General features: G+C 35.3%; 57 protein-coding genes and 1 riboswitch (1 of these 58 running past the window's edge). Of the genes, 49 read left to right on the plus strand and 8 right to left on the minus strand.

The features are described 5' to 3' along the window. Window positions 1-167 precede the first annotated feature (167 nt). Window positions 168-686, plus strand: coding sequence for a ribosome maturation factor RimM (gene rimM / locus K5Q12_RS05205; RefSeq protein ID WP_220742653.1), 519 nt, complete (start codon window positions 168-170; stop codon window positions 684-686). Further along, window positions 686-1417 carry a tRNA (guanosine(37)-N1)-methyltransferase TrmD gene (gene trmD / locus K5Q12_RS05210; RefSeq protein WP_220742654.1) on the plus strand — a complete coding sequence of 244 codons (732 nt, stop codon included), beginning with the start codon at window positions 686-688 and terminating at the stop codon, window positions 1415-1417. Before rimM ends, trmD begins: the two co-directional genes overlap by 1 nt. Before the next feature lie 108 nt (window positions 1418-1525). Here trmD and K5Q12_RS05215 read toward each other — a convergent pair whose 3' ends face one another. Next, window positions 1526-2443 carry an IS30 family transposase gene (locus tag K5Q12_RS05215; protein ID WP_220742655.1) on the minus strand — a complete coding sequence of 306 codons (918 nt, stop codon included), beginning with the start codon at window positions 2441-2443 and terminating at the stop codon, window positions 1526-1528. A 180-nt stretch (window positions 2444-2623) separates the two neighbouring features. Between K5Q12_RS05215 and K5Q12_RS05220 the strand changes: the two genes are divergently transcribed. Continuing rightward, window positions 2624-4114 carry a glycosyltransferase family 2 protein gene (locus K5Q12_RS05220; RefSeq protein ID WP_220742656.1) on the plus strand — a complete coding sequence of 497 codons (1491 nt, stop codon included), beginning with the start codon at window positions 2624-2626 and terminating at the stop codon, window positions 4112-4114. 25 nt (window positions 4115-4139) lie between these two features. Here K5Q12_RS05220 and K5Q12_RS05225 read toward each other — a convergent pair whose 3' ends face one another. Further along, the gene (locus K5Q12_RS05225) at window positions 4140-5057 is read right to left on the minus strand and encodes an IS30 family transposase (RefSeq protein WP_220742655.1); all 918 of its coding nucleotides are present in this window, start codon (window positions 5055-5057) and stop codon (window positions 4140-4142) included. A gap of 285 nt (window positions 5058-5342) precedes the next feature. Between K5Q12_RS05225 and K5Q12_RS05230 the strand changes: the two genes are divergently transcribed. From K5Q12_RS05230 to K5Q12_RS05250, 5 genes are all read left to right on the plus strand, one after another. Beyond that, the gene (locus K5Q12_RS05230) at window positions 5343-6302 is read left to right on the plus strand and encodes a 2-dehydropantoate 2-reductase (RefSeq protein ID WP_220742657.1); all 960 of its coding nucleotides are present in this window, start codon (window positions 5343-5345) and stop codon (window positions 6300-6302) included. Between the two features lie 68 nt (window positions 6303-6370). Continuing rightward, window positions 6371-6889, plus strand: a complete 519-nt coding sequence (gene msrA / locus K5Q12_RS05235; RefSeq protein WP_220742658.1) for a peptide-methionine (S)-S-oxide reductase MsrA — start codon at window positions 6371-6373, stop codon at window positions 6887-6889. Window positions 6890-7044: 155 nt separating this feature from the next. Beyond that, on the plus strand, window positions 7045-8004 hold the full coding sequence (gene rnz, locus K5Q12_RS05240) for a ribonuclease Z (protein ID WP_220742659.1): 960 nt from the start codon (window positions 7045-7047) through the stop codon (window positions 8002-8004). Beyond that, window positions 7991-9952 carry a single-stranded-DNA-specific exonuclease RecJ gene (gene recJ, locus K5Q12_RS05245; protein ID WP_220742660.1) on the plus strand — a complete coding sequence of 654 codons (1962 nt, stop codon included), beginning with the start codon at window positions 7991-7993 and terminating at the stop codon, window positions 9950-9952. The genes rnz and recJ overlap by 14 nt, the downstream gene beginning before the upstream one ends. A gap of 74 nt (window positions 9953-10026) precedes the next feature. Beyond that, window positions 10027-10560 carry an adenine phosphoribosyltransferase gene (locus K5Q12_RS05250; protein WP_220742661.1) on the plus strand — a complete coding sequence of 178 codons (534 nt, stop codon included), beginning with the start codon at window positions 10027-10029 and terminating at the stop codon, window positions 10558-10560. Between the two features lie 28 nt (window positions 10561-10588). On the opposite strand, the gene K5Q12_RS05255 is transcribed toward K5Q12_RS05250, so the two are convergent. Next, complete coding sequence (locus K5Q12_RS05255; protein WP_220742662.1) at window positions 10589-11305, minus strand: class I SAM-dependent methyltransferase; 717 nt, start codon at window positions 11303-11305, stop codon at window positions 10589-10591. 243 nt (window positions 11306-11548) lie between these two features. Here K5Q12_RS05255 and K5Q12_RS05260 point away from each other — a divergent pair, with 243 nt between their 5' ends. The 8 genes from K5Q12_RS05260 (at window position 11549) to argF (ending at window position 20204) form a co-directional block, all read left to right on the plus strand. Continuing rightward, window positions 11549-12127, plus strand: coding sequence for a GTP pyrophosphokinase (locus tag K5Q12_RS05260; RefSeq protein ID WP_220742663.1), 579 nt, complete (start codon window positions 11549-11551; stop codon window positions 12125-12127). Further along, window positions 12124-12921, plus strand: a complete 798-nt coding sequence (locus K5Q12_RS05265) for an NAD kinase (RefSeq protein WP_220742664.1) — start codon at window positions 12124-12126, stop codon at window positions 12919-12921. The genes K5Q12_RS05260 and K5Q12_RS05265 overlap by 4 nt, the downstream gene beginning before the upstream one ends. 63 nt (window positions 12922-12984) lie before the next feature. After that, on the plus strand, window positions 12985-13887 hold the full coding sequence (locus K5Q12_RS05270) for an RluA family pseudouridine synthase (RefSeq protein WP_220742665.1): 903 nt from the start codon (window positions 12985-12987) through the stop codon (window positions 13885-13887). Between the two features lie 38 nt (window positions 13888-13925). Then, window positions 13926-15287: a magnesium transporter gene (gene mgtE / locus K5Q12_RS05275; RefSeq protein WP_220742666.1), complete on the plus strand. Its 1362-nt coding sequence runs from the start codon at window positions 13926-13928 to the stop codon at window positions 15285-15287. A gap of 130 nt (window positions 15288-15417) precedes the next feature. Next, window positions 15418-16338, plus strand: a complete 921-nt coding sequence (locus tag K5Q12_RS05280; RefSeq protein WP_246570503.1) for an LCP family protein — start codon at window positions 15418-15420, stop codon at window positions 16336-16338. Between the two features lie 158 nt (window positions 16339-16496). Continuing rightward, a complete protein-coding gene (locus K5Q12_RS05285; RefSeq protein ID WP_220742667.1) occupies window positions 16497-17726 on the plus strand; it encodes an argininosuccinate synthase in 1230 nt (409 codons plus the stop codon). A gap of 85 nt (window positions 17727-17811) precedes the next feature. Next, the gene (argH, locus tag K5Q12_RS05290) at window positions 17812-19197 is read left to right on the plus strand and encodes an argininosuccinate lyase (protein WP_220742668.1); all 1386 of its coding nucleotides are present in this window, start codon (window positions 17812-17814) and stop codon (window positions 19195-19197) included. Then, on the plus strand, window positions 19197-20204 hold the full coding sequence (gene argF, locus K5Q12_RS05295; RefSeq protein ID WP_220742669.1) for an ornithine carbamoyltransferase: 1008 nt from the start codon (window positions 19197-19199) through the stop codon (window positions 20202-20204). The genes argH and argF overlap by 1 nt, the downstream gene beginning before the upstream one ends. A 15-nt stretch (window positions 20205-20219) precedes the next feature. Here argF and K5Q12_RS05300 read toward each other — a convergent pair whose 3' ends face one another. The 5 genes from K5Q12_RS05300 to K5Q12_RS05320 all read right to left on the minus strand — a co-directional run bounded on the left by K5Q12_RS05300 (window position 20220) and on the right by K5Q12_RS05320 (window position 25092). Next, window positions 20220-21572, minus strand: a complete 1353-nt coding sequence (locus K5Q12_RS05300) for a DHA2 family efflux MFS transporter permease subunit (protein WP_220742670.1) — start codon at window positions 21570-21572, stop codon at window positions 20220-20222. A gap of 151 nt (window positions 21573-21723) precedes the next feature. Then, window positions 21724-23415, minus strand: a complete 1692-nt coding sequence (locus K5Q12_RS05305; protein WP_220742671.1) for an NFACT RNA binding domain-containing protein — start codon at window positions 23413-23415, stop codon at window positions 21724-21726. Window positions 23416-23488: 73 nt separating this feature from the next. After that, window positions 23489-24124 carry a copper homeostasis protein CutC gene (locus K5Q12_RS05310; protein WP_220742672.1) on the minus strand — a complete coding sequence of 212 codons (636 nt, stop codon included), beginning with the start codon at window positions 24122-24124 and terminating at the stop codon, window positions 23489-23491. Window positions 24125-24242: 118 nt separating this feature from the next. After that, a complete protein-coding gene (gene rpmF / locus K5Q12_RS05315; RefSeq protein ID WP_004901089.1) occupies window positions 24243-24413 on the minus strand; it encodes a 50S ribosomal protein L32 in 171 nt (56 codons plus the stop codon). Between the two features lie 142 nt (window positions 24414-24555). Next, a complete protein-coding gene (locus K5Q12_RS05320) occupies window positions 24556-25092 on the minus strand; it encodes a nucleoside 2-deoxyribosyltransferase (protein WP_220742673.1) in 537 nt (178 codons plus the stop codon). A 223-nt stretch (window positions 25093-25315) separates the two neighbouring features. On the opposite strand from K5Q12_RS05320, the gene K5Q12_RS05325 reads away from it, so the two are divergent. The 33 genes from K5Q12_RS05325 to polA form a co-directional block, all read left to right on the plus strand. Next, window positions 25316-25993 (plus strand): VTT domain-containing protein, encoded by a 678-nt coding sequence (locus tag K5Q12_RS05325; protein WP_220742742.1) that lies wholly within the window; start codon window positions 25316-25318, stop codon window positions 25991-25993. Between the two features lie 39 nt (window positions 25994-26032). Beyond that, complete coding sequence (locus K5Q12_RS05330) at window positions 26033-26584, plus strand: XRE family transcriptional regulator (protein ID WP_220742674.1); 552 nt, start codon at window positions 26033-26035, stop codon at window positions 26582-26584. Beyond that, window positions 26581-27960 (plus strand): nicotinate phosphoribosyltransferase, encoded by a 1380-nt coding sequence (locus K5Q12_RS05335; protein ID WP_220742675.1) that lies wholly within the window; start codon window positions 26581-26583, stop codon window positions 27958-27960. Before K5Q12_RS05330 ends, K5Q12_RS05335 begins: the two co-directional genes overlap by 4 nt. A gap of 15 nt (window positions 27961-27975) precedes the next feature. Continuing rightward, a complete protein-coding gene (locus K5Q12_RS05340) occupies window positions 27976-28311 on the plus strand; it encodes a hypothetical protein (protein ID WP_220742676.1) in 336 nt (111 codons plus the stop codon). Window positions 28312-28364: 53 nt separating this feature from the next. Further along, window positions 28365-28540: riboswitch (Lysine riboswitch) on the plus strand. Between the two features lie 107 nt (window positions 28541-28647). Continuing rightward, complete coding sequence (gene lysA, locus K5Q12_RS05345; protein ID WP_220742677.1) at window positions 28648-29934, plus strand: diaminopimelate decarboxylase; 1287 nt, start codon at window positions 28648-28650, stop codon at window positions 29932-29934. A 41-nt stretch (window positions 29935-29975) separates the two neighbouring features. Further along, window positions 29976-30683, plus strand: coding sequence for a 2,3,4,5-tetrahydropyridine-2,6-dicarboxylate N-acetyltransferase (gene dapD / locus K5Q12_RS05350; protein ID WP_220742678.1), 708 nt, complete (start codon window positions 29976-29978; stop codon window positions 30681-30683). Next, on the plus strand, window positions 30683-31840 hold the full coding sequence (locus K5Q12_RS05355) for an N-acetyldiaminopimelate deacetylase (protein ID WP_220742679.1): 1158 nt from the start codon (window positions 30683-30685) through the stop codon (window positions 31838-31840). Before dapD ends, K5Q12_RS05355 begins: the two co-directional genes overlap by 1 nt. A gap of 9 nt (window positions 31841-31849) precedes the next feature. Then, a complete protein-coding gene (gene dapA, locus K5Q12_RS05360; protein ID WP_220742680.1) occupies window positions 31850-32725 on the plus strand; it encodes a 4-hydroxy-tetrahydrodipicolinate synthase in 876 nt (291 codons plus the stop codon). Next, entirely contained in the window at window positions 32725-33459 is a 735-nt protein-coding gene (dapB, locus tag K5Q12_RS05365) for a 4-hydroxy-tetrahydrodipicolinate reductase (protein ID WP_220742681.1), read from the plus strand. The genes dapA and dapB overlap by 1 nt, the downstream gene beginning before the upstream one ends. Window positions 33460-33512: 53 nt before the next feature. Continuing rightward, entirely contained in the window at window positions 33513-34310 is a 798-nt protein-coding gene (gene recX, locus K5Q12_RS05370) for a recombination regulator RecX (RefSeq protein WP_220742682.1), read from the plus strand. Window positions 34311-34423: 113 nt separating this feature from the next. After that, window positions 34424-34993, plus strand: coding sequence for a nucleoside tri-diphosphate phosphatase (gene ntdP / locus K5Q12_RS05375; RefSeq protein ID WP_220742743.1), 570 nt, complete (start codon window positions 34424-34426; stop codon window positions 34991-34993). An 81-nt stretch (window positions 34994-35074) separates the two neighbouring features. Then, the gene (locus K5Q12_RS05380; RefSeq protein ID WP_220742683.1) at window positions 35075-38599 is read left to right on the plus strand and encodes a PD-(D/E)XK nuclease family protein; all 3525 of its coding nucleotides are present in this window, start codon (window positions 35075-35077) and stop codon (window positions 38597-38599) included. Beyond that, on the plus strand, window positions 38599-42321 hold the full coding sequence (addA, locus tag K5Q12_RS05385; RefSeq protein ID WP_220742684.1) for a helicase-exonuclease AddAB subunit AddA: 3723 nt from the start codon (window positions 38599-38601) through the stop codon (window positions 42319-42321). The genes K5Q12_RS05380 and addA overlap by 1 nt, the downstream gene beginning before the upstream one ends. A 27-nt stretch (window positions 42322-42348) precedes the next feature. Beyond that, window positions 42349-43035: a rhomboid family intramembrane serine protease gene (locus K5Q12_RS05390; RefSeq protein WP_220742744.1), complete on the plus strand. Its 687-nt coding sequence runs from the start codon at window positions 42349-42351 to the stop codon at window positions 43033-43035. Then, a complete protein-coding gene (locus K5Q12_RS05395; protein WP_220742685.1) occupies window positions 43032-43232 on the plus strand; it encodes a YqgQ family protein in 201 nt (66 codons plus the stop codon). The genes K5Q12_RS05390 and K5Q12_RS05395 overlap by 4 nt, the downstream gene beginning before the upstream one ends. Before the next feature lie 119 nt (window positions 43233-43351). Continuing rightward, window positions 43352-44311 carry an ROK family glucokinase gene (locus K5Q12_RS05400; RefSeq protein ID WP_220742686.1) on the plus strand — a complete coding sequence of 320 codons (960 nt, stop codon included), beginning with the start codon at window positions 43352-43354 and terminating at the stop codon, window positions 44309-44311. Between the two features lie 146 nt (window positions 44312-44457). After that, window positions 44458-45246 carry a type I methionyl aminopeptidase gene (gene map, locus K5Q12_RS05405; protein ID WP_220742687.1) on the plus strand — a complete coding sequence of 263 codons (789 nt, stop codon included), beginning with the start codon at window positions 44458-44460 and terminating at the stop codon, window positions 45244-45246. Between the two features lie 14 nt (window positions 45247-45260). Next, window positions 45261-45896 (plus strand): sugar transferase, encoded by a 636-nt coding sequence (locus K5Q12_RS05410; protein ID WP_220742688.1) that lies wholly within the window; start codon window positions 45261-45263, stop codon window positions 45894-45896. Window positions 45897-45936: 40 nt separating this feature from the next. Beyond that, window positions 45937-46704: a DUF4422 domain-containing protein gene (locus K5Q12_RS05415; RefSeq protein ID WP_220742689.1), complete on the plus strand. Its 768-nt coding sequence runs from the start codon at window positions 45937-45939 to the stop codon at window positions 46702-46704. An 87-nt stretch (window positions 46705-46791) separates the two neighbouring features. Then, on the plus strand, window positions 46792-47979 hold the full coding sequence (gene glf / locus K5Q12_RS05420; protein WP_220742690.1) for a UDP-galactopyranose mutase: 1188 nt from the start codon (window positions 46792-46794) through the stop codon (window positions 47977-47979). 54 nt (window positions 47980-48033) lie between these two features. Continuing rightward, window positions 48034-48984 carry a glycosyltransferase family 2 protein gene (locus tag K5Q12_RS05425; RefSeq protein ID WP_220742691.1) on the plus strand — a complete coding sequence of 317 codons (951 nt, stop codon included), beginning with the start codon at window positions 48034-48036 and terminating at the stop codon, window positions 48982-48984. An 18-nt stretch (window positions 48985-49002) separates the two neighbouring features. Further along, window positions 49003-49434, plus strand: a complete 432-nt coding sequence (tagD, locus tag K5Q12_RS05430; protein WP_220742692.1) for a glycerol-3-phosphate cytidylyltransferase — start codon at window positions 49003-49005, stop codon at window positions 49432-49434. A 61-nt stretch (window positions 49435-49495) separates the two neighbouring features. Continuing rightward, the gene (locus tag K5Q12_RS05435; protein WP_220742693.1) at window positions 49496-50413 is read left to right on the plus strand and encodes a glycosyltransferase family 2 protein; all 918 of its coding nucleotides are present in this window, start codon (window positions 49496-49498) and stop codon (window positions 50411-50413) included. Window positions 50414-50518: 105 nt separating this feature from the next. After that, window positions 50519-51970 carry an NCS2 family permease gene (locus K5Q12_RS05440; protein WP_220742694.1) on the plus strand — a complete coding sequence of 484 codons (1452 nt, stop codon included), beginning with the start codon at window positions 50519-50521 and terminating at the stop codon, window positions 51968-51970. Between the two features lie 65 nt (window positions 51971-52035). Continuing rightward, entirely contained in the window at window positions 52036-52260 is a 225-nt protein-coding gene (locus K5Q12_RS05445; RefSeq protein ID WP_220742695.1) for a cold-shock protein, read from the plus strand. Next, window positions 52260-52811 (plus strand): NUDIX hydrolase, encoded by a 552-nt coding sequence (locus K5Q12_RS05450; protein WP_220742696.1) that lies wholly within the window; start codon window positions 52260-52262, stop codon window positions 52809-52811. The genes K5Q12_RS05445 and K5Q12_RS05450 overlap by 1 nt, the downstream gene beginning before the upstream one ends. Before the next feature lie 7 nt (window positions 52812-52818). After that, window positions 52819-53115: a hypothetical protein gene (locus tag K5Q12_RS05455; protein WP_220742697.1), complete on the plus strand. Its 297-nt coding sequence runs from the start codon at window positions 52819-52821 to the stop codon at window positions 53113-53115. Window positions 53116-53165: 50 nt separating this feature from the next. Next, window positions 53166-53840, plus strand: a complete 675-nt coding sequence (locus K5Q12_RS05460; protein WP_220742698.1) for a 5'-methylthioadenosine/adenosylhomocysteine nucleosidase — start codon at window positions 53166-53168, stop codon at window positions 53838-53840. A gap of 81 nt (window positions 53841-53921) precedes the next feature. Next, the gene (gene ytpR / locus K5Q12_RS05465; protein ID WP_220742699.1) at window positions 53922-54578 is read left to right on the plus strand and encodes a YtpR family tRNA-binding protein; all 657 of its coding nucleotides are present in this window, start codon (window positions 53922-53924) and stop codon (window positions 54576-54578) included. An 18-nt stretch (window positions 54579-54596) separates the two neighbouring features. After that, window positions 54597-54722 (plus strand): UDP-N-acetylmuramate--alanine ligase, encoded by a 126-nt coding sequence (locus K5Q12_RS05470; protein WP_373306137.1) that lies wholly within the window; start codon window positions 54597-54599, stop codon window positions 54720-54722. Then, window positions 54722-56056, plus strand: a complete 1335-nt coding sequence (gene murC, locus K5Q12_RS05475; protein ID WP_220742701.1) for a UDP-N-acetylmuramate--L-alanine ligase — start codon at window positions 54722-54724, stop codon at window positions 56054-56056. Before K5Q12_RS05470 ends, murC begins: the two co-directional genes overlap by 1 nt. 137 nt (window positions 56057-56193) lie before the next feature. Further along, a complete protein-coding gene (locus tag K5Q12_RS05480; RefSeq protein WP_220742702.1) occupies window positions 56194-56913 on the plus strand; it encodes a Bax inhibitor-1/YccA family protein in 720 nt (239 codons plus the stop codon). 73 nt (window positions 56914-56986) lie between these two features. Then, window positions 56987-57671, plus strand: the start of a protein-coding gene (gene polA / locus K5Q12_RS05485) for a DNA polymerase I (protein WP_220742703.1). Its footprint extends 1997 nt past the window's final position; the window shows 685 of its 2682 coding nt (coding positions 1-685); the start codon lies at window positions 56987-56989; its stop codon lies off the right edge, out of view.

The raw sequence follows: 57671 nt of genomic DNA on the forward strand, positions 1-57671 counted from the left end.
TTATAATCGCAATCGTATCTCAAATGTCGCCTAATTAACTGAATAAAAATAGTCCAATTTATTGACTTCTGAGCACAAAAAAAGCTCATACAATTAGATGGCATTGAGTTAACCAATTTATAACTCATCACGTAGTCTTGTAGATTTATCATGATATAATAATAGTTATGACAAAAGAAAATTATTTTAAAGTTGGCACTATTGTCAACACTCATGGTATTCGTGGCGAAGTAAAAATTATGGCGATTACAGATTTTGCTGAAGATCGTTTTAAAAAGGGTAAGGAACTCCAAATAGAAACAAAACAAGGTTTTGTTCCGGTCAAAGTTCAGTCATCACGCTTGCACAAAAACATGTGGCTTGTGTTATTTGAAGGCGTAACAAACATCAACGATATTGAAAAATATAAAACTGATGACGTTTATGTTTACGGTGAACAAAGAGAAGCGCTTAATGATGGTGAGTACTATTATGATGAGATCATTGATAGTCGAGTTGTTGATTTGGCACAAAATGAAATTGGCGTGGTTTCTGAAATTATGACAACAGGGGCTAATGATGTTTGGATAGTTAAGCGACCCAATCAATCAGATGCTCTGATTCCCATGATAGATGATGTTGTTAAAAACGTTGATGTTGATCATAAAGTGATTACAATAGATGCACTGGAAGGATTACTAGATTAATGAGAATTGATGTTTTAAGTCTATTTCCAGATATGTTCACACCATTAAAGCAATCAATACTTGGTAAAGCCATTGATAAAGGGGCATTAGATTTTCACGTTACTGATTTTCGTGATTATACTGAAAACAAACATAACAATGTTGATGATTATCCCTTTGGCGGTGGTGCGGGAATGCTATTGATGGCACAACCAATTTTTGATGCAATGACAGCTGTTGAACATCAAGCTGGCGATAAGGGACATGTGGTGTTATTAGATCCAGCAGGTCGAAAATTTGATCATCATGTCGCTGAAGAATTAGCTCAGAAAGAACATTTAACATTTATTGCCGGACATTATGAAGGATATGATGAACGCATTCGTGAACTGGTTGATGATGAAATCTCTCTTGGCGATTATGTTTTAACAGGTGGCGAACTAGGAGCTATGGTCGTCATTGATGCGACAGCACGTTTTTTGCCTGATGTATTAGGAAACAATGTCAGTGCAGAGGAAGATTCTTTCCAAGATAATTTGCTTGAATTTCCTCAATATACGCGACCAGCTGACTTCAGAGGACGTAAAGTACCGGAAGTTCTAATGAGTGGTAATCATGCAAAAATTGCCGAATGGCGTTTGAAAGAATCATTGAGGCGCACATGGTTAAGACGGCCTGATTTACTAGAAAATCGTGAATTGACTAAAAAAGAACGCGATTTACTAGATGATGTGAAACAAGAATCTGAATAAACAATATGAACGGATTTGCAGAAATGCTACTTCGTTTTTTTAAATCTCACATATTCTTTAAAATGATTAACGTTAAGCATTTTAAATAAATTTGGTAAATTGCAAGAATTAACCGAACAATGCGAACTGCTGAAAAACCTTTCGTGGTGATTGCCAATTGAGTGTTTTCATTGGTCTTGCATTAATCCAATGATTAATTTGATCTAATTCTTTGGCGCTAACCGTCTCAATTTTTCGCTCCTTTGGTATAAATCGCCGAACGTATCGGTTTAATATCTCATTACTCCCACGTTCTTCTGGTGAGTATGGGTGCGCAAAATAGACTGAAATGCCTAGCTTTTGCTCGATTTCATCATATTTTGCAAACTCTCGTCTTCGATCAACAGTGATTGACTTAGCATTCTTGATTCCTTGAAAAAAACGAATTAAGACTGGTATCACTGCCTGACTATTGCGACCAATAACCTGCCTCACAATATGTTGCCGGCTTAATCTTTCTGTGATTGTGACAAGCACTTCACCACGTTTCTTACCCGATTGCATCGTATCAACTTCAAAGTGACCAAAATCCAGCCGTGCTTGAACACTTTTGGGTCTTGATTCAATTGAACGACCGTGAACAAATACTTGACGTCTGCCATCAGACTGACGTTTTTGACGAATACCTTTGTCAGGTAAATCAGCTAATGACAGTTTGATTCGGCCAGCATTGAGCCAATTATAAATCGTTTTGAAAGGTAACCCTAAAACATGAGCAGCAGTTTCTGGTGACCACTTTAAAATATCAATGTGCTCATTCAAAAAGGCAGCGATAGCTGGTGTTAGTGTGTGATGACGACCACGTAGATGACGTTTTTTCAATGCCAACGCATGAGTAATATCCGCTTTATAGGGCGTAACTTGATGAATTTCAACAGAGACCGTCGCAGGTGATCGGTTAATAAAACGCGCAATGGCACGAACCGAATAATTTAATTCCAGCAAAGTTTGAATGACAGTACGTTCTTGAGATGATAAACTAGTCATGAGTCGCAGTTCCTTTATGGTTGTTTTGGATAATTACCATTAAAGGCGCTACGGCTTTTTTATTCAAGTGTTCGGTTTAATTTTACAATCTACCATATTAAAAAACGCTAAAACACTAGATACGGCTATTGCATTGGGTGTTTGGGAAATAGAATAAAAAATAAGTCTTTGGAGAGATAAATGTTTAAGAAAATTGATTATAGTAATGCAGTAAGAAATGACGTTTTTCAAAATAATGTGCAAAAAAGAATTGTAGCAGTTCTTCCAGCTCATAATGAAAGAGACAGTATAAAAGATACTTTAGATAGCTTACGTAATTTGATAGTTCCTAGTGGGTTAGAGCTTGATTTGTTTGTTGCTTTGGATAATTGTACTGATGATACAGAAAACGTCTTAGAAAGCAATTCAGACGGCTTAAACGTATACTATTTAACAACTGTGGATAATAAGGAACGTAAAGTTGGTGCTTTAAATCAAATTTACCGTTTGTTCTTCGGTGATATGAGTGAAACAGCAGAACCTTTAGCAAAACAACACATTGAAGCAGTCAACAATATTGTAGCCTATCTAGGAATTGACGCTGATATTTATTTAGAAAAGCACGCATTGACTATTTTGTACGATGAAATAAACGAAAAGCATAATATTGGTGGGGTTTCTGCTAATTATACTTGTTTACTTCCAGAGTCCAAAAAGAGACTACTAAAAGATGATCCGAACGCTGATGAAAAAATCAATTCTGGAAAGTTTGGCGGATCAATAGCTAGATTTATAACCATGCAACAAAATAAAGCGTTTTCAGAGTCGACTATACAGCAAAAGCACGATGGACACCAAGCGACTATATTAGGCGGTCAAGCTACATTGTTTAGACCTGCAGCATTAAGAGAAGTTTATGATAAGTTGCGATTAAATGGTATCTATGATAACTCAACTGATACAGAAGACTTATTATTGACACAGCAATTACGTTCATTAGGTTGGCAATGCAAGATTAGTCGTAAAGCACGCTGCTATGTAGATAGCATGAAAACAATGAAATCTTATTCAGCACAGGCTTTAAAGTGGCGTGTTGGTAAATTAGACTACATGACTAAAGCTGGCATTTCTACTGCTTACTCACGGTTTAGTTGGATTGAAGAGTTAACGCTTTGGTCTAATGGGATCACAAGAATTGCATTAATTGTTTTAATACCAGCTGCTATATTATTAGGAAACTTCACTTATAATTGGATATTCTTATTACCTATATTATTCAGTATGATTTTAAACACAATTGTAGCTATCAAGACACCTAAAAAGCGTTTTATTGATGTACTGCTATCAGCAACAACAATATCATCTGAATTTGCTGTCTGGTTTGATTTTATAACTGATATAAAATCATGGCGTGAAATATCAAAGATTGAACGCAAAGACACATGGGCTTCACAGTACCAAGCTGAAAGCGGTGTATCTTCAAAATTAAGCGCTGATTGGTTATCGATTATCGTTATTGCTTTGTTGGTTGGATTAGGTCTATATTTCAAAGTAATAACACTAAATTCTGCATTGCAGACCATTAAACCATATATAAACAGCGGTTTTAACATTTTGATTTATCTGGTTATATTCAACACGGTGTTAATGGTTCGCAAATTATTTAAGATTAGAGGGGGATTTAAGGCGTGAACATTAAACAGGTAAATTGCAAGAATTAACCGAACAATGCGAACTGCTGAAAAACCTTTCGTGGTGATTGCCAATTGAGTGTTTTCATTGGTCTTGCATTAATCCAATGATTAATTTGATCTAATTCTTTGGCGCTAACCGTCTCAATTTTTCGCTCCTTTGGTATAAATCGCCGAACGTATCGGTTTAATATCTCATTACTCCCACGTTCTTCTGGTGAGTATGGGTGCGCAAAATAGACTGAAATGCCTAGCTTTTGCTCGATTTCATCATATTTTGCAAACTCTCGTCTTCGATCAACAGTGATTGACTTAGCATTCTTGATTCCTTGAAAAAAACGAATTAAGACTGGTATCACTGCCTGACTATTGCGACCAATAACCTGCCTCACAATATGTTGCCGGCTTAATCTTTCTGTGATTGTGACAAGCACTTCACCACGTTTCTTACCCGATTGCATCGTATCAACTTCAAAGTGACCAAAATCCAGCCGTGCTTGAACACTTTTGGGTCTTGATTCAATTGAACGACCGTGAACAAATACTTGACGTCTGCCATCAGACTGACGTTTTTGACGAATACCTTTGTCAGGTAAATCAGCTAATGACAGTTTGATTCGGCCAGCATTGAGCCAATTATAAATCGTTTTGAAAGGTAACCCTAAAACATGAGCAGCAGTTTCTGGTGACCACTTTAAAATATCAATGTGCTCATTCAAAAAGGCAGCGATAGCTGGTGTTAGTGTGTGATGACGACCACGTAGATGACGTTTTTTCAATGCCAACGCATGAGTAATATCCGCTTTATAGGGCGTAACTTGATGAATTTCAACAGAGACCGTCGCAGGTGATCGGTTAATAAAACGCGCGATGGCACGAACCGAATAATTCAATTCCAGCAAAGTTTGAATGACAGTACGTTCTTGAGATGATAAACTAGTCATGAGTCGCAGTTCCTTTATGGTTGTTTTGGACAATTACCATTAAAGGCGCTACGGCTTTTTTATTCAAGTGTTCGGTTTAATTTTACAATCTACCATTTATAAACTTATTTAATATTGTATTTTGTAACATGATTGTCATTTAATAATGATATGCTTGATTAATTGACGCACAAATATCAATTAATATGTTTATGTTTGAACTCAAAATATGGTAAGGTAAAATAATAACAATTATTTTTAATCTACTGTATCAGGAGGCACACAATTACAGTGTGAATAATTAATATGAAGATAGCAATTGCGGGATTTGGCGCCTTAGGTGCCCGACTTGGTGTGATGTTACAAAAAAGTGGTCATGAAGTGACTGGTATTGACGGCTGGCCAGCACACATCGCTGCAATCAATACAAATGGTTTAACTGTCATAAAAGATAATCAAGCCCCAAAAAAATACTTTGTTCCGGTCATGTCTGTTTCAGAAGTGGCTACGGCAGGGCATTTTGATTTAATTATTTTTTTGACGAAAACACCACAATTAGATCGGATGCTCAATGATATCGAGCCAATTATTGATAGACATACAAAGTTACTTGTGTTGTCTAATGGTTTAGGAAACATTGAGGTTATGGCTAAACACGTGATACGTGACCAAATTATTGCAGGGGTGACATTGTGGACATCATCATTGGTAAAACCGGGTGAAATTCATATTACAGGTAGCGGGTCAATTAAATTACAAGCATTAGATGGATCAGATGTTCAATTCATTGCTGATGCGTTAAATCAAGCAGGATTAAACGCAGAAATCACACCAGATGTTATGACCGCTATTTGGCATAAAGCGGGTATTAATGCTGTATTAAATCCACTTTCTGTTTTGTTAAATGCTAATATTGCTGAATTTGGTACCGCTGGGAATGCAATGGACATGGCACTTGGTATTTTAAATGAGATGAAACAAGTAGGTGCTTCACAAGGTATAAAAGTAGACATTCAGGCGATTATGGATGATTTGAGTCGTTTACTTAAACCAGAAAATGCCGGTAATCACTATCCTTCTATGTATCAAGATATCCAAAATGGGAAACGCACAGAAATTGATTTTCTTAATGGATATTTCTCAACAATAGGGCGACAAGAACAGATTAGTACCCCGTTTAATGATATTGTCACTAAAATGATTCATGCCAAAGAAGATATCGAACGAGCCAAGATTGCTAAAAAGCATGAAAATTTTGAAATTTGATTTTAATTATAGTATTATGAGAGAAACTGAGGTTTCTCTTTTTATTTTAGAAAAAGGAAGTAATAATAATGACACAAAATCTTGAAACAGCAATTTTTGCTGGTGGCTGCTTTTGGTGCATGGTACAGCCTTTTGACTCGTTACCTGGTATTGAAAAAGTACGTTCTGGTTATACAGGAGGACATACTGAAAATCCGACGTATGAGGAAGTGTGCTCTCATACGACAGGACATACCGAGGCTGTCAAAATATGGTTTGATCCAACTAAACTAACTTACGCTGAATTGGTTGAAATTTATTGGGAACAAACTGATCCAACGGATGCCATGGGACAGTTCCAAGATAGAGGGGATAATTATCGTCCAGTAATTTTTGTAGCTAACGACACTCAGCGTCATATAGCAGAAGCATCTAAAGCATCTCTTGAAGCATCAGGGCGATTTGACGAACCAATTGTCACAACCATTGAGGATGTAAAACCCTTCTATGAAGCAGAAGAATATCATCAAGACTTTTATAAAAAAGACCCTTCACGTGAAGCATTGACAATTGCACAAAGGAAAGCATTTCAAAAAGAAAATTGGTAATCAAACAGCATAGGCTGTTTTTTATTGGCCAATTTTCAGTGTACTGATAATTTATATGGTAAAATGAATAAGTTATAGATGATTAATAATCATCCAATTGATTTAGGAGAATGTTTACTTGATTTACGATAAAATGAGTAAACGATTAAAATAATATGCAACTTGAATTTTTAGGAACTGGCTCTGGTCAACCATCTAAATTTAGAAACGTTACAAGTATCGCTTTACGTTTGTTAGAAGAACGCAATGCAATTTGGTTATTTGATGTTGGGGAAGCAACACAGCATCAAATATTAAAAACAACCTTACGTCCCAGAAAAGTTGAAAAAATATTTATCTCTCATTTACATGGCGATCATATTTTTGGATTACCTGGATTTTTAAGCTCACGTTCATTTCAGGGCGCAGACAAAAATGAACCTTTAACAATATATGGTCCAAAAGGGGTCAAAGATTTTGTGCAAACAGCTTTGCATGTTTCTGAAACACGGTTGTCTTATCCTGTTGTGTATGTGGAGCTTACTGAAGGTGTTATATTTGAGGACAATCAATTCCGAGTTGTCACCGCAAGAATGAAACATCGTATTGAAAGCTGGGGATTTCGTGTTGAAGAAAAAGATCATCCAGGGGAATTATTAGTAGATAAATTAAAAGCAGAAAATATTCCTTCGGGTCCCTTATTCGGGCAATTAAAAGCTGGCAAACTTGTGACATTACCAGATGGTCGCACAATAGATGGGCACGATTATGTTGGTCCAGCACAGAAAGGTCGTGTTGTAACCTTTATTTTAGATACACGACCTAATGACAATATTGAGCGTTTAGCATACCATGCCGATGTATTAGTTCATGAGAGTACCTATGGTGCAACAGATGATGAAGCCAAGATGGCACGTGCTCATGCACATTCTACTAGCGTAAATGCAGCCAATAGTGCTCGTCGTGCACAAGTTGATAAACTTATTTTGACACATCTATCAGCTCGATATATCGGACCTTTAGTGAAGATATTAATCTCTGATGTTCGCAGAATTTTTAAGAACACCATTGTTGCACGAGATTTAGATTTAATAGATATACCATTTAAAAAAGAAGGTCATCATGAGCCGAAATAATTGGCACTTATTGCCACAACCTTCAGAAAAGGTTGTCAGACAATTAATGTCACAACTAAATATTAGTGAATTAACGGCAACAATTGTTGCACAAAAAGGCTTCACCACGGTAGAATCAGCGTTTGATTACTTACAACCATCTATTAAGCAATTGCATGATCCTATGCAACTTCATGATATGGAAAAAGCTTTTGAGAGATTAACTGAAGCAGCTTTTGGCGGCGAAAAAATTGTTATTTATGGTGACTATGATTTAGATGGCATTACAAGTACAGCTGTTTTAGTTGAAGCACTTGAAGTTTTAGGTGCTGATGTTGAATCCTATATTCCTGATCGATTTGTAGATGGCTATGGACCAAACCTTAATCGTTATAAAAAGCTTATTGAAGATGGGGCGCAAGTTATTGTAACCGTTGATAACGGCGTGACTGGTTATGAAGCTGTTGCTTATGCAATGTCAGTGGGGGTCGATGTTATTATTACTGACCACCACGAATTACCAGAGATACTACCGGAAGCATTTGCGATTATTCATCCTAGGCATCCCCAAAGTAACTATCCGTTTGACGATTTATCAGGTGTAGGAGTAGCTTTTAAATTAGCTCAAGCTCTATTGTCTGATGGACAACCTATTGTTGATAAAAGTGATCTGCCTATCGAGATGTTAGACTTAGTTGCTTTGGGCGAAATTGCTGATATGGTAACATTAGCAGACGAGAATAGGACATTAGTTTCATGGGGATTAAAACAAATTAGTGATAGCCCTAGACCTGGTTTGGCAGCGCTGCTGAATAATGCGGGGCAGACCAATAATCAACCTGTGACTTCGGAAACAGTTTCGTTCAAAATTGCCCCTAGATTAAATGCAGTTGGTCGTCTAGGAGATGCAACATTGGGATTGGAATTGTTGCTCACACAAGATGAAGATGAAGCCGTTAACATAGCAACGCAAGTGGAAGCAATCAATGCTCAGAGACAAGAAATTGTGGAAGAAGTATTTGGGGCGGCTAAGCAAGTTGCTTTATCTGATGCACATCAAAACGATACAATATTAGTGGTTTCAGGTGAAAACTGGCATCAAGGTATTTTGGGAATCGTAGCCAGTCGGCTTGTGGAACTTTGCCACAAACCTGTAATCGTCTTGAGTCAAATTGATAATATTTATAAAGGATCAGGTCGCTCATATGGCAACATTGATCTACATAATTTGATGGAAAACTTTCGTGATTTATTCGAGACTTTTGGTGGACATGCCAATGCGCTAGGGTTATCTATTTCACCAGAAAATTTTGAAATATTAAAAATTAGACTATCAGATATTGGCAAACTGAGTTTTTCTGATACAAAATTAGATATTAATACAAGTTTATCAATAAATGATTTATCAACAGATTCTTATGATGATCTATCATTGTTAGAACCTTTTGGTAATGGGAATTCACAGCCACAATTTAAGATTGAAAATCCTGAAATCAGTCAAGCAATAACAATGGGCAATACGAGACAACATATTAAGTTGTCGTTAAAAAACAAAATTGATGCAGTGGGCTTTAATCATCCTGAGTGGGCACAAGTGACTAATCAGACAATGTCTTTGAGCTTTGTAGCAACGCTTGGTATGAACTATTTTAGAGGGCAAAAACATTTACAATTATTGATTACTGACCTTGATTTGCCAGATCAAGAAGACAACCAGGTGCATAAACAATTTTTTGCTAAAGTGTATAAGTTTATATATGCTCACCCTGACTTGAATTTTGCGCAAAACTTGGATAAAATAGCAAAGCAGCTACAAATAACCAAAAAAGATTTAAACATCATGGTTCAAGTCTTTATTGAATTAGGATTTGTCGAAGTTAATAATGGCTTTGTGGTAATTATTCCTAATGCAGCGCAAAAGCCATTAACAACGTCAAAAACTTATCAAAAATTTTTGGCGAATCGCTAAAAATTAAAAAGAAAGTATGAGTTTGACCAACCAATCGTATTTTAAACGATATAGTGATTACTCAGAGAGAAAAAATGACTGTAGACTTACATAATTATGTTGCCACTGTGGAAAATTTTCCAGAACCAGGTGTTAGTTTTAGAGATATTTCACCATTAATGGGTGATGGTGTTGCGTACAAGCAAGCTGTTGATGAAATTGCAGTGTTTGCAAAACAATTAAATGTTGACCTAATTGCGGGACCTGAATCTCGTGGCTTTATTGTGGGATCACCATTAGCTTATGCACTAAACATTGGCTTTGTTCCCGCACGTAAAGGTGGTAAATTACCAAGAAAAGCTGTTAGTGCATCATATTCATTGGAGTACGGTGGGGAAAATGTTTTAGAAATTCACGAAGATGCTATTAAGCCTGGTCAACGCGTATTGATTGTGGATGATTTACTAGCAACCGGTGGTACAATCAACGCAACGCGAGAAATTATTGAAAAGTTGGGTGGCGTAGTTGCCGGTGTGGCATTTATCATTGAATTGGAAGCCTTACATGGTCGTGATAAGATTATGCAAGGTGAACGTGAAGTACCGATGTTATCATTGATGACCTATTAAAAAGCAAGAACAAATTTGTTCTTGCTTTTTATGTGATTAAATAAATATGATCGTCTATGGTATCAAATGAATGATAATTTTTGTTGAGTAATTCATTTTTGTTTAGTTTTGCTGATTGCCAAAATTGAGAAGAGTTAGTGTGACCAAATGGTTCACCAATAACAATGAAATCTCCAGAAAATTCGTGTTTTTTTAAATAGTTTAAAATACTGAAGTCATCATCATTAGTGTCAGGTGCCCAACTCATGATGATCACATCATACTGATATTTTTTGAGTGCCATAAGTGCCTCTTCTTGAATAACATTAGTCCATAAATTAGGGGCATTCACATCTTGACACTGCCATTTGAAGTTATCAATAGCAGTTATAGGACAGCCTAATTGACGAAGACCAGCTGAAATAAGACCATTCCCCGCCATAATTTCAAGGGTACGACGATTATTAATAAATTGTTTGAGGTCGTGAAGCCATAAATAATTTGGTACAAACCATACGCCAAATTCGGTAATGAGCAGTTGACGAAATTCTGATAATAAGTCATCTAAAGCCATTAATCTTGTATCAGCTAAAATCTGTTTTTCAGTGAAAAATAGATGATCTATTTTTTTGTTGGGTATACTATGTTGAGATAATCTATTGATAACAATTAAAGCATCATTGATCTTCTGCAGTGCATATTTGTTATCAGAGAGGGTAATCAAAAATTGTGTCAGTTTGTTTTGGAATGCTATTAGAGAAGACATTGGTCAATTATTCCTTAGAGTGCAGTTTTTGTTTATTAAAAGTTAATTTTACGCCTGGGTAGCATGGATGTCGATGGTAAGTTCAATTCTAAACTTGATATGTGTTAAAATGATAAATGTAAAATTGATTAAAATCTATGCTGTTATGTATTATTTATAATTAATATGTAGCAGCATAACTGTGTTTAATTGATAATGTGAAAAACAAAATTGTTTTAATCACAATTAGAAAGAGGTGTCTTGATGGATTGGAATCAATTTTTTGTTCCTTACCAGCAGACGGTAAAAGAACTTAAAGTGAAATTACGTGGTTTAAGAGACCAATATGAAAAAGATGGAAAAAGCTCGCCGATTGAATTCGTTACTGGGCGGGTAAAATCTAAAGATTCTATAGAAGAAAAAATAGTTCGTCGTCATCTTGAGGAATCAAGGTTAGCACTAGATCTACAGGATATTGCTGGTGTTAGGATTATGACGAAATATGTTGAAGATGTTTATAAAGTTGTTGAGTTGCTACGCGAGAGAACAGATTTTCAAATTTTAGAAGAACGTGATTATGTAATGAATGCTAAACCTTCTGGTTATCGATCATATCACATCGTCATTGAGTATCCCGTACAAATGTACAGCGGTGAAAATCGTGTGTTAGCTGAGATTCAGGTTAGGACAATTGCTATGAATGTTTGGGCAACTATTGAACACGATTTGAGATATAAACATGGCGAAGACTTACCTGAAGAAGTAGCACAACAATTAACTGTATTAGCTGAAGAGAATTTCGAGTGGGATCAAAGAGTCAGTGAGATTCGGGCTGCAGAATGAGAATAGCTATATATAACAATGATATCGATAATTCAAATGCGATTAAACAATCTTTATGTGCATTACTTGTAGAAAATAATCTCATTATTGACAATGAAAAGCCAGATATAGTAATCACTGTTGGTGGCGATGGCACCCTTCTAGGTGCTTTCAAACACTACGTTGATAGAATTGACGACATTCGGTTTGTCGGTTTACACACTGGTCATTTAGGATTTTATACTGACTGGCTTAGTTCAGAACTTGTTGAGTTGGTTATGAGTTTAAAACATGATAATGGTCAACGTGTGACTTATCCACTGTTAGACATGACAGTTATCTATAATACCAATGAGGCAAAGCACTTTTTAGCATTAAATGAGGCTGCGATTAAGCAACCAATGGGGACACTTGTTGCTGATATATTTTTAGGTGATAAATTGTTTGAAAGATTCCGTGGAGATGGTATTGCTGTTGCAACACCATCCGGTTCAACTGCATATAATAAAGCTAACGGTGGCGCTGTTTTACACCCGAAATTATCTGCCATTCAAATGTCTGAAATTGCATCGATAAATAATCGTGTATTTAGAACATTAGGCTCACCTTTAGTTGTGCCAGAGGGTCAAAAAATTATTGTCAAACCAAAAAGTGATAATTTTCTGGTGATGTATGATCAATCTGACATCAAAGATGCATCAATAAGTGAATTGAGATTTCAAGTCGCAAAAAAGCAAGTTCATTTTGCGGCATATCGACATGTTGATTTTTGGCAACGCGTACATCGCGCTTTTATTAACGATATCGATAACTAATAAAATTTAATTTAATGAGAGGAACTCGGTATGTTTTGTATATGAAAACATATCAAAATAGTCATGCAATTTACTTGGACATATTCTGGCAGCGAACAGCGTAAAGTCAGAACTTTTTTGCAAGCGCACGGTGTATCACATCGTATGTTTAGTCAAATGAAGCACAATGGCGGAGCCATTTTAAAAAACAATCAACAGGTGTACACATCTGACTATCTTGAAGATGGCGATCAGGTCACAATTATTATGCCGACTGAAAAAAGCAACGACTTGGTTGTACCTGATTATAAACCACTCAATATTATTTTTGAAAATGAGCATTGGCTGGTGGTGGACAAACCTTATGGTGTGACAACAGTACCAGGTCATGCGGATAGATTACATACCTTGGTCAATCAAGTGAAGGGGCATTTGAAAGAAATTAATGCAGAGGATCTTGTGCCGCATGTTGTAACAAGGCTAGATCGTGACACATCGGGCATTGTACTATTAGCTAAACATCGTTTTGCTCATGCTGTTATGGATCAACAACTGCAAGAACATACAGTTGAAAAATTTTATTTAGCTTATCCTAGTGGCATTATTTCGGATGATCATGGCGATATTAACGCACCCATTGGTCGTGTTGAAGGTGATTTCATTAAGCGTGAAGTCCGAGAGGATGGTAAGCCATCACGAACTGAATTTTGGGTTGAACGACGTTACGATGAAAACGGCTCTAATCCGATGACTCGTGTTAAGGTACAATTACATACTGGAAGAACGCATCAAATACGTGTGCATTTCAAAAATATAGGACATCCGCTAGTTGGTGATGATTTGTATGGTGGACCACTATGGCATGGACTAAAACGCCAAGCTTTACATGCTTATCATATGAAGTTTTATGATCCATTCATAGAAGAATACCGTGAATTTAATACGAAATTACCTGAAGATTTAAAGGGACTTCGTGACCTAATCTAACTTTGACACATTTTTAAATGGGGGGGATGACGGACATCATGATTGATAAAAATGAACAGTTGAATCAAACCATTCAACATCTATCAGATCTTATTCAGTCTGGACAAGACCAAGCTTTCACGGAAATTTTTGAAGCATTACACGAATTTGAAATGGCACAAGTTTATGTTGAATTGCCTGAACAATTTCGCAGTGTCGCATGGCGATTATTATCAAATGATGTACTAGCAAGTGTTTTTGACAATTTAGACGTTGATGAAGTAGATATTGTTGCCTTGATACAAGAATTACCACCCAAACGAGGTGCTAGTATTTTACAAGAAATGTATGCCGATAATGCTGCCGATGCTTTACAAGAAATGTCCCCCAGACTTGTCGCGACGTACTTGAGTTTGATGCCTAAATCTGAAGCTGATGCTGTTCGTAAATTGATTAACTATGAAGAGCAGACTGCGGGATCATTAATGTCAACGGAGTATTTAGGTGTTGAACAAAATCTCCATGTAGATGATGTGATGCGTTTAGTCAAAAAACAAGCACTTGAGGCTGAATCTATTAGTTATGTCTATGTTTTAGATAAGCAAGAACATTTAATGGGTGTTATTTCTTTAAGAGATTTGTTAACACATCCAGATGATTTGCCAGTTATTGACATTACAAACGAACGTATTATTAGCGTAAAAGCTGGGGATGATCAAGCCGATGTCGCTCAGATTGTTGCAGATTATAATTTCTTATCGATACCTGTTACAGATGATAATAACCGTTTATTAGGTGTGATCACTGTTGATGATATTGTTGATGTTATTGACGAGGAAGCAGTAGAAGATTATTCTGGATTGGCTGCCGTTAACGTTAGTCAGATTAATGATTCACCGTGGCACTCAGCTATTAAACGTATTCCATGGTTAATTGCATTGTTGCTATTGGGGATGACAACGGCTACTTTAATTAGTTCTTATGATGGTCTCGTAAGAAAAGCTTCCATTTTAGCTGCATTCATATCACTGATCACTGGAACTGCTGGTAACGCGGGAACACAAGCCTTAGCCTTAGCGGTTCGTAGATTAGCTGTTGGAAGCGATAAAAATGGCTGGCGAAATTTTTTCAGTGAGGTCATCGCGGGTATTTTAGTGGGTCTAGCTACTGGTATCTCTGTTTTCTCAGTTGTCGCATTATGGAAACAAAATTTAATGTTAGGTATTGCGGTTGGGTTAGCCATGACAATTGCTATTATTGTAGCCAACCTAGCAGGATATTTAATTCCGGTCGTGATTGATAAAATTGGATTTGATCCTGCGGTAGCGAGTGGACCGTTTATTACGACTTTATCTGATCTAACCTCGGTATTGATTTATTTTAATGTTGCGCAATTGTTTATCACTCATTTTATTGGTTAAATAAATCAACAGTGAGCAAAATAAAATGTTATGATAATAAAAGTTGAATAAGGATAGAGGTAATATAATGGCTTCAAGAGAAGATTTACACCGCCATAACAAATAACCGAAGCAACGTAAAAAGCATCCGATTCGTGTGACCATTTTAGTATTAATTGGATTGTTAGCATGCGCTGGTGTTGCAACAGCATCTTATGGTTATTATAAAATGAATCGTACCATAAGTAAGATGCAAAAAACTTCTGCAATGACTAAGAAGGTAGATAAAATCACTGCTTCTAAATCACCTGTATCATATTTATTGTTAGGTACAGATACTGGTGATTTAGGTCGTGATTATAAGGGTCGTACAGATACAATGATGATTATAACGATCAACCCTGATAAGAAAACAACGACTATGACATCTGTTGCTCGAGACACATTAGTTACAGTCAATGGACAGCAAATGAAGATCAATGCTGCTTATGCTTATGGCAATGCAGACTCTGCTATGGAAGCAGTTGAAAATCTATTGAATGTTAAGATTAACGGTGGTTATGTATTAGCAAACATGGGTGGGCTAATTAAAATGGTTGATGCCGTTGGTGGTGTTGATGTCGTGTCGCCATTAACATTTACAACAGAAGGTGATGATACACAAGCTGACTCTAAAAGCCAGTACAGTTTTTTCAAAGGGCAAACTTACCATATGGATGGTAGTGAGGCTTTGGCATTTTCAAGAATGCGCCATGAAGATCCTGATGGTGATTATGGACGTCAAAGGCGTCAACAATTGATCATTCAAGCTGTTCTAAAGCATTCTGCTAGTGTTGGGACGCTATTTAATGACACGTTATTAAATACTTTGTCGAACAACATTCAAACAGATGTTTCAACTAGTTCAATGAAAAACTTGGCGCTTAATTACCGTGATGCGTTCGGAAATGTGAAGCAAGATCAATTACATGGAACAACGCAAGATATGGGAGATTTAGGTTCTGTTGAAGTTATGAGTCAATCTGAAATCAATCGTGTGCATAATGCAATAACAGATGAAATGTCAAAGTAAAAAGATAACATTTAGATGTTATCTTTTTATTTGCAAAAATATACATTAAAATAAGTTATATACAGTAAAAAAGCGTATATAAACACTATATTATTGAATAAATAGTCATCAGATTGTATTATAAATGCATAGACAAACAGGTAACGGAGGTTGATAACATGACAGAAAAATTAGTACTAGCTTATTCAGGTGGACTAGATACATCAGTAGCAATTCCTTGGTTAAAAGATAAAGGGTATGATGTGATAGCAGTTGTTCTTGATGTTGGGCAGCACGGTAAGGATATGAAAGCCATTCAGGATAAAGCACTCAAAGTAGGTGCTAGTCAATCGATTGTTATTGATGCTAAAGCAGAATTTGCTGAACAATATGTTGCACCAGTGATTAAGGCAAATATGATGTATGAAGGTGAGTATCCAATGGTATCTGCGTTATCGCGTCCTTTGATCATAAAAAAATTAGTTGACATCGCACACGAAAACGAAGCTGTAGCAATTGCACATGGATCAACAGGGCATGGTAATGATCAAGTACGATTTGAAGCAGCAATACATGCCTTAGATCCTGAAATGAAAATTGAAGCACCTATTCGTGATTTCCAATGGTCTCGTGAAGAAGAAATTGAATATGCACACACGCATGATGTTCCAGTGCCAATAGATCTTGACTCACCTTATTCTATTGATGAAAACCTTTGGGGTCGTGCTAATGAAGCAGGTATTTTGGAAAACCCTTGGAACCAAGCACCTGAAGAAGCTTATGCTATAACAACAGCTATTGAAAATACACCAGATGATCCATCATTTGTTGATGTAACGTATAGTAAGGGAGTACCAGTAGCCTTAGACGGCGAAGAGATGTCATTGGCCGATCTTATTATTAAAATGAATATGATTGCTGGTTCACACGGTATTGGACGTATTGACCATATTGAAAATCGTCTAGTAGGAATTAAATCACGTGAAATATATGAAGCACCAGCAGCTGCTGTCTTAATGACCGCTCATAAAGATCTGGAAGATTTGACACTCGAACGGGATGTTGCTCATTTTAAGCCTATGATAGAACAACAACTAGCTAATCTTGTTTATGAAGCAAAATGGGTTTCACCATTATTTGATAGTCTAATGGCGTTTATTGACGACACACAAAAGAATGTTAATGGTGTGGTCAAAATGAAATTATTTAAAGGAAATGCAATTGCAGTTGCGCGTCAGTCAGACAATAACTCATTATATGATGAAGATTTAGCAACTTATACTAGTTCATCATCATTTGATCAAGAAGCAGCAGTTGGATTTATTAAATTATGGACATTAAGCAATACAGTTTACGAACAAGTGAACCATGTGCATAGTCAAAAACCAGTCAAAAAAGTTAATATATGACAATAAAAGTGGCAAATGCCACTGTACATAGTGTGGAAGGGTATGTGTAGGTTCGTCAGAATAGATACACAATGGGATAAATATCATGACAACAACAAAACTATGGGGCGGACGGTTTACCGCTAAAGCAGAAGAGTGGGTTGATGAATTTGGTGCGTCAATTCATTTTGATCAACAGATGGCAGCCGAAGATATTGAAGGATCAATTGCGCATGCTAAGATGCTTGGTAAACAAGGCATTATAGCTTCATCTGAATCAGAACAGATTATTGCTGGACTAAAAGCGTTACAAAAAGAACTCGAACAGGGAGACCTAATATTCGATGTTAAAAATGAAGACATTCATATGAACATTGAATCATTGTTAACTAAAAAAATTGGTACAGTAGCTGGTAAGTTGCATACCGCACGATCGAGAAATGATCAAGTGGCGACTGATTTTCATTTATGGGTAAAGCATAGATTACCAGAAGTGCTTAACGTATTAACGGAATTACAACAAACGCTATTAGCATTAGCTACTAAGCACGCAGGGACTATTATGTCCGGATACACTCACTTACAGCATGCACAGCCTATTACGTATGGACACTATCTTTTAGCTTATTTTGAAATGATTCAAAGAGATTATGAACGTTTCCAATTTAATCAAAAGCATACTGATTTATCACCATTAGGTTCTGCCGCCCTAGCTGGGACAACTTTTCCTATCGATAGAGAGTTTGTAGCCGAAGAATTAGGTTTTTCAGATATTTACCATAACTCACTAGATGCTGTATCAGATCGTGACTTTGCACTAGAATTCTTATCTAATGCGTCGATATTGATGATGCATTTATCTAGAATGGCAGAGGAAATGATTTTATGGTCTACTTATGAGTTCAACTACATTGAGTTATCGGATGATTTTTCAACTGGTTCATCAATTATGCCTCAAAAGAAGAATGCTGATTTTGCTGAGCTTGTTCGCGGTAAAACAGGTCGAACTTATGGTTCACTGATGGCACTTTTAACAACTATGAAATCATTACCTCTTGCATACAATAAAGATATGCAAGAAGATAAAGAACAAGTATTTGATGTTATGGATACAGTGATTGCATCGATTAAAATTTTTTCGGGTATGCTTAGTGGATTGACCGTTCATGAAGCGCGTATGTTGGCAAGTACACAAGACGATTTTTCAAATGCAACAGAATTAGCTGATTATTTAGCAACAAAAGGGGTACCTTTTCGTCAAGCACATGCTATTGTTGGGCAACTTGTGCTAGAGGGTATTCAACAGCATGTCCCATTACAAAAAATGTCGTTAGCGGTTCTTCAAAGCGCAGCACCAGAAATTGAGGACGATATTTATCAAGTCTTGCAATCAGAAACAGCTGTCAATCGCCGTACGTCTATTAGTGGTACCGCAGTTGAAAATGTTAAAAAAGAAATTTTACGACATAAAGCAATGTTGGAGGTGCGCTAATGAAATCTCATTTTCAAGGTAAGTCGTTTTTAAAGGAGAGTGATTTCAATCAAACTGAATTAGAAACATTAATTGACTTAGCCGCTCATTTTAAGTATTTAAAAAAGCAAAATATACCGCATCCGTACTTGCAAGGTAAAAATATTGCTTTGTTATTTGAAAAAACATCAACTCGTACTCGATCAAGTTTTACTATAGCAGCTAATGATCTTGGTGCGCATGCTGAATTTTTAGGACAACATGACATTCAATTTGGAAAGAAGGAGTCATTAGAAGATACTGCGAAGGTGTTTGGCCGCTTGTATGATGCGATAGAGTATCGAGGTTTTTCTCAAAATACGGTTGAAAAATTAGCTGAATTTTCAGGTGTACCAGTTTGGAATGGGTTGACAGATGATTGGCACCCTACACAGATGTTAGCTGATTTTCTAACAATTAAAGAGCATTTTGGAAACTTTAAAGGTTTGACATTAGCTTATTTGGGAGATGGTAGAAATAATGTTGCTAATTCATTATTGGTGACAGGAGCAATTTTAGGCGTCAATATTAACATTGTGTCCCCAACAGATTTACAACCAACAAATGATATTCAAAGCATTGCTAATGATCGGGCATTGAAATCAGGTGCTAAGTTGCTAATCACTGATAATATCCAAAAGGGTGTTGAGGGAGTCGATGTGTTATATACTGATGTTTGGGCTTCAATGGGTGAAGAAAGTAGTTTTGAAGAGCGAATAAAGTTGTTATTACCTTATCAAATTAATCAACAAATTGTTGATATGACAAAAAATAACAATACTATTGTCTTACATGATTTACCAGCATTTCATGACCTCAATACGACAATGTCACAAGAAATATATAATCAATTTGGTATTACTGAAATGGAAATTACTGATGAAGTGTTTAATGCAAACTATGCTCACCAGTTTGATCAAGCAGAGAATCGCCTGCACACAATTAAAGCTGTGATGGCTGCTACTCTTGGTCATCTATTTATTCTTTAAAAAAGCGAGTTAACTTTAAGTTAGCTCGCTTTTTCGTTGATATTGACTGTAAAGTGTAAATAATATTAATGCCAAAATAGAGAAAGTTGTCAAACAGATGATACCAATTCTAGAACCTATAACAATACCATCAGCAGAATTTCGATTAATTGATTGTGTTAAAATTTGCGCAGCAGTAGCAGTGGCAGCAGCACCAATAAATTGTTGTGTTGTATTTAAAATACTATTGCCATCTGCTGTTTGACTGAGTGGCAATGCACCCAAGGAAACTGTCATTAAGTTAGCGTATGCTAAACCAACACCTATCATCAGGAACATATGTAACAACAATAGTGTCCAAAATGTTAAGTGATTAAACACAATAATTAATAACACTAAAGCAACAGTTGAAATAGCCAAACCTATAAAGATGGGATAAAATTTACCCAATTTATCGAGTAAACTACCTGCAATAGGGGCCAACAGTGCACTGATTAAGGCACCAGGTAGCATAAATAACCCTGAAACTGTTGCATCTTCTTGCAAATGAAGTTGAATGTAGTTGGGCAATATAAAAGACAAGCCTAATAAAATAGCTTGATAAACTAGAAACCCATACATATATATATTAAATGCATTGTTTTTAAATAAATTGAGTTGCACAATTTTATGTTGACGATTAAATTTATAAAAAACCAAAAGTGCTAGAAAACTAATTAACAAAAGTATAAGAGAAGATTGTTCAATGGAAAGTAGCAGTGACCCCAATCCAATAGTTAGTAGTATAAATGTGGCACTGGGAAATTTTTCTTGAATAGGAACTGATTCACTAGGAATACTAATGGTTCCAAGAATAAATGAAATGATAATAATCATAACTAGAAACCAAAAAATTGAACGCCAGCCTAATGTATTGAGCAAAATACCACCGTAAGTTGGACCAATCGCCGGTGCTAACGAGGTGATCATACTACCGATTCCCATCATCATACCACGTTTGTCTTTTGGCGAACGTGTCAAAATAATATGAAACATCAGAGGTAAAGCAATTCCTGTACCAATGCCTTGAAGTATACGACCACCAAGTAGCATACTTAGTGAAAAAGATAAACCGTTTAAAATGACACCTAATAAGAATAAAATATTAGCCGTAATAAAAAGTTTGCGAGTGGAAATATTTCGAATTAAGTAGGCTGAAATGGGCACGATAACAGCAATTGCTAACAAATACCCCGTAGTAACCCATTGAATACCATTGGCATTGGTATGAAATTCAATCATTAGTTTGGGAAAGGTCACATTCATTGCAGTTTCAATTAAAACACCGCTAAAACTTAAAATACCAGAAGCTATTATTGCGGGAATAACATGCCATTGTTTGTTGTTCATAAGTGTAACTCCTTAAAAAATAAAAAGAGGTGTGACATTATCTTAAGATAATGTCACGCCTCTTTTATCGGCACATACTTATATGTGCTATCTGTACGAAATCATTAATTATAACTTAACAAACAATAAGATAGGTTGTCAAGTTTCAGTTTTATATTTTTAATTGAGAGACTAAATCAGCTTCAGGTGTGACATATATTGTTTGTTGTCCTTCAAAAATAACAAAACCTGGTTTTGAACCGTTTGGTTTTCTTAGTTTACCGACTGGTAAATAATCTACTGGAACATTGGCAGAGTCACGTGCCTTGCTATAATAAGCGGCTAATTTAGCTGCTTGCATCAACGTTTCATCAGATGGGTTATCATTGTGAATGATAACGTGAGAGCCTGGTAATTTTTGGACGTGTAACCAGATGAACCGTTTATCAGGTTGTTTCAAAGATAAGCGTTCATTTTGTAGATTATTTTTTCCTACTTCGATAATAGTGCCGTCTGTACTTTGAAACTTATCTGGTTTAGATATTTTTGGTTTTTGTTTATTCTTTTTATTCGCACGGATATATCCGCCGGTTGTTAATTCTAGTCGTATGTCTTCAACGTCTTTTGGTGAAGCGACTTCTAATTGGGAGACAATGGTATTAAAATAATCAATTTCACTATCTGTAATGGCGAGCTGTTCATTAACGTAATCGACAGCTGTTCGTAATTTACGATATTTATTGAAATACTTTTCGGCATTTTTTAAACCATTTAATTTTGGATCTACAGGTATCGTTAATAGGTTATTGTTATCGTAATAGTTTTCAATATCAACTGAAGTCATACCTTTACTCACAAGGTGAGGGTAGGTAATGAGTAAATCACCCATTACTTTCAAAGCGTTGGCATTTTCTGCATCATCTAATGTAGCTAATAATTTTTTACGTTTCGAAGTATTTTTTTTCAGTTCATTTTTAACAATACGGACAAGAGAACCAGCTTGTTGATTAACACGTTCACGTTCTGCCTTACCGATATAGTAAGCATCTAGCATATCACCCAATGTTTTAAAGTACTGTTTTGAATCTTCGGATTGTTCCCAGTCAATTGCTGAATAACGTAATTGGCCATTTTTTGATGTGAATAATGTTGGCTTCGGATGGTTAAAACTACTTAACCAATTTTGAGCATTAATCATTCGATCACCAGTATTTTGTAAAACAGAGGATAGTGATGCAGCAGACTCTCTACTAAATCCTTGGTAAGTTGTTTGTATATACTTTAACCAATCGCTAGTTGGGCGATCTAGAATCATGGGAGCTAGAAGGTCGAGGCTGTTTGAGAAAGGATTAATATTATATTGCTTAGGAGGTAAGGTGTAAGTGGCACCAGGCATTAATGATCTGACACGATTTTGATCAGCAGGAACATGTTTAATAAGTTCTAAAATACGTGAATCATTTTCTCTAACTAAAAATAAATTAGAGTGGCGCCCCATCATTTCTAGTGTGAGTCGAATTTCTTGTATATCACCTAATTCATCTCTAGAATTAACGTAGAAATTAATAATTCTATCATTTTCTACTTGAACTACTTTTTGAAGTATTGCCCCTTCTAGATAGCGTCGCAAAAACATGACAAAGTTGGGTGCTGTCTGTGGGTTTTCGTATGGAATATGAGTAATCTGAGCACGAGCATAAGTAGGATGCGCACTTAATAATACAGGGTAATTGATACTGTTCTTTCGAATGACCAAAACAATTTCATTTGGATAGGGTTGATGAACTTTTGTAATGCGTCCGCCAACAATATGTTCGTTGAACTCATGAACAAGTGCATGAGTGAATAAGCCGTCTAATGGCATAACTTTTTACCTCTTTTTATGTAAATAATAAAAAAGTCACTTTAAACAATAAAAGTGACCAAGATCATGATGATTAAATTATTTTGGATCCGTGAACTTCATTGACACCTAAAGTATCTGCTATCATTTGAGCATTTTTTGAGGTAATACCGCCACCTGGTAAGATAGTTATATTTGCAGGTGCTGAATTAACCAGTGTTTGAATTTTTGGTAGGTAGTCTGTAATAGGATTTTCTAATGTACCACCATGCATTAGAATACGTTTAACATTATGATCTGCTAACCATTGAATTGCCGTGAGTTGTAATTCGTCATCGATGTCGTCAAAAGCCATATGCATAATAACTTCCAAGTTAAGATTATGCGCATGGTTTATTAGTGTTGTCATAGCTTCATAATCTAATTGATGATCTCTAACGACACCAAATGTGACAAATTGACCACCTAGGTCAGCAATTTGTTGTAAATTTTCTTGCATTTGCTGAAGTTCTTCTTCAGAATATGCAAAATCACCGCTCCGAGGGCGTACCATAATTACAACTGGAACGTCTTCTATGGCAATTAATGTATCAATAATTGTACGGGTATCAGGTGTTAGACCACCCAAATCTAATTGGCTGTTTAATTCAATTCGGTTGGCGCCTTTTAGGCGCGCCTGTTTGGCAGCTTCAACAGAGTCAACAGCTACTTCTCTAATTGTAATTGTCATATTACTATTTTACCACAAAAATGACAAAAATATTTTTTTATCATGTATATCCTATTTTTAAGAATAAATTTGTATAACAGAAAAACCACTCCTAGAGTAGAAGTGGTTTTTATTGAAATTACTTTTCAATAACTTGCTTTCCGTTATAAACACCAGAAGGTGATACACGATGAGCAACACGGTATTCACCAGTTGTCTTGTCCAAAACAATGTTAGGAACATTCAAACCGATGTGTCCGCGGCGGTTACGCTTATGAGACTTTGAGTTCTTGTTTGATGGGGTAGCCATAATGGCACCTCCTTTCGTTTCAATTTATCAACTAGTCAAGTTTATCTAAATTTAAGAAGTTTGTCAATAGTTTTTTTAAATTAATGTCAAGTGTATCTACTTGACATTATCCTATTAAGTGGACTAAGTGTAGTAAGGTGGACTAAATCATTTTGCCCATGTATCTGTTTGGTGTAATATCAAAGAAATCATAGGTTGCTAATTCACTAGCTGATAGCACGTGTGCATCAGTACCAAATGAGAGCATTAAGTTAATAGGATGTGCATTAATGTCTCCAGCAAAGACAGAAACAACTGGCGTATTAGAAGCAACTGAGTAACCCAGTTCCATTGCTGTACCTGAATCTGGATTCTCTGCTTCAAAAATTGCGACAGTTAAGTCTGAATTATCTATTGCTTTAATATCTGACTTATAAGTCATGGCACCCCATTCAAAATCAGGTTCGTTATTTGATTCGCTTAAGGCAACGCCACCATATTGATGCAATAATGGTACATGGATATGGGCAATCGAAGGGTTTTTGCTGAGATTAATAAAAGCATCCTTTAGTAATTGTTCTTGCTTATCAGAAAACCAACCAGCAGCTAAATAAATATTTTTGGCACCTGGTAATTTCTTAGTATGATCAATCGTGCGATTGATTTTTTCGAGTTCTGTAATGAGTTGTACTTCGTTCATGTCAAGCTCCTTAATGGTGTAGTGTAGCTAATGATGCCTTATTATTTCAGATATAAAAGACAATATTAACCAAATATAAACTGTCTATAAACCATTTTATCTTATTAAGATCAATTTTAAAAACATACAATAGAATTAGTGATTGCTAACTATTCTATGATACACTTAAATTACTATAATAATGAGGAGTAACGTGTTTTTTATTTTAAAACACAACAAAGACATGTTTTTAATCGATTTCATTCTTCATATTGACGCTCACATTGCAACGCTTGTGACACAGTTTGGACCATGGACCTACTTGATCTTATTTGCGATTATCTTTATTGAAACTGGTATTGTCATTATGCCGTTTCTTCCTGGAGATTCTTTACTTTTTGCAGCAGGTGCTGTTGCTGCGACACCAGCAGGGATAGCTGCTGGATTGAATCATTGGGTTTTTATGGTTTTATTTTTTGTCGCAGCCGTTGCGGGAGATGTACTCAATTTTTGGATTGGGCGTACTGGTGGATATCAATTGGTCAAGCACCCACTTATTGGTCGTTTTATCAAAGAATCACACATACGTGAAGCAGAAGGTTTTTTTGAAAAACATGGCGCAATGGCAATTATTATTGGTCGATACATGCCAATTGTGCGTACATTTGTACCGTTTGTTGCTGGTATCAGTCAATTCTCTTTTACTCACTTTTTAAGAAATAATATTATTGCTGCTTTTTCTTGGAGTCTCATTGCGACTGGAGCAGGATATATGTTTGGTAATATACCGTTTGTTAAAGAACACTTTTCCATTATTATTCTTGGCATTGCTTTTGTCACGTTATTACCTACAATCATTGGTGTTATTCGTTCAATTTTGTTAAACCATCGTGAAAAAAAAATTAAAGAAAATAATAAGTAAAGCTGCCGTAGGGTAGCTTTTTTTAGTATAATAGGAACTATGAATAACTTAAAAAAATTACAAAAAATAACTCAAATTTCATCAGAAGAGATTGTTGATGCGCTTGACATTAACCTTGAATTACTACAAGAGTGGCAACGAGATGGTAGTGTACCAACTGTTGCGGAATTAGAAGCTTTGATTGGTATTTTTTCTAGTCAGTTAGATGCACGAGGCATTGAGCTACAAACGGCAAACCATCCCATCCACATACGATTATCTATCGATTATCTATTAAATCTAGGCATTACCATGTCTGATTGGATTACTTTAAAGTGGGCATTTGAAGGTGATTGGAATAATGCCAAATTAGCCGTTGGTTTTTTCGATCAAGGTAAATTAACACGTATTGTCAGTTCAAATCAGGAATTTGTTGAAGCTTTTGCAGGCTATTTAATCTTACAAACTGAAGGTGAATTTGAACCTTACATAGATGAATTTGATAATGATAAGATCTATGACTGGCGATTACTTAAAGTATCAAGTGATGAGTATTTTGAAGATGTGACGCAACAAATCATTACAACTGATATGCAGGAGATAAGCATGTGACTGAAAATATTATATTAGCAACTGACGCTTATAAATTAACGCACCATTTACAATATCCTGAGAATATTACAAAACTTTATTCATATGGAGAAGCTAGAATTGGTAGTTTTTTTGATACTGTGAGTTGGTTTGGCATGTCCATGATTTTAAACGATTATTTTACCACACCAGTCACTACTCAAATGATAGATGATGCCGAAAAAGTAGCATTTGAAACTTTTGGTACCAATACATATTTTAATCGTACGGTTTGGGAAAAGGTACGTGATTTAGGTTACTTCCCTGTCAAAATTAAAGCGCTACCAGAAGGCATGGTAGTACCAGTTGGTAATGCTTTATTTACGATTGAATCCACCGAGCCTTGGTTTGCTACTAGTTTGAATGCTCTAGAAGTTGTTTTGATGCATGTTTGGTATCCAACTACTATTGCTACAAACTCAATGTATATCAAAAAGGAACTAATGCCTTTATATGAAAAAAGTGGTTCTTTAGAAAATATTTTGCTTGCAGTAAATGATTTTGGTCTACGAGGAGCAGCATCACTTGAATCTGGTAAAAGGGGTGGTGCTGCTCATTTATTACATTTTTTAGGGTCAGATAATTTAGCTGCATCTAGATATTTTGAAACAGTTTATGCGGTTCCAGGAAGAGCATTATCTGTTTGGGCAACAGAACATTCAGTTGCAACATCATATGGTTCAGGAAAGGGCGAGTTTGACTATGTTAATGCACAGTTAGATCGTGCACCAGATGATGCTATATTATCGATTGTGATTGATTCGTATGATGCTTTGAATTTTATAGACAAAGTTATTGGTTCAGACAGCATTAAAGAACGTATTATTAAACGTGCAGGACGTGTTGTATTGAGACCAGATTCTGGGGATCCTGAAACAATTGATTTAGCTGTTTTGGAGAAACTAGCTGACATATTTGGTACGCATCTAAACAGTAAAGGGTATCGGTTGCTAAACCATAACGTTGGCATTATTCAAGGTGATGGTATGAAGGCTGACACAATTATTAATCTATACCAAACCTTAGTTGACAATGGTTGGTCTGCCGATAATTTAGTTGTCGGATCTGGGGGTGGTTTGTTACAAGAAGGATTTACACGTGATACACAAAGATTTGCCATTAAAGCTTCTTATGCTGAAACAGAGACTGGTAAATCAATTGCTATTCAAAAAAATCCCAAAACGGATCAAACAAAAGTTTCCAAGTCAGGACTGTTAAAAGTCATTGAAAAAGACGGTCAAATTATTACGGTGTCACAAGATGAACCAGGGCATAACTTGTTAGAAACTGTTTATGACAATGGTGTTTTATCAGAAATTGATGGTAGAAACATCATTGAACGTGCGTCACATCTATAGAAAAGGAACGTTTAAATGCATTATCAGTTCAAAAAAGAAAGTGAAATTAATCAAGACGTAACGATTGACAAGTTAGACGTTAAGTCTGCTGCCCAAGCATATCGAGAACTTGAAATCAGAGAGCATAAACCTAAAAGTGTTGAAGATAGAACAATTGTTGGTAAAGGAGTGCAGGCTCTGGCAACTGAGTCCGCTATTGGCAAAGATGAGCGTAAAATTAAAGTGCAATCTTTGTTCAATCAAGGGATGACAAGTTATATTGATTTAGCCTTTGAGATGAACCTTTCGGAAACCACAATTCGTCAATATGGGAAAGAATTAGGATTAAATTTTATTGATACAGAATATTAAAAAATTGACATTTTATTCAAAGTAAGTTATTATAAAAACATAATAAAATTAAAATTTCACATAGAGGTCGCGATTGACATAAGTATCTAAACTATACTGATCTATTAGAGTACAGTTGAGAAAAAGGGGATATCGCCGAAATAGGTAATTTCTTAAGATTTTGCCTATTGGGCTAACAATTAATAGTTGTTAGACTGTCGTTAGGTACTAACGGTGAGCTATGGAAACTGTCAAAAATGCTAAATTATAAAAAGCCTTTTGTACGTGATCATGTCTCGAACAGAAGGCTTTTTATTGTGTTTTGGGGTTGATTATAGAACCTGTCTGGGAGGGCATATGAATTATCCAACAAATGACCAAGGACATTTAACTATTGAGGGTGTTGATGCTGTTGAGTTAGCTAAAGAATATGGAACACCACTTTATGTTTATGATGTATCACATATCAGGCGCACAATGCGTGCTTTCAAGGCGATTTTTGAAAAAGAAAATGTACCTTATGTTGTTAGCTATGCTTCTAAATCCTTTGCTACAAAAGCTATTTATCAAGTGGCGCAGCAAGAAGGAATTCATGCGGATATTGTTTCGGGGGGAGAGTTATATACGGCCTTGAAGGCAAGGTTTAATCCAAAACATCTAAGTTTTAATGGCAACAACAAAAGTTTAGAAGAACTTAAATTTGCATTAGAAAGTGGTGTCGGGACAATTATTGTTGATAATTTTCTAGAATTAAATTTACTTTCTGAATTAGCACAAGAATATAATCTTGTTCAAGACATTTTGCTACGTATTTCGCCAGGAATTTCAGCCCATACTCATGAGTTTATTAGCACTGGTCAACAAGATTCTAAGTTTGGCTTTGATTTGTTAACTGGTCAAGCTAAAGAAGCTTATGATATAGCTATTGCAGATGCCAATCTTAATTTAAAGGGTGTGCATGCACATATTGGTTCACAAATATTTGATGTCACTGGTTTTGAAAAAAATGCTGCCTTACTAGCCGAAACAGCGTACAGTTGGGGATGGCAACCAAATATTATTAATGTGGGTGGTGGGTTTGGTATTCGGTATACCAATACTGATTCACCATTACCTGAAAGTGACTATGTGAGTGCCATTATTCAAACTTTGAAAAAGAAGTCGGAAGAATACAAGTGGTCTATGCCTGAAATATGGATTGAACCTGGACGTTCTGTTGTTGGAACGGCTGGACAAACGTTATATACAATTGGTTCTCGCAAAGATATTCCTGATTTGCGCCATTATTTATCGGTTGACGGTGGTATGGGTGATAATATTCGTCCTGCATTATATCAAGCTGATTACGAAGCGTTATTGGCAAATAGACCCAATGATACACCAAAAGAAATAGTGCGAGTTGCAGGGAAATATTGTGAATCTGGTGATATGTTAGTTTTGGAACAAGGATTACCTGAAACTAAGCCTGGAGATATACTTTCAGTCCTATCTACTGGTGCATATGGCTATGCCATGGCTTCAAATTATAATCGCAACCCACGTCCCGCAGTTGTTTTTGTGGAAAATGGGCATCATCAGTTAGTCGTTGCCAGAGAGTCTTACAAGCATTTAATTGCTTTAGATTATGATTACAACATTCAGTAAAAAAACTAAGCTGAACATATTAATTTAAATGGAGAAAAAAGATGTCAACAAGTACAAATGAAGCGCAACAATTAATTGATTTTATAGCAAATGCCAAAAAAGTAACACCTATTAAAGTGACTTATAAGGGCGCATTAAGTCAAGAAGTTCCTGAAACAGTACAACAATTTGGCGGTGTTTCATTTGGTCAATTAATTGGTGACTGGTCCGACATAAAGCCACTGATTGCTACATTGCCTGCTGAAAATATATTTATTGAAAATGATGCTAGAAATTCTGCAGTACCATTACTAGATAAGAAAAATATAAATGCTCGTATCGAACCAGGTGCAATTATTCGTGATCAGGTAGCTATTGGTGATAATGCAGTTATTATGTTGGGTGCAGTGATCAATATTGGGGCTGAAATTGGATCGGGAACTATGATAGATATGGGTGCTATTTTAGGTGGTAGAGCGATTGTTGGTAGCAATTCTCATATTGGGGCTGGAGCAGTCTTAGCTGGTGTGATTGAGCCAGCATCAGCAGAACCAGTTCGTATTGGTGATAATGTTTTAGTTGGTGCAAATGCTGTAGTCATTGAAGGTGTTCAGGTGGGTGACGGAGCAGTCGTTGCCGCAGGTGCAATTGTAACAAAAGACGTACCGGCTAATACTGTTGTAGCTGGTGTCCCAGCAAAAGTAATTAAAAAAATTGATTCACAGACACAACAAAAGACAGCCCTAATTGATGCCTTACGAGGTTTATAATGAACAACGTATCATTTGAAGAGTTACAAAAATATCGTCGTGATCTACATCAAATTCCTGAACTAGCGTTAGAAGAATTTGAAACGCATCAATATCTTTTAAATGAGATAAAATCATTTAAAACAGACTTTATGACGATTAGGACTGTAGAGGAGCTTCCGACTGCCATTTTAGTAAGATTCAAAGGTAGTAGTCCTAAAAAAACAATTGGTTATCGTACGGACATTGATGGGTTACCAATTTTAGAAGAAACAGAGTTATCGTTTAAATCAACGCACAAGGGGCATATGCATGCGTGTGGTCACGATGTGCATATGACAATTGCTTTGGCTTTAGTGAAATATTTTAGTATAAATCAACCTAAAGACAATTTAATTGTATTTTTTCAACCGGCCGAAGAAGCAAAAAGTGGTGGTAAGTTAGCTTATGACTTAGGACTTTTTCAAGATGAATGGCGGCCAGATGAATTTTATGGTATTCATGATCAGCCATCTTTGCCAGCGGGGACTTTGAGTACATTAGATGGCACGTTGTTTGCTGGTACTGCTGAATTAAAAGTTGATGTTATTGGTAAAGGTGGGCATGCAGCTTATCCACATTTAGTAAAAGATCCAATCGTGACTGCGGCAGAACTTATTATACAATTACAAACGGTAGTTTCTCGTTCTGTCGATCCAATTCAAGGTGGTGTTGTAAGTATAGGTGTCATTAATGGTGGATTTGCTAACAATGTCATTCCTAATCAAGTACATTTTGAAGGAACGGTACGTAGTATGACCAAACAAGGTTTAGATCTTATGGTCAAACGTATTAATGAAATAGTCCATGGCGTTGCAATATCTAATGATGTGACGATAAATGTCGAACTAGAAAGTGGTAGTTACTTACCAGTAGAAAATAATCATTTACTTGCTGAAGAAGTGATTAATTTCATGGAAAAAAATGATGACATTGATTTTAAATTAGCACAACCAGCAATGACTGGAGAAGACTTTGGTTATTTGTTGCAACAGATTCCAGGTGTCATGCTCTGGCTTGGGGTAAATGACAATCATTCGCTTCATAGTTCAAAGTTATCAATTGATGAAGAAGCTTTATTACCAGGCTTTAATGCCCTTAAAGCGTTGTTAATTTGGCGGATGTCATCTGAATATTAGGGGAAAATCATGTACGATAATACACAACTTATTACGGCAATCATTACACCTTTTGATGATGAAAATAACGTAGATTATTTAGCGTTAACTAAAGTAATTGATTATTTACTCGATACTGGCTCGCAAGGTTTTGTTGTTGCTGGGACAACGGGTGAATCACCAACTTTAACGCACAATGAAAAGTTAGAACTCACGAAGTATATCGCAAATTATGTTCCAAAAAATATTTTAATTATAGCTAATGCTGGTACCAATAATACTTTGGAATCCATTAAAAATGCGCAAGAATTAAGTGACATTGAAAATGTTGATGCAATTTTAGCGGTAACCCCTTATTACAATAAGCCAAGCCAGCGTGGTATGATTGCTCATTTTGAAGCGATTGCTAATGCATCAAGTAAACCAGTTATGTTATATAATATTCCTGGAAGATCAGCTGTGGGGTTAACTGTTGAAAGTGTGATAACTTTAGCTCAGCATCCAAACATTAATGCTATTAAAGAAACCACATCAGCAGAATTTATGGCAGCAGAAATTGAGGCTACTCAAGATCTTGATTTTGCAGTTTATACGGGTGAGGATGCTCAAACGTTAACCGCATTTGTACAAGGAGGTGCTGGCACAATTTCAGTCGCTTCTCATTTATATGGTGCTGAAATGACAGCGCTATTTACCGCACTAGCAGTTGGAAATTGGCAAGAAGCAGGAGAATTACAGCGTTATCTGACTCCTAAAATGAATGCATTATTTGCTTTTCCATCGCCAGCACCTGTGAAAGCTAAGTTGAGTGATAAGGGACTTATTAATAATAAAACAAGATTACCTATTTTACCTTTAAATATAGAAGAAAAAAATGAATTAAACAAGTTGTTGGAGGAATTTTAATGGTTGATGTTATTTTGTCAGGCGGTTTTGGAAAACTTGGGCAAGCCATTTTAAAAGGCTTTCAAGAATCAGAATACAAGGTTGTGGGTATCTTGAGTGGGCATGTACATGAAAATGAGAATGTGCCATGTCCTGTATGGACTAGCCTTGACGACATCAATATTAGCGCTGATATATTTCTAGATGTTAGTACACCTTCTACCGTATACGATAACGCTCAGTGGGCAATCAAACATAATATGGCACTAGTAGTAGGAACTACAGGTTTGCAAGAATCTCAAATTAGGTACCTAGAGGAAAATACAAAAAAAGGTGTTGTTATAGCTCCTAACTTCAGTTTGTCTGCTGTATTATTAATGAAGTTTGCCCAGTTAGCGGCTGAATATTTTCCAGATGTTGAGATTGTAGAAGCCCATAACCCTAAAAAAGTTGATTCACCATCGGGGACTGCCATACAAACAGCCAAGCTAATTAGTCTGGGAAGATCACAAGTACCACAACAGACTAAAGATGGATTATCTCGTGGTGAAAAAGCCTTTGATGTGCCAATTCATGCACTTCGTTTACCTGGATATATTGCTGAACAGACCGTTTATTTTGGCGGAGTTGATGAGCAGTTAACTTTAAAACAAAGTACAACTAGTAGAACAGCTTTTGTACCTGGTGTTATTCGTGCCTTAGATGGGGTACAAAAAATTGATCATTTAGTTGTTGGTTTAGAGCATTTATTATAAAACAGAGTACTTCAAAATTAGCGTAATGCTTTTTTTTTTCGTACAATAGCTTTATGAAGACAATTACTAAAATTTCAACACAGAAACAAGCAGGTCGATATTCTATTGAATTAGATAAAAAATTTGCCTTTGGCGTTGCTGAAAGTGTATTGATTAAATACGGATTAGCTAAAGGTCGAGAATTAGATGAGAAACTTATTGAGCAGATCAAGCATGATGATGAAGTGGCAAAAGGCTTAAATGTAGCACTAAATTATTTAGGTCATACACTTCGGACAAAAAAGCAGATAAAACAAAAATTACATGAAAAATCAGTTAACGATAATGTACAAGAGCAAATTATGGACAAACTGCAATCACTAGGATATGTTGATGACAATAATTATGCGATACGATATGTGGCTACTAAAAAATTAATCACTCCTAAAGGGCCACAAGTCATACGACTTGCTTTAAAACAGGCTGGTGTATCTGATGAAATAATTGATAGTGCATTAGCAAACTATACTGACGATGAACAACTAGAGATTGCTTCAAAAATTGCTGAGAAAGCTTCAAGAAATTATAAGCGTGAATCAATTCAATTAAAAAAACAAAAAGTTATGCAGTATGTTGTTAGCAAAGGTTTTTCGTTTGCTATCGCTCAAGTCGTCAGTGATAATATTGAATTTAATAATTCAGTAAGCGAACAAGAGAATTTAAATCGGCAACTGTATAAACTTTGGCAAAAACATCAAACCGAAACTCCTGAACAAAGACGTTACAAGGTAAAGCGTCAATTGTATGTTAAAGGGTTTAATAGTGAGCTTATTGATAATGCTATAGCAGATTACGATACTGATTTTTTTTGAAAAGCATGAGAACTTTAGACGTTAAATCTATAATAATTTCTGTGGTCTATCATTCAATTATTATTTTTGGTACAATGAAATAGCATTCTATGTTTAGAAGAGTAGGTATGGTCATGAGTTATGATAAATCAAATCGCGGACCACGCGAAGGTGATTTCATCACGATCAAAAGTTATAAACATGACGGATCGCTGCATCGAACGTGGCGTGATACTATGGTATTAAAAACCAGTGAAAATGCCATTATTGGTTTAAACGATCATACTTTAGTAACTGAAGATGATGGTCGACGATGGGTAACAAGAGAACCAGCAATCGTTTATTTTCATAAAAAATATTGGTTTAATATTATTGCCATGATAAGAGAAAACGGAGTGTCATATTATTGTAATTTAGCCTCACCATTTGTTCTTGACAAGGAAGCGTTAAAATATATTGATTATGATTTGGATGTGAAAGTTTTTCCAAATGGAGAAAAACACTTATTAGATGCTGACGAATACGCTGCACATAGTAAAAAGTGGCACTATCCTCCAGAAATTGATAAGATTTTGAAAGCACATGTTAAGATTCTGGTAGATTGGATCAATGATGGCACTGGGCCGTTTTCACAAGGCTATATCGATGTTTGGTACGCTAGATATCAGTATTTGATGCAGCAACGTCTTAAAGATCGTCGTTGAAAAAAACACGCTATAATTTGCGTGTTTTTTTGTTGTGATAGAATAGGTTCAGATTAAGAAAAATAAGGAAAGAAGCAAATTATGTCACTAACAGTTTATATGAATACAGCAAAAGCTGATTTGCGAGATGCTTTGTTGACTGATATAAAGCAAGAACAACAATCAAAACAAAATTTGACTGTTTATTATATTGTGCCAAATCACGTTAAATTTGATAGTGAAGTCGATGTTTTAAGACGTTTTGCGATTAAAAGTGGCATTAATCCAGATAATCAATTTTATGCACAAAGTCGACTTCAAGTTTATTCGCTAACGCGTCTAACTTGGGCGTTGTTAAAAGATTGGTCCGGTACTCAACCAGATATTCTTCAAAATACTGGTTTGTTTATCATGATTTCAAACATTTTAGATGAATATGCTGACAAGCTACCAATGTTTGCGCGAATGCAAAGTAAAAATGGTTTTGTGAGTACTCTGGTAAATCAAATATTAGAATTAAGATCTAGTCATATTTCACCACAAGATTTATTGTCTATCTTAAATCATGAAACAACTGATCAGACATTTTTGAAACAGACATTGTCAGGTAAATTACGTGATTTAGCAATTGTAGCAGATGCTTTGAATCAAAAAATAGATAACCAATATATTACGATGCAAGAAATTTTACCGTTTTTTGCAACACAATTATCTCAGCACAAACTTGAAAATGTTGCATTCTATTTTGATGGCTTTAATGGATTCACGAGTGCTGAAATGCAAGTTATGTCAGAGTTAATTAAGCATTATACGGTTAAAATAGCTCTTTTTGGTAATCTAGAACGATTAGGGAAACAGCAACCAGGAGATCTTTTTTTTAAGCCAATGACAACGGCACAACAGTTGGCTGGGCTTGCCAAAAATTCAAATCAACCTGTTAATTTTAAACAATCACATACGACAAGACAGTTAAGTGAGTCAATCAGAAAATTGTTAACTACTTGGGAATATGTTGGTGAGTATCGGGAGTACATTCCCGATACAGTTGATCAGCCATTTCAACTGTTTTCTGCGGAAAATACAACTGTGGAAATAGAAGAAGTTGCTAGGAAAATAAGGCAACTTCTTGTAGCTGATAGTAATCTTAAATTAAGAGATATTTTAATATTGTCTCGTGATTTGACCCCCTATGTAGCGTACATTCCTGAAATATTTAAAACGTTTGGATTACCTTATTTTTTAGATATTGATCAAAAAATGACAAATCATCCACTTGTTGAATTGATTTTTAATTTACTACGCCCGTCTAACGAACGATTTCAGTATCAACAGATTATGTCGATTTTAAAAACTAGTTTGTTACGTCCTTTTGTTAATGATAGTTTAGTGTCTGAGGATGAATTTTTTGATATAGTCAGTTATTTGGATAACTATGTTTATGCAAATCAACCTTATGAAAAAAAATGGCGTCAACTTGATGAACCGTTTATTTTGTTTGATATTAAAGAAACCGTTGATAACGATGATGTTAACATTTTAAAGGGTGATGCAACGGTTAATAACCGTTTAGCATTTATTAGACAATTTATTGTAGAGGCTTTTGATAAATTAGATAGCTTATTTTCTCAATCTAAGACCATGAGACAAGCATCAACAAATCTCTTAGTTTGGTTACAGGAATTTCACGTTACTGATGCGCTATTACAGCAACGAGATCTACTAATAGATGTTGGAGATTTATCAAACGCTAAAAAAGGTGAGGAAGTCTGGAATATGTTGACTAAGACATTAGATGATATAGTCAACATTAATGGTGAAGAGCCATTTACTCTGGAAACATTTAAGATCATTTTAAATGCTGGCTTTGAAGGGGCGACATTTTCAGGTATTCCCAATAATCTAGATAGTATTTCAATATCTGAGGCGGGAATTGTCCAAAGTAATCGGTATCGCTATTTGTTCTTCATTGGTGGCACACGCAATAATTTACCAGCACAACTAAAATCTCGAGCATTAATTAATGATTCGGAAAGATTGTTAGTTCAACCAGAACTACAAAAGATTAGCTCACCAAAATATTTACAAAACACAGCACAACAACAGATGGCTGAGGAAAACTTATTGTTTTATGGTGCTTTGGCATCAGTAACGGATAACGTTATCTTGTCATATCCAATCTTAGATAAGACAGGTCAAATTGCTGAGATGTCACCTTATTTTAAGAGATTAGTTACTGTTTTTGGAGTAAAGGCTAATAAGGTTATGGCAGTTCCAGAAACCAGTGATACATTGTTAAAACAGTATGTTGGATCAGTAAAAGCGACTTTATCTGCGCTTTCGAAGTTAGCTGTTTCAGAGAGGCACACACCAGCATTTATTGCACTAAAAAATATAATTAGTCAACAAAATCAACAGCGACTTGACCTTGTTTTATCGGCGCCAAAATATAAAAATGAAACAGTCACTTTAAAGCCTGAATTTGTCAAAGCATTATTTGGTGATCAGCTTAACATATCTATTTCACAATTAGAAAGTTATTATAATAACCCCTTGCAGTATTTTTTACAGTATGGGCTTCAGTTAAAGCCACGTGAAGAAAATACATTTAATATTGCTCAAACAGGGACATTTTATCATTCAGTTTTCGAACTTGTTTTAGAACAGATTATTCAGCAAAATCGCAGTTTACGAGATGTGACGGATGTTGATTTACAACAAATGGTGATCGATAATGCACACTTAGTTTTAGAAAATCCGATATATCAGCTGTTAAAACAATCTGGCAAGAAACGTGCTATTGCAGACTATATAACGCAAATAAGTGTGTTACTTGTTAAAAATATGCAAAGAGCAGCTCGAGTTAATCAGGGCAGACCCATTGCCGTCGAACAACTATTTGGGTTTCCAGATAGCACATCTTTGCCTGCTTTAAAAATGATGACGTCAAACGGAAAAATTAATTTACGAGGTAAAATAGATCGTGTCGATGTTCAAGATAAGGCATCTGAATTTGGTACGATTATCGATTATAAATCAAATGGTAAAAAATTTGATTGGGCGCAGGCGTTTGATGGTCGACAAATGCAACTATTAACATATTGGCAAGCGGCACAATTAGCCACTGAAAAGCTTGGATTAGCAGCGATTGGTGGTGCTTTTTATGCCAAAATTTCTCCTGAGAAATCAACTATAAAAGAGTTCAAGGGCGATGTTGAATCTTTATTATCAGGAGAAATTCAAGCGGAAACGTTTAAATACCGTGGATTATTTATTTCAGAATCAGAATATGTTGATAGTTTACAATCAATTGAACCAGGCGAAACATCACCGTTTTATCAATTACGTAGAAAAAAAACTGATGGACAGCTTTACGCTGATAGTGACGTTATTGATCCTGATGAGTTTGAACTATTACTCATGCGTAATGAATTTAATATCAAACGTGCTGGTGATTTGATATTAACTGGGCAATTCCCACTATTACCTACGTTAGGTAGTTTACAATATACACCTTATCTTGACATTTTGAGATTTGATCGCGCATTGGGAGATCAATATCAAATCGCAACACCAAGAAAAAAATCTGATATTTTAAAACTGCTAAAGCAAGCAGAAGAGGCAGAATAATGGCAACACAACTTACTTATAATCAGCAACGTGCTGTCGAAGAAACAGGACATAATATATTAGTGGCTGCTTCGGCAGGATCTGGAAAAACTACCGTGCTTATTGAACGCATTATTCAAAAAATATTATCAGGCGAAAGTGTCGAAAATTTTTTGATTGTGACTTTTACGAATGCAGCCGCAAAAGAAATGAGAGAGAGACTTGAAATTGCAATTGAAAAGCGACTAAATGCAGTTGATACATCAACAAAAAAATTTTTACAAGAGCAACTATTGTTATTACCAGCCGCAAATATTTCAACGATTGATGCTTATGCATTAAAAATAATTGAGAATTATTATCATGTTATTGGATTAGATCCTCAATTTAGATTACTTTCGGATACAGCTGAACGTGAGTTGATGCGTCAAGATGTTTTAGAGACTGTTTTTGAAGATTTTTATGACGAAAGTCATCCTAATCATATAGAATTTTTAGCGCTAGTTAATAATTTTGGTAATCCAAATCAAGATGATTATTTGCGGCAAGCTGTTTTAAAGTTAGCAGATTTTTCAGAAGCTAGACCAGATGGTCAAAATTGGTTATCAACGTTAGATGACAATGAATTAATTTTCAGAAATGAACTGACTGAGACTGATTTTTATCGTCAAATGATTCAACCAATGGTTAGTGAATTAATCAAGCGTTTAATTATTTCTGCTAATGTAATCAAACAGACTATTGAAGGGGTCCCTGAGTTAGCGAAAACTCAGAGTGCTTATGATGATATTTTGGATTATTTAAATCAGATAAACGATATAGCATTGCATAGTACTTGGGATACATTGCGAAATGCTATTAAATCAATGCCTAAAGTGACTTTGGAACGTAAAAATAGCAAAGGTGTCAAAGATGAGCCTGAACTATTGGCTATTCTAGAAGAAGCTACACGTGTTAAAAATAATATCGTCGGTTCAGAGTCAGAATTAAAACAATTAGCAGAGAGTTTTTTTCAATTCTCACAAAAACATTGGCAATTAATTGAGACAAAAGTAACACAGCAAATTTCAACATTAATTACTTTAACTCAAAGTTTTCAGCGAGCTTTTACAAAATTAAAAAGGAATGAGAAATTAGTTGATTTTCCAGATTTAGGGGCACTAGCACTAGAAGTTTTAGCTCACGATACTACTCGCCAAACAATTAGCAGTCAATTTAAAGAAATATTAGTTGATGAGTATCAAGATATTAATCAATTGCAAGAAACGCTATTAACAAAAGTATCTAACGGTCATAATATGTACATGGTTGGAGATGTTAAACAGAGTATTTATGGTTTTCGTCAAGCTGAACCAAGTCTATTTACGAATAAATATCGTTTATTTAACACAACGAGTAATCATGATAGTCGTATTGAATTGGCGGACAATTTCCGATCACAAAATAATGTCACGCACGTTACAAATTTAATTTTTACACAGTTAATGGATGAAAAGCTAGGAGATATTGCATATATCGGGGAAGCCAAGTTAGTACCAAAAGCAGCTTATCCTGAAAGTGTTTCGCCAGTTTTTGAATTAGATATCATTACAAAGACCAGTGAAACGCTTCAACATGAGGAAGGAGAGCAAGAAACAGTAGAGTTTGAAAAAAGGCAAGCGCAGTATGCTCATATTGCTGATAAAATTATAGCTTTACGTGAAACTAAAATCTTTGATCGTAAAGCTGAACCAGAAGGTATGAGAAACGTGCAATATGGTGATATTGCTATTTTGACGCGTTCGAAATCAGGATATATTGATTTAGTATCGGCTTTACGAGATGCTGGTATTCCAACACAAGTGGATTCAGTTGGTAATTATTTCCAGACAATGGAAGTTTATTTGATGCTAGATATATTACGTATAGTTGACAATCCACATCAAGATATTCCTTTAGCTGCTGTATTAAGGTCTCCAATTTTTGGTTATACTGAAAATGAACTGGCTGAAATTAGATTGGCAGATAAAAAACATGATTATTGGACAGCCTTTACGGCACTAGCATCTGAAGATGAGCGTAGCAAACATATTATGGTATTATTCAAAAAATGGCATCAAATCGCTATTAGAAATGATTTAGTCGATTTGATATGGACCATTTTTAATGATACAGCATGGTTAGATTATGTTGCTGGAATGCCGGGTGGTTCTCAGAGACAGGCTAATTTACATGCCTTTTATGATTACGCAAAAACGTATCAAGATAACACACATGCTGGACTATTTCGCTTTATTCGTTACATTGAACAGGTACAAGAAAATGATGGGCAGTTGGGTGAAGCACCGCAACAATCAGATGAACAAGCAGTTCGGATTATGACCATTCATGCATCTAAAGGACTAGAATTTCCAATTGTAATTTTGCCTGAACTAGACAAATCTTTTAACACTAAGGATTTATCAGGGAAAATGCTAATTCAAAAAAATGTTGGCATCGGATTAGAATATTTACAACCAGAGGCGATGGTATCAATGCCATCATTAAAAAAATTAGTTGTTCAACAGGCACTAAAGCGTCAAAGTTGGTCAGAAGAAATGAGATTGTTATATGTGGCATTGACGCGAGCAGAACAACAGCTACATCTTATTGCAAGTGTTAACGTTGATCAGGACGATCAAAACACTCGGTTAGCTGATTTATGGCAGCAAGCCAAACAGACATCAGGGCAGTTTTTGTCAGAAGATTTGAGACTTTCAGCGAAGTCTTACTTTGAATGGTTGATCATAAGTTTTGCACGAGCAAAGAATCAGGTATTAGAGGGATGGTTGGGTGATGGTAGATTACCCAGACTATTAGGATCCGAAACGAATTTGGATTACAATATGAGTGTGACCCTAATACCAGAGCAGCAAATTGGGCAAACAAAAAAAACTAGTTTAACATCTAAAATAAGTGATCATCAACCAGTGAGGTACGGCGCAGAAGATATCAAATTAGCTAAAAAGATAATGAACTATAGTTATCCCAATATGCAATCAACAAAAACTGTCGCATATCAGTCTGTTAGCGAAATGAAGAGATTGTTTGAAGATCCAGATCAACAAAAGTTACAAGCCTTGAAAATTTTGGAGAATGGCCAGTTTACATCGGCTAACGAGTTAGTCAAAGCAAAATTAGAATTGCCTGATTTCATGACGGATGGCTCACAAAAGCCCTCTTCTTCGGCAATTGGTACGGCAACACATTTAATATTACAATTAATTGACTTCTCAATAGTACAAACAAGACAGTCATTAACAGCATTAATAGATCAACTTATTGCTTCAAAACGAATTAATGACAAAGTTGGTTCTTTAATAAATGTTGATCAGATACTTTCATTTTTAGAAACCCCACTAGCTAGAAATATGATGAAGTATGCAGAGACACTAACAAAAGAAGCAACATTTGCTATGATTATGCCAGCTAATAAAATTTTTGATAATTTAGAAGATTCAAAGTCGATTCTTGTTCACGGTATTATTGATGGCTATTTCATTAACACTGACACTAAAACAATCACAGTATTTGATTATAAAACTGATTATGTGAATCACAATCAGGTGGTTGAAGGTCTTTCAAAGTTGAAAAAACGTTATGAAGGGCAGTTAAGACTATATGTTACCGCGCTAAAACAAGAATTTCCGGAATACAAATTTGAGCCATCACAGTTAATCATTTTAAGTGTTGGACGTGTTATTAGTCTGTCAAATGAAAAATAAATAATAGAAGGAAGTATTGTGCGTAAAATGATACTATCTTATAAAAAACAATTCAAACAGACACCTGCGATGGTTAGTTTGTTAACTTTCACTATCTTAGTTTTTATTGTGGAAATTTTAATGAGTCATAATCATACTAGTAATGGCACATTTTTAGTCAAAATGGGGGCGAAATGGGGACCATTAATCACACAACATCATGAATATTGGCGATTTATCACAGCGATGTTTCTTCATGCTAGTGTGATGCATATTTTTAGCAATATGCTGACATTATGGTTTATTGGTATAATGGCGGAGAATATTTTTGGCTCATTCAAATTGATATGCTTATATCTATTTGGTGGTATTTTTGGCAACATTGCTTCTTATTTATTCGAACCTATGACTATTTCAGTCGGGGCATCATCTGCGTTATTTGCACTATTTGGTGGTTTAATTTTATATACATGGCATTACAAAAGTACTATCGAAATTAAAAATCAGCGTAATATCCTACTACTTTTTGTCGCATTAAATTTAATTGGCGGTTTGTTGACTTCTGGTATAGACTTATGGGGGCACGTTGGTGGATTAATTGGCGGTGTGATTTTTATTGCTATGGCTGGGTTTGAAAATGGTGATAATTATGCCCCTAGTATACGCTGGTCGTTATTAATAGTTACGATTATAATTATTGTCTTAACAATTTGTTCAAAGGATGGATTAGTATGAAAAATTTCTATGATGTATTACAATTCTTAAAAACATTTGGTGTTTATGTTCATGTTGGTAAAAGACTTTGGGATATTGAAGTTGCTGCATTAGAGGTAGATAATCTTTTTCGTGCGGATGTCATTAGTCAAAAAGATTATAGCAGTATAAAGTTGATTTTAGAAAATGAACATCGTAAAGAAGAATGCCGTGCTTAAAATTATGAAAACGCTTGCATCTTGCAAGCGTTTTTTGTTAAAATAAAGTCGTTAAAAATTTCCAAGGAAGGAAAAATAATTAAACTTAATCTGATTTAAATGTTTAATTATTCTAAATTATGGCTAAAGATAAATTAATAGGTGTGGATCTAGGTGGCACAACAATAAAGTTTGCAATTCTAACAAGTGCTGGAGAAATTCAACAAAAGTGGTCTATTAAGACAAATGTTTTTGATGATGGGGCACATATCGTGCCAGATATCATTGATTCAATTAATCATCACTTAGATTTATACCAATTAAACAAAGATCGTATTATCGGTATAGGGATGGGGACACCAGGAACAGTTAATCGCGTTACTGGAACAGTTACAGGTGCTTTTAATTTAAATTGGAAAACTGAACAAACAGTAAAACAAGATATAGAAGCCGGAACAGGACTATCACTTAAAATTGATAACGACGCTAATGCGGCCGCACTTGGTGAGGCGTGGAAAGGTGCCGGTGATAATGATGATGAAGTATCATTTCTTACGTTAGGAACAGGTGTTGGTGGTGGACTAGTTTCTAATGGACAATTAATCCATGGAACAGCAGGAGCAGGTGGTGAAGTAGGACATATGGTTGTCGAACCAGATGGTTATCTTTGCACGTGTGGTAATTATGGTTGCTTGGAACAGTATGCCTCTGCAACTGGCGTTGTTCGATTGGCTCAAGATACAGCAGACGAATATGTTGGGACGTCTAAACTGAAGAAAATGATTTCAGATGGTGATGAAGTAACATCAAAGATTGTTTTTGACTTGGCAAAAGATGGTGATTTTTTGGCAAATGAAGTTGTTAACAAAGTTGCTTATTACTTAGGATATGCAACTGGTGCTATCTCAAATATTTTAAATCCTTCTTCAATCATCATTGGTGGTGGCGTAGCAGCAGCTGGTGAATTTCTGAGGGCTAGAGTGGAAAAAAATTGGATAAAATATGCTTTCCCTACGGTTCGTGACTCGACACGAGTTAAATTAGCTGAGCTAGGAAATGATGCTGGTGTTATCGGAGCTGCATCATTAGCAAGAATTTGAAAATTGAAAAAGTGACAACCTAAAAGGTTGTTTTTTTTATGAAGATTTATTAATACTTAATTAATCAAAAAAAGGTATAATGGTATTTGATTGTTATTTAAATCGCAAATTAAATTTTCATTTTTAGTAGGAAAGAAGAAAGAACTATGATTACTTTGAAGTCACCCAGAGAAATCGAAGCAATGCGTAAATCAGGTGCTATTATTGCTGGTATGCATATAATGCTACGTGATTTAATCAAGCCAGGGATTGATACTTGGGAAATAGAGACAAAATCACGTGAATATATTGAGAGTCATGGTGGCGTTCCTTTACAAATTGGATTTGAAGGATTCAAATATGCAACAACAATTAGCATTAACAATGAAGTTGCTCATGGATTACCTCGTAAGGGTCTACATTTGAAAGATGGCGATATCGTAAAAGTAGATACAGTTGTTGGTTTAAACGGTGCAGTATCTGACTCAGCATGGTCTTATGCAGTTGGGACTGTCTCACCTGAAATAGAAAAATTAATGGCAGTCACAAAAAAAGCAATGTATTTGGGGATTGATCAAGCCGTTGTTGGAAACCGAATTGGAGACATTGGTAATGCTATCCAACAGTTCACAGAAGTTGAAAATGGTTACGGGGATGTTAGACAATATATTGGTCATGGTGTAGGTCCAACAATGCACGAAGAACCCCAAGTACCACATTATGGTAAGCCAGGGCATGGTATTCGTTTGCGAGAAGGTATGGTTATTACCATTGAGCCCATGATTAATATAGGTGGCTGGGAAGTTGATACTGACGATACAGAAGAAGATGGTTGGACTGTGAGAACAACCGATGGTTCATGGTCTGCTCAATATGAGCATACTTTAGCTATAACAAAAGATGGACCTAAAATTTTAACAAGTCAAGATCCTGATTTTGATGCTAAATATTTGTAAAGTGAGTTAGAAATTTGAAAATTAAGCCAAAACATAAATCATATTTAATTGCGAAAAGATTTATTGATGTGGTTTTTGCGTTACTTGGATTAATCATATTATCTCCTGTATTTTTAATTATATATATTACGTTAAAGTGTGATAGTCCAAAATCACCAGCCTTTTTTAAGCAAGAACGTGTTGGCATGAATGGACAGCCTTTTAATATTTATAAATTCAGATCAATGGTTCCTAATGCTGAGATTATTCTCAAGAAAAACCCTGAACTATATCAAAAATATGTTGAGAATGGCTATAAATTACCACCTAAAGAAGATCCGCGTATTACATCTTTAGGTAGCTTTTTACGTAAATCAAGTTTAGATGAATTACCACAGTTTTGGAATATGTTTCGTGGGGACATGAGTTTAGTTGGACCACGTCCTATTGTTACTGAAGAATTGAAAGAATATGGAGATCGAGTGGATCTCTTTTTGTCAGTTCGTCCCGGAGCCTTAGGGTTGTGGCAAGCTAGTGGTCGGTCACTAATTGAATATCCAGAACGAACAGAAATAGAGTTAGAGTACGTTGCTAATGCAGGGTTTTGGTATGATATTAGTATTGTTTTACGAAATGTAATCGCTATTTTTAAGTCTAAAGGTGCTTACTAATGATTTATAAAAATTTTACTCAGTTCATTTGGTTATATCTATGACAAAACAAAAGATACAGATATTTGTTGCGACGCACAAAAAAGTAACAATGCCACTTGAGCAAGTCTATTCAGCTATTCAAGTTGGATCTGCATTGAATAAGCCTTTTGAAGGATTTATTCATGATGATAGTGGAAAAAATATATCTGAAAAGAATCCTTTTTTTAACGAACTTACTGCAGTATATTGGGCAAGGTTTAATAGCGATGCTGATGTGATAGGATTAGTTCATTATCGCCGATTTTTTTCATATTCTAAGCAGAAAAATTTAAATAAAATATTAACTGCAACAGATTTAGATAGATTATTTGACAGTAATGATGTTATTTTACCCAAAAAAAGGCGTTACTGGATTGAAAGCAGTGAATCGCATTATCGTCATGCGCATCATGACTTAGGATTAGACACGGTAAGGCAGGTCATATCCGAAAAGTATCCTAGCTACTTAAAAAGTTATGACTCAAACATGTCGCGTAACTGGGCTCACATGTTTAATATGTTCATTATGAGACGTGAGTATTTTGATGCTTACACCGATTGGTTGTTTGATATTTTATTTGAAACTGAAAAGAGAATTCAAAGTACAGTTGACTTATGGTCTCCGTATGAACAACGAGTCTATGGCTTTTTAAGTGAACGTTTACTGGATGTATGGATTGAGTATAACCAAATTGCGTATAAAGAAATCCCTGTAACATTTATGGAAAAACAAAATTGGATACTTAAAGGTGGTAAATTTTTAGCCCGAAAATTTGGCATTAGATAATTAATCTGACGTAAAAAATGTCTTTTGGGTGCTAATATTTTTATACAATATACAAATTAGCACCTTCTTAGGTATAATGGAGATACTATGACTAATAAATTTAACACAAAAAATTATGATTATTTGATTGTTGGTGCTGGCCCGTTTGGAATGGTGTTTGCCTATGAAGCCGCAAAACGTGGAAAGAAATCTTTGGTAGTTGAAAAAAGATCACATATTGCAGGTAATATGCATACGCATACTGAAAATGGTGTAACTGTACACGATTTTGGCGCACATATATTCCATACTGATAACAAAGAGGTCTGGGACTATATTCGCCATTTCGCTGAGTTTAATGGTTATCAAAATCAAGTTATTGCTAACTATAAAGGGACATTGTATAATCTACCCTTTAATATGAACACATTTTATCAAATGTGGGGAACTAAGACGCCAGCAGAAGCTCAAGAAAAAATAGCAGAACAAAAGTCAGTGGCGTTAAAAGATATGGGCGATCGTCAGCCTAGAAATCTAGAAGAACAGGCAATATCCTTGATTGGTACTGATATCTATGAAAAATTGATTAAAGGATATACAGAAAAGCAGTGGGGACGTAAAGCTACAGAGTTACCAGCATTTATTATTAAACGGTTACCAGTAAGATTCATTTATGATAATAATTACTTTAACCATCGATATCAAGGTATTCCTGTGGGGGGATATACTCAGATTTTTGAGCGCATGCTAGACGAATCTAATGGGTTAATTGACGTTTTGACAGATACAGATTTCTTTGATCATAAAGAAACGCTGATGTCTGAATTTTCTCGCATTTTGTATACTGGTATGATTGATCAATTCTTTGACTACAAATTTGGTGAACTGGAATATCGTTCATTGAGATTTGAACATGAATTGATTGATTCTGAAAATTATCAAGGAAATGCTGTTATAAATTATACTGATTCTGAAACACCGTATACACGTGTTATGGAGTGGAAGCATTTTGATGGTTTAGCGGATGAACATAAAACGATTATTACACGTGAATATCCACAAGAATGGGATCGTTCTAAAGAAGCTTATTATCCCGTAAACGATGAAAAAAATACAGCTATTTATAAGCAGTATGCCCAAGAAGCACGTAATAATCATCCGGAAATTATTTTTGGTGGCAGACTAGGTAAGTATCGTTACTTTGATATGGATCAGGTATTTAATGATGCATTGAACACCGTTAGAGAAGAATTTAACCTACCATCAAAATTCAATTTTGCTCATGATGAGGTATAAAACCGACTCAATACACCTACATTTAGGTGTGTACATACATTAATAGGACGAACTATGGCTACAGATACTTCAAAAAATCAAGAACATATTCTATCAATTATCGTTCCTGTTCATAACGAAGAGGAAACAGTTGAAATTTTTTATAACGCTATTGAATCCTTGAAAGATAAATTACAAATGGCAGTTCATTACCATTTTATAGACGATGGTTCTTCTGATAATACGCTATCAATTATTAGACACCTCAGTCAACAGGATAAAAACATTCATTATATTAGTTTTTCTAGAAATTTTGGAAAAGAAGCTGGCTTGTATGCAGGTCTAAAACAAGCTGACGGTGATTACGTTGCTGTGATGGATGTTGACCTCCAGGATCCACCAGAATTATTACCTGAGATGTTGATGTCTGTACAAAATGGTGATTTTGATGCTGTTGGGACACGGCGATCTAATCGTGATGGCGAGGCTAAACTGAGATCCTGGTTTTCAACACAGTTTTATGTTTGGATGAATAAAATTAGTCAGACACAATTAGTTGATGGTGCACGAGACTATCGAGTAATGACTAGGCAAATGGTTAATGCAATTTTAGAACTTAGTGAAAATCAACGCTTTAGTAAAGGAATATTTAGCTGGGTAGGTTTTAAAACTAAATATATATCTTTTGAAAATCGTGAACGTGTGGCAGGTAATACTTCATGGTCGTTTTGGTCACTTATGAAGTATGCAGTTGAAGGGATTGTGTCATTTTCAACTGTGCCATTGACTATAATTACCCTAGTAGGATTTTTATCATTTTTGATTTCAATAGTGAGTGCTGTTTTTATTGTACTGCGTGCACTTATAAGTAATAATAGTGTGGCTGGTTGGCCGTCAATGGTAACAATTATCCTGTTTATTGGTGGCATACAGTTATTAAGTCTTGGTGTTATAGGACGGTACATCGCAGCTATATTCCTAGAAACAAAACGTAGGCCAATATTTATTTCAAAAGAAGAAAAATAAATTACAAAGGTTACAATAATGAGAAGAGTTATAACTTATGGTACTTTTGATATGTTGCACTATGGACATATTAACTTGTTAAAACGTGCTAGAGACTTAGGTGATTATTTAATTGTTGCGCTATCAACAGATGAGTTTAATTTATTATCGAAAAATAAAAAAACTTATTTTTCGTATGAAAAACGTAAGCAGTTACTGGAAGCAATACGCTACGTCGATTTGGTGATTCCTGAAAACGCCTGGGATCAAAAGGTGTCAGATATTAAACTTTATCAAATTGATACATTCGTCATGGGAGATGATTGGACTGGTCAATTTGACTTTATTAGTGAAGAAACAGATGCAGAAGTTGTTTATTTAGAAAGAACACCGGAAATTTCAACAACTCAAATCAAAGAAGATTTAAATGCTGAAAATTTGGCAACGGAACATGAGTCTAAAATTCAATAGTTACTTTAAAAGACGTTAGGTCTTTTTTTAATATTTAAATAAAATAACTAGAGGAAATTTAATGGTTAATAATCAAAAAGTCTCGGCAGTTATTGTGACATACAATCGACTGAATTTATTGAAAAGTGCAATTGAAAGTGTTTTAAAACAGAAAAGTAAGACTTTGAAACATCTTATAATCATAAATGGTGCGAGTACAGATGGCACTGGTGAATATTTAGATAGCATTGATGATAAGCGAATTATTATTGAACATTTACCGAAAAATATCGGTGGTGCAGGTGGATTCAACAGAGGGATTAGATTATTTTTTGAGCAGACACAAGATGATTTTGTTTGGGTTATGGATGATGATGCATTACCGGAAGAAAATGCTTTGAGTGAATTGATGGAAATGTTCAAGAATAATGTACAAGCTGGCTGGGGAGCTAGTAAAGTTATTTGGACAGACGGTAATTGGTCCAAAATGAATGTACCAGCAGCTCTCCAAGATGGTTCTTCAGGTATTTTAAATAATAACACTGAATGGGTGAAACTTAGAAACGCTACTTTTGTGTCAACAATTTTCAAACGAGAAGTTGTCCAGGCTATTGGATTACCTCAAAAAGAATATTTCGTTTGGGGAGATGATATTGAGTATACAGATAGAGCAGCAAGAGTAGCAGAGGGCATTTTTGTACGTAGTTCGATTGTTGTTCATGCTAGTCAAACTAATGCTAGTCCTGGAGCCATTTTTAACGAAAATAATCAGAATCGTTTACCAAGATATTTATATGAGTATCGAAATCGTATTCTGACATCGCGTCGGCGAAAATCTGCTGTAAGACTAACTAAAACATTGGCGCATACTGGCATAGATTTTGTGAAGACACTGTTTTGGCCGAAAGTGAAATACCGTAATGAAAAACTAAAAATTATCATTAAAGGCACAATGAACGGTGCTAAATTCAATCCAAAGATTGAATATTTGAGAAAATAGAAAGTATAAATGTTAAAATAAATAAGTAGTTAGTTGTGACTGTATCAAATTAATTCGTTCATCTTTGTAGATGAACGGATTTTTATATGAAATGGAGAAAGACACGTGTCTAATTTTTTTAAGTTGAAAGAGAATAAAACAACAATACGTCAAGAAGTATTGGCAGGCATTACGACATTTGTATCAATGGCGTACATTTTCTTTTTAAATCCACAAATACTGGGACAATCTGGTATGCCAGCTCAAGCAGTATTTTTAGCAGCAATTATTGTTGCCGTTTTTGGAACATTATTTATGGGTCTCTTTGCAAATGTTCCTTTTGCCTTAGCACCGGGAATTGGGATGCAGGCGTATTTTACTTATACAATTGTTTTTGGATTTGGATTCAGCTGGCAACAAGCGCTTGCAATTGTCTTTTTAGTCGGTGTTGTGGATATTATTATTACTTTAACACATGGACGTAGAGCTATTGTCAAAGGAATTCCAAAAGAGTTAAAAGCAGCTATTGGCGGTGGGATTGGTATGTTTGTCACCTATATTGGCTTAAAAAATGCTGGATTTCTAAATTTTTTAATTGATGGTAATAATATCAAATTACTAAATGATAAACCATATGATGGTAAATCTGAAGTAATAGTGCATTCAATTTTAGCCAATGGTAGCATTACACCAGAGTTGACCAAGTTTAATGATCATTCAGTTTTATTGGCCTTAATAGGGTTTATTTTATTATTAATTTTGGTTATTAGAAAAGTACCTGGAGCATTTTTAATAACGTTAATTGTTACAACATTGGTAGGAATACCTATGGGGGTTACTAATACACATATACAATCAGGAACTTCTATTGGGTCAGCATTCTCTTCACTAGGCTCTATATTTGGTCAAGCATTAGGATCAAAAGGAATTGGCTCCTTATTTACAAACTGGCATCATGCTTCATTAGCTATCATCACTATTTTTGCCATGGGATTGACTGGTTTATTTGATGCTATTGGGACTTTAATTGGTATTGGGAATCAAACAGGTATTTTTTCTCAGGCAGATACTAAATCTTTTGAAGAGGATAAAGGATTTAATTCTAAAATGGATCGCGCGTTAGTAGTAGACACATTTACTACTGCTTTTGCAGGAATTGCTGGGACATCAAATACAACAACCTTTATCGAATCTGCAGCAGGTGTTGCAGCAGGTGCAAGAACTGGGCTTGCCAATGTCGTCACTGCTGTCGGATTTTTGGCCATGATTATTTTTGCACCATTTGTTGGTGTTGTACCAGCTGCTGCAACATCTCCTTTGCTTATTTTAGTTGGTATTATGATGATGGGTGAATTCAAAAAAATATCTTGGGAAAATATTGAAATCGCTATTCCTGCCTTTTTCACATCTATTTTTATGGCATTTTCTTATTCTATTTCATATGGCATTGCTGCAGGATTTTTGTTTTTTATTATTGTTAAATTAGCTTTAGGAAAAGTAAAAGACATCTCTCCTGTTATAATCGTTGTGTCAATATTCTTTTTAATTAATTTTGTTGTGTTAGCATTTATGTCCTGAACTTGTGGCAAGTATATCTACAAAAAAACCGCCAATGAAGCGGTTTTTTTTGATACAATAATATTATGAAAACAGGAATAGTAAAAATTTGGCAAAAAGAACGTGGATATGGCTATATTACACCAGATGATGGCGGTAATGATGTCTTTGTTCACTTTAATGGTATAGATGTACCAGGATTTAAGGTTTTACAACAAGGCGAAAAAGTTAGTTATGTGCTTGTTCAGGGGTTTAAAGCACCGCAAGCTGCTCAAGTTAAGCCGATTATTAAGAAAGCATATGAAGTCTGATGGCAGAGCGTGAAATTATAATAAGTCGTGAGTCAGTATATCATGGTCCGATATTTAATGTTGAAAAACAGCAAGTAAAGTTGTACAGTGGAGAGCAGTCACAACGTGATGTAGTACGTCATGTTCCTGCTGTTGCTATTATTGCGTTAACTGATGATGATTGTATTATTTTAGAAAAGCAATATCGTGCGACTATTGAAGATTTTACACTTGAAATTCCAGCTGGTAAATTAGATGAACGGGATTTTGATAGTCCACAACACGCTGTTTTGCGAGAGTTAAATGAAGAATTAAGAATGACTTCAAATGACATCAAACAAGCGGCTAGTTTCTATGAAACAGTTGGCTTTTCTGATGCATATATGCATTTGTATATTGCACGTGAATTAAAAGATATTGATAAAAGTGAACAATTGCCACGTGATCTTGGTGAATCAATTGATTTAGTTACGTTGTCTTTTGAGGATATGAAATTTTTGTTTGATAACGGCAAGTTAACTGATCAGAAAACGATGACCGCTTTTCTATATTGGTCATACATAAGAGGTTAAATTTAATATGTCTGACGAATTATCACGTAAATCCATAAAAAAAGAGCAAAAAAAACGAGAAAAAGAACGTAAACGTGTTGAAAAAGCTTATGCTAAAGAACATCCTTTAAACATAACAGTTGTGTCACCAGAAACAAGAGAAGAAATGAGACTGACGCGAAAAGGACGTTATCAGCTTGGCTCTGATGGTAAATTAACACCACAAGGAAAATCTAAGAGATTAACTTATCGTTATAATCTCACAATTATTTTTTTAATTGTGTTGATTATAGCAACCTACGCCTATTTTTTTCTTGTAAATTAGTTTGAAAATAAACATGACATGTATAACAACTTGAAAGGCAACGAATCAAAATGAAAATTGGCATTATTACTCCCATGGCTGAAGAAAAAGTAGCTTTAATAGCTGCTTTAGAAAATATTGTTACAAAACAACATGGAGGAACAGAAATCACCTCTGGAATTTATAAAAATCATGAGGTTGTACTGACTGAATCCGGTATTGGGAAAGTTGCGGCAGCTTCAGCAACCACAGTTATGATTAATGAATTTAAACCTGAGTTAATTGTTAATACAGGATCAGCTGGAGCTTTGGATGCCACACTTAAAATTGGTGATGAGGTTATTGGCACAAAAGTTGCGTATTTCGACGTTGATGTTACTGTGTTTGGTTATGAATTTGGTCAATTACCTAACCAACCATTATATTTTGAAGCAGATAAAAAAGTTGTCAATGATTTTAAAGCGATAACAGATGTCAAAACAGGATTAATTGTTTCTGGTGATCAGTTTGTCCAAGAACAGGCGAAGAAGCAAATTTTGTCTCATTTTCCAAAAGCGTTAGTTGCTGAAATGGAAGCGGCAGCTGTTGCACAAGTATCGCAACAATATAAAACACCATTCATCATCTTAAGAGGTGTTTCAGACTTAGCAAATGGTGATTCAGGTATTGTTTTTGACGACTACGTTATTGAGGCAGGACGTGCTTCTGCTAAACTGTTACTGGCTTATCTTGATTCACAAGTATAGGTAAGACCGCTTAAGCGGTCTTTTGTATTCTAAGCAGACGGAAAAAACAACACAAATACTGAGGAGTTTAAATAGTTTACAATGATAGCAAGTTACAATCAAGAGGCATTGGGAGATGTCTTAGTCATTATTTTAAAACCAAATGCACAAAAACAATCTATAACCTCTACCGAATCAGTCACTCGAATTCAAGATACAGATACTGATATCGCTACCGGTTTTAACTTTTTTGGTATTGGTGAATTATTAAATCTTACCAATCAAAAAGGACAAATCACTTTAACATCCGAACAAATAAATAAACTTAATAAGGTACTATCTGAAAATGGATTTGATGATCAATTAGTTTTGGAGTCAAATAAATTAGTCATTGGTCGTGTTGTTGAGATGACGGTTCATCCTGACTCTGATCATCTTCACATTACACAAACTGAAGTTGGACAAGGTAAGACCTTACAAATCGTTTCTGGTTCACCAAACATGCGTGAAAATATTTTTGTTGTTGTCGCTCAACCTGGGACAATGATGCCATCTGGTGCTATTATTTGGGACGGTGCCCTAAGAGGAGTTGATTCAAGTGGGATGATTGTATCTGGACGTGAATTACACTTACCTCAAGCGCCTGATAAACCCGGTGCACTAGTGTTACCCAATGATTTCGGAAAAGTAGGCGAGGTGTTTGACTTTGAAAAAGCAAATAATCTTTATACTGATCATCTAGTTGATTTGGATTATTAAACTATGTTAAGACAAAAAATGACAAATTCACATCGTATTTATCGTACATTGAATGATGAAAATATGTATTACAAGAAAATAATATTTGAATTGCGTAAGGGTGAATTACAGTATTTTACATTTGTGTCCAGTGAGGTAAAGTAATGACAAAAAAATATTTTTTTATCGGTATAAAAGGTACGGGTATGGGACCATTGGCTCAAATTTTGCATGATCAAGGGAATACAGTGCTAGGGTCAGATATTGATACCTACACCTATACACAAGCACCGTTAGAAGTTGCTGGTATCAGTATTTTACCTTTTGATTCAAATAATATTGATCAGAATAAAGATGCAATCTTTGTTAGAGGAAACGCCTTTGATGATAATCATGAAGAGGTGCATCGTGCACTAGAATTAAAGGTTAAAATGATTAGTTATCCTGATGCCGTACAAAATCAAATTGCAAAGCATACATCGATTGCTGTTGCCGGAGCACATGGTAAAACTTCAACAACCGGATTACTTGCACATGTTGTAAAAAATATAGCACCTACTTCCTATCTGATTGGAGATGGCACAGGACGTGGTGTTCCTAATTCTCAATTTTTTGTTGTAGAGGCTGATGAATATCGTCGTCATTTTGAAGGCTATAAACCAGATTATGCGATACTAACAAATATTGATTTTGATCATCCAGATTATTATAAAGATATTAATGATGTAACCAATGCATTTTCTGATTTTGCGGACAATGTTCAAAAAGCTATTTTTGCTTGGGGAGATGATGTCCATCTCAGAACATTACATCCACAAGCTAAAGTTTATTATTATGGAACAAATACAGATAAGGATGATTTTGTAGCAACTAATATTCGTAAATCCACGCAGGGATCTCATTTTGAAGTGACATTTCATGAGGAATATCTTGGAGAATTTTCAGTGCCACTATTTGGGCAACATAGTATATTAAATGCTTTATCTGTAATAGCATTAGCTTATATGGAGAAAATGGATTTATCGTTAATTCGTGAACATCTGATAAGTTATCAAGGTGTTAAAAGACGATTTAGTGAAAAGCAAATCGCAGATATCACCGTAATTGATGATTATGCGCACCATCCAACTGAAATAGACGCAACGTTAGATGCTGCACGACAAAAGTACCCTAATAAACAAATTATAGCTATTTTTCAACCTCATACATACTCTCGCGTGATAGCCTACAAAGATGAATTTGCAAAGAGTTTAGAGGCAGCTGATAAAGTGTATTTAGCTAATATCTTTGGTTCGGCTCGTGAAAAAGCAGGTGCAGTTACTTCAGCAGAAATCGGAGCAGAAATTACAAAATTTGGTGGTATTATTGAGGAAGAAAATCTTAGTCTTTTAATGCCATATGAAAATGCTGTGATGGTTTTTATGGGTGCTGGAGATATTGAAAAATATGAGTTCGCATATGAAAAATTGTTAGGACAATTACGAACTGATTTGCAATGATGACAGTTATTTTTTAATCAGTATTATTGTAGGTATAATACTTTAATTTAACTTTAATTAAAATTTGGTATAATTGTATAAACCAGAATTCAAAAATTGAAGCTTACTGGTTTAATTGTGATTGTGAGGAGACTCAAATGGATAATTTTAATTTCAATACACGTCGTGACGTGACGGGGATGGATGCTGGTATGCGTGCATTCTTCAAACAAACATACAGTATTATGGGCTTAGCTGTGTTAGTAACAGCGATTACTGGATTTATCGTTGAAAAATTTTTTTTAGCACAAGTAGCTAGTCTGATTGCTGGTAATTTAATTGGTACCTTGGCATTGTTTGGTATCCAACTATTAATTATTACAATGATTGGACGATCAACGTTTAAAAATCCAGCTAGAGCTTTTGGTTTATTAATGGCATTTTCGGTTGTTGAAGGTTTAACAGTTGGCATTTTGTTAGCTGTTTATACTGGTGCTTCGGTTATGATGGCTTTCGTTTCAGCAGCAGCAGTGTTTGGTGGAATGGCGCTTTATGGCGTATTTACTAAACGCGATCTGTCTGGAATGCGTGCTGCATTATTTGGCATGTTAGTTGGTTTAATTGTAGCAATGCTCATTAATTTATTTTTTCCAAATGGTATTGTATCGTTATTAATTTCTGTTGTTAGTGTTCTTGTGTTTTCTCTTTATACAGCATATGATAATCAATCATTAAAAGTGATGTATAGTCAATTTGCTGGTCAAGCAGATACTACAGGATTAGCTGTTAATGGTGCACTTCGATTATATCTTGACTTTGTGAACTTATTCTTTGCTCTTGTGAGAATATTTGGTGTAGCAGGTGGTTCAAGAGATTAACATAAATAATTATTTAAGGCAGCCGTAAGGCTGTCTTTTTTGTTACACTAGAAAGTAGGTAAAGGAATAAAACATGACAAAAAAATTATTATTAATTGATGGCAATTCACTAGCGTTTAGAGCGTTTTATGCGATGTATAATCAGCTTGATCGCATGATTTCTCATAAAGGGTTACACACAAATGCACTCGTTGCATTTAATAACTTCTTAGACCAGATTGTAGATCCTATGATGCCGGATCTCGCGCTTGTTGCGTGGGACGCAGCATCAGGCAAAGAAACTTTCCGTGGAGAATTGTTTGCTGAGTATAAAGATGGGCGATCAAAAGCACCTTCAGAGTTTAAAGAACAATTTCCTTATTTAAGAGAAATGGTTGCATTACATGGCTTACGTAATTATGAACAAGCTGGCTTGGAGGCAGATGATATTATCGGAACATTCTCGAGAATGGGAGAAAAAGCAGGTTATGAGGTAACAATTGTAACAGGAGATCAAGATTTAACACAATTAGCAACAGATAATATCACAGTTAATGTGACAAAAAAAGGCGTTACAGAAATTGAGAGTTATACACCAGATTATATTATGGAAAAATTTGGTTTGACACCACTTCAAATTATTGAAAAAAAAGCGCTAACTGGTGATACATCAGATAATTATCCGGGTGTAACTAAGGTTGGAGAAAAAACAGCTTTGAAGTTACTAAATGACTATCACGACATTGACAATTTGTATAGAAATATTGACTATATGAAAC

The sequence above is a fragment of the Leuconostoc palmae genome, assembly GCF_019656075.1.
GTDB lineage: Bacteria > Bacillota > Bacilli > Lactobacillales > Lactobacillaceae > Leuconostoc > Leuconostoc palmae.

Coding starts and splice junctions, on each gene's coding strand:
- rimM (WP_220742653.1), top strand. CDS start 168: ATGACAAAAGAAAATTATTTTAAAGTTGGCACTATTGTCAACACTCAT.
- trmD (WP_220742654.1), top strand. CDS start 686: ATGAGAATTGATGTTTTAAGTCTATTTCCAGATATGTTCACACCATTA.
- K5Q12_RS05215 (WP_220742655.1), bottom strand. CDS start 2,443: ATGACTAGTTTATCATCTCAAGAACGTACTGTCATTCAAACTTTGCTG.
- K5Q12_RS05220 (WP_220742656.1), top strand. CDS start 2,624: ATGTTTAAGAAAATTGATTATAGTAATGCAGTAAGAAATGACGTTTTT.
- K5Q12_RS05225 (WP_220742655.1), bottom strand. CDS start 5,057: ATGACTAGTTTATCATCTCAAGAACGTACTGTCATTCAAACTTTGCTG.
- K5Q12_RS05230 (WP_220742657.1), top strand. CDS start 5,343: ATGAAGATAGCAATTGCGGGATTTGGCGCCTTAGGTGCCCGACTTGGT.
- msrA (WP_220742658.1), top strand. CDS start 6,371: ATGACACAAAATCTTGAAACAGCAATTTTTGCTGGTGGCTGCTTTTGG.
- rnz (WP_220742659.1), top strand. CDS start 7,045: ATGCAACTTGAATTTTTAGGAACTGGCTCTGGTCAACCATCTAAATTT.
- recJ (WP_220742660.1), top strand. CDS start 7,991: ATGAGCCGAAATAATTGGCACTTATTGCCACAACCTTCAGAAAAGGTT.
- K5Q12_RS05250 (WP_220742661.1), top strand. CDS start 10,027: ATGACTGTAGACTTACATAATTATGTTGCCACTGTGGAAAATTTTCCA.
- K5Q12_RS05255 (WP_220742662.1), bottom strand. CDS start 11,305: ATGTCTTCTCTAATAGCATTCCAAAACAAACTGACACAATTTTTGATT.
- K5Q12_RS05260 (WP_220742663.1), top strand. CDS start 11,549: ATGGATTGGAATCAATTTTTTGTTCCTTACCAGCAGACGGTAAAAGAA.
- K5Q12_RS05265 (WP_220742664.1), top strand. CDS start 12,124: ATGAGAATAGCTATATATAACAATGATATCGATAATTCAAATGCGATT.
- K5Q12_RS05270 (WP_220742665.1), top strand. CDS start 12,985: ATGCAATTTACTTGGACATATTCTGGCAGCGAACAGCGTAAAGTCAGA.
- mgtE (WP_220742666.1), top strand. CDS start 13,926: ATGATTGATAAAAATGAACAGTTGAATCAAACCATTCAACATCTATCA.
- K5Q12_RS05285 (WP_220742667.1), top strand. CDS start 16,497: ATGACAGAAAAATTAGTACTAGCTTATTCAGGTGGACTAGATACATCA.
- argH (WP_220742668.1), top strand. CDS start 17,812: ATGACAACAACAAAACTATGGGGCGGACGGTTTACCGCTAAAGCAGAA.
- argF (WP_220742669.1), top strand. CDS start 19,197: ATGAAATCTCATTTTCAAGGTAAGTCGTTTTTAAAGGAGAGTGATTTC.
- K5Q12_RS05300 (WP_220742670.1), bottom strand. CDS start 21,572: ATGAACAACAAACAATGGCATGTTATTCCCGCAATAATAGCTTCTGGT.
- K5Q12_RS05305 (WP_220742671.1), bottom strand. CDS start 23,415: ATGCCATTAGACGGCTTATTCACTCATGCACTTGTTCATGAGTTCAAC.
- K5Q12_RS05310 (WP_220742672.1), bottom strand. CDS start 24,124: ATGACAATTACAATTAGAGAAGTAGCTGTTGACTCTGTTGAAGCTGCC.
- rpmF (WP_004901089.1), bottom strand. CDS start 24,413: ATGGCTACCCCATCAAACAAGAACTCAAAGTCTCATAAGCGTAACCGC.
- K5Q12_RS05320 (WP_220742673.1), bottom strand. CDS start 25,092: ATGAACGAAGTACAACTCATTACAGAACTCGAAAAAATCAATCGCACG.
- K5Q12_RS05325 (WP_220742742.1), top strand. CDS start 25,316: ATGTTTTTAATCGATTTCATTCTTCATATTGACGCTCACATTGCAACG.
- K5Q12_RS05330 (WP_220742674.1), top strand. CDS start 26,033: ATGAATAACTTAAAAAAATTACAAAAAATAACTCAAATTTCATCAGAA.
- K5Q12_RS05340 (WP_220742676.1), top strand. CDS start 27,976: ATGCATTATCAGTTCAAAAAAGAAAGTGAAATTAATCAAGACGTAACG.
- lysA (WP_220742677.1), top strand. CDS start 28,648: ATGAATTATCCAACAAATGACCAAGGACATTTAACTATTGAGGGTGTT.
- dapD (WP_220742678.1), top strand. CDS start 29,976: ATGTCAACAAGTACAAATGAAGCGCAACAATTAATTGATTTTATAGCA.
- K5Q12_RS05355 (WP_220742679.1), top strand. CDS start 30,683: ATGAACAACGTATCATTTGAAGAGTTACAAAAATATCGTCGTGATCTA.
- dapA (WP_220742680.1), top strand. CDS start 31,850: ATGTACGATAATACACAACTTATTACGGCAATCATTACACCTTTTGAT.
- dapB (WP_220742681.1), top strand. CDS start 32,725: ATGGTTGATGTTATTTTGTCAGGCGGTTTTGGAAAACTTGGGCAAGCC.
- recX (WP_220742682.1), top strand. CDS start 33,513: ATGAAGACAATTACTAAAATTTCAACACAGAAACAAGCAGGTCGATAT.
- ntdP (WP_220742743.1), top strand. CDS start 34,424: ATGAGTTATGATAAATCAAATCGCGGACCACGCGAAGGTGATTTCATC.
- K5Q12_RS05380 (WP_220742683.1), top strand. CDS start 35,075: ATGTCACTAACAGTTTATATGAATACAGCAAAAGCTGATTTGCGAGAT.
- addA (WP_220742684.1), top strand. CDS start 38,599: ATGGCAACACAACTTACTTATAATCAGCAACGTGCTGTCGAAGAAACA.
- K5Q12_RS05390 (WP_220742744.1), top strand. CDS start 42,349: ATGATACTATCTTATAAAAAACAATTCAAACAGACACCTGCGATGGTT.
- K5Q12_RS05395 (WP_220742685.1), top strand. CDS start 43,032: ATGAAAAATTTCTATGATGTATTACAATTCTTAAAAACATTTGGTGTT.
- K5Q12_RS05400 (WP_220742686.1), top strand. CDS start 43,352: ATGGCTAAAGATAAATTAATAGGTGTGGATCTAGGTGGCACAACAATA.
- map (WP_220742687.1), top strand. CDS start 44,458: ATGATTACTTTGAAGTCACCCAGAGAAATCGAAGCAATGCGTAAATCA.
- K5Q12_RS05415 (WP_220742689.1), top strand. CDS start 45,937: ATGACAAAACAAAAGATACAGATATTTGTTGCGACGCACAAAAAAGTA.
- glf (WP_220742690.1), top strand. CDS start 46,792: ATGACTAATAAATTTAACACAAAAAATTATGATTATTTGATTGTTGGT.
- K5Q12_RS05425 (WP_220742691.1), top strand. CDS start 48,034: ATGGCTACAGATACTTCAAAAAATCAAGAACATATTCTATCAATTATC.
- tagD (WP_220742692.1), top strand. CDS start 49,003: ATGAGAAGAGTTATAACTTATGGTACTTTTGATATGTTGCACTATGGA.
- K5Q12_RS05435 (WP_220742693.1), top strand. CDS start 49,496: ATGGTTAATAATCAAAAAGTCTCGGCAGTTATTGTGACATACAATCGA.
- K5Q12_RS05445 (WP_220742695.1), top strand. CDS start 52,036: ATGAAAACAGGAATAGTAAAAATTTGGCAAAAAGAACGTGGATATGGC.
- K5Q12_RS05450 (WP_220742696.1), top strand. CDS start 52,260: ATGGCAGAGCGTGAAATTATAATAAGTCGTGAGTCAGTATATCATGGT.
- K5Q12_RS05455 (WP_220742697.1), top strand. CDS start 52,819: ATGTCTGACGAATTATCACGTAAATCCATAAAAAAAGAGCAAAAAAAA.
- K5Q12_RS05460 (WP_220742698.1), top strand. CDS start 53,166: ATGAAAATTGGCATTATTACTCCCATGGCTGAAGAAAAAGTAGCTTTA.
- ytpR (WP_220742699.1), top strand. CDS start 53,922: ATGATAGCAAGTTACAATCAAGAGGCATTGGGAGATGTCTTAGTCATT.
- K5Q12_RS05470 (WP_373306137.1), top strand. CDS start 54,597: ATGACAAATTCACATCGTATTTATCGTACATTGAATGATGAAAATATG.
- murC (WP_220742701.1), top strand. CDS start 54,722: ATGACAAAAAAATATTTTTTTATCGGTATAAAAGGTACGGGTATGGGA.
- K5Q12_RS05480 (WP_220742702.1), top strand. CDS start 56,194: ATGGATAATTTTAATTTCAATACACGTCGTGACGTGACGGGGATGGAT.